Below are 57,671 nucleotides of genomic sequence, written 5' to 3' on the forward strand. Positions count from 1 at the left end.
CAGGGTCCGTCGGCTTACCAAGGCAGTGCGGTTCTATCTTCGCCCATTGGGCGTCTGTCAGTACAAAGCGATCCATCCAAAGCATGAATCACAGCGATACTGATTTGTGAATCCCCACAGACCCTAGAATGCGACGAGGACGAGAAGCACTGGGATGAGCAGTTGAAAAAGGTCGCTAAGGGGAAACCAATCGACAATTCTCAAACTTGACGTAGGCATCGTTCGCTTCTGCCAACTGGCAATCAGCGACAAACTTTTCTTCTTTTTCTAGACGCAACGCTTGCGCGACCGCTGCCTTTTCAAAGTAGAGAAAATAGGATGGCGCAAGGCGATCCCGTTCCGGAACAAGCGTGACGTGATCCCCGCTGTCCAAAATATCGCGAACAATCCCTGTCACAGATGCTGGGGCCCCTATGAACGGCTCCACCAACTTGGAAGCTTGAGCATCGGTCATACTTTCATAGTACCCCTCAAAGCGGGCAAGAGGGATGCCAGTGACAGTCAACTCTGGTGCCTTTGCCGGGACTGAAACTTCTGCGCTCTGCGGCGAGTGTTCTTGCCTTGTGGAAGTTGGCCACACTGAAGCAATCATCAGCAAAATCCCCACGCCGATACCCAACTCCGCAAAGCGCGGGTGGATCGTCGGGAATCGATATCTCGCAAATCCGGACACGAGGCTTAAGCCAATGCCGAAAACGGGGCTGATATCCATACCGCTTTCATATCAGCGGCATCCATGTTTGCAAAAGATACAATCGCCTTTTTTAACGGGGTATCATGCCACCAATAAACGAACGGCCGCGATCCTCCCGGGGAGCACATAGCACGGCCCGTTTCTACCGCGCACAGGCGGGTCAAACCCGCGACCGTTTCTTAGAATGTCACGCTCCGCCTTGAGCTTGGCCACCTCGCGCCGCAGGCGCTGGATCTCCTGCTGCTTTGGCTTCATCTGGCTATGACCGGGAAACGCTTCTCGCGGCGATCCTGAAAATGTCTTCACCCATTTGCGCAGCCCTGTTTGATGGACACCTTATCTCCGTGTCCACAACCGGCAGCAGGCCAAAGATCGAGCGTCTATTTCGGACGCTCAACACCGAACTCCCTTTGATGCCTGGCGAGCCGAAGGCTGGTTCTCGCACATGCCAGAAACGCTGAGCGAGTTAAACCTGCTCCTCGTGATGGTGGCGAAGCCTCGCACTGTTCACCGCGACGGCATCCACCTCCAGGAACTGCGGTATTTCGACCCGACATTGGCGGCCTACGTCGGAGAAGTTCGCGTATCCTACCAGACGCGGAGCATCACCGAACCATGCGCCGGCACGGTAAAGGACAGATCCTTCCCGGTCAGATCGCTATGCGTCCAGAGATTGCGGGCACCCTGAATCGTTTCGGCCTCTATATCTTCCGGTCGCACAGCCATCCGGGCGGCAGCGGTGCCGCGATTGAATAACGCCACGGCAGTGCTGCCATCGGACAGTGGCTTGGTCCACACTTCCTGCTGACTGTCCTTGCGTAGCGGCACGCCCTGTTCACCGCGCGCGTCCTGATCGATGGCGATCACTTCGCGATTGGTCAGCAGCGCCAGTGCATCATCGGAGGTTTCCCGCAGATCGTGACCAAGGATCAGAGGTGCAGCAGACATCGCCCACAGGGTCATATGCGTCTGATATTCTTCATGGCTCATCCCGCCATTGCCGATTTCGAGCATGTCGGGATCGTTCCAGCCACCCGGCCCGCTATATTCCGGTTTCTTGGGATTACGGTTAAAACCGATATCTTCCATCACCGGCCATTCATCGACGATATCGCCGGTAGTGCGCCACAGATGACCACCCACCTGCCGGCCCCAGTTGCCGACATCGAAACGGCCATATTCGCAGATCGAATAGAGCATCGGGCGGCCTGTTTCACGGATCGCCTTACCCATTTCATAATAGGACCGCAGCACAGTGTCGCGCGTGTCATAGAACCATTCGCCCGAGCACAAATCATATTTGAGATAGTCGATACCCCATTCGGCAAAGGTCTCCGCATCCTGCTCGACATGGCCGTAAGAGCCTTCATAGCCCGCACATGTTTTAGGACCCTGAGAGCTGTACAACCCCAGCTTCAGACCCCGCGCATGCACATAATCGGCCAGCGCTTTCATATCGGGGAATTTATCATTGGGCTGGATTGAACCATCCGCCGCGCGCTCACCCTGCCAGCCATCGTCAATATTGACATAGATATAGCCGGCATCGCGCAATCCGGTTTCGACCAGCGCATCGGCCATGGCCCGCACGGTGGCATCGTCGATATCTTCGGCGAATTTGTTCCAGCTGCTCCAGCCCATGGGTGGCGTCATGGAGCGGCCATCGAAGGGCAGCGGCTTTGCCTGCGGCAACGTCGTCAGTTTGAAGCGGCGCTTTTCGGCCTGGGCTTTGGTGCCACGATAACCGTCTTCTTCATGCTCGGTATGCCAGACCGTCCCGGTCAGATGGACACCCTGCGGCGTGCGCTCAGCATGCCAGATGCGCGTGGGGTGCTCCTTATCGTTGAGATTGCGCATGGTAAAAGACATCCGATCGCCCTCCACCGCAATATCCTGCATTTCCATCGGCCCGTACCATTCACTGGTAACGGTCCCTTCCATCTCCCCTTTCTTTTCGGTGACTTCCATCATGGTCACACCGGGATAAGACGGGGCATCGTCGAACAGCCAGATCCCTTCGAAATCTGCCTCATCCGCGTAAGCGGGTGCGGTGGAAAATGCGAAGAGAGAGGCACACAGGGCCATAGTCAGGGGGCGCACGTCGTCGTCTCCTTGAAACGGAAATGGGTGAAAAGAAAAAGCCGGCTGTGCGGCAGCCTTATTCGGCCGCCGCACTCTCCGCTGCCGTCACCTGTCGCGCAAGAGAATGGCGACGGCCATAGAGGAAATAGAGCACCAGCCCGGCCGCATTCCACATCAGGAAGCGGGTGATCGTATCGTTAGGCAGGCTGAAGAAGAGATAGAGGCAGCCCAGAATCGCACCGCTGCCCACAAGATAGGGTGCGGGGCAACGGAACAGGCGCTTCATGTCAGGGGCACGGCGGCGCATGATCATCAGGCAGGCGCCGACCGAAACAAAGGCGATCAATGTACCGGCATTGGCCAGCTCGGCGATTTCATCGAGCCGGAAGAACCCGGCGACCAGCGCCACCGAAAGCCCTGTCACCGCCGTAATCAGCGTAGGCGCACCGGTTCGCGGGCTGATCCGGGCAAGACCGCGCGGCAACAACCCGTCACGCGCCATCACGAAGAAGATCCGGCTCTGACCATACATCATCACAAGGATCACCGAAGGCAGCGCAATAACAGCAGCCAATGCGACAAGATGCGCGGCGAAAGGCTGATTGAGCGAACGCAGCACCAGCGCCAGCGGTTCGGGTGAATTGCCCAGTTCAAGATAGGACACTGCGCCGACGGCGGCGACCGCAACCAGCATATAAATCAGCGTGCAGACCAGCATCGATCCGACAATACCGATGGTGAGATCACGCCCCGGGTCCTTCGCTTCCTCAGCCGAGGTCGCCACAGCATCGAAACCGTAAAAGGCGAAAAAGACGATTGCGGCAGCAGCCATGACACCGCGCTTTTCCCCCATGATTTCGGTACTGACGAAACCGTAAGGGGCGAAAGGTTCCATATTGCCGCTGTTGAAAGCAGGCAGAGCGATGGCGACGAAGACCGTCAAAGCCACCAGTTTGATGATGACGAGAATAATATTCAGCGTAGCGCTTTCGCGCGTGCCGGCGATCAGCATCCCCATCACGCCCAGCGCAACGATCACGGCAGGCAGATTGATGACACCGCCCGCATGCGGCCCGGCCAGCAAGGCATGGGGTAAATGGATGCCGGCGGATTCGATCCATCCGACGAGATAGCCCGACCAGCCTACGGCCACTGTCGAACAGGCCAGCGAATATTCGAGCACCAGGCTCCAGCCAACAACCCAGGCGATGGTTTCACCCATGGCGGTATAGCTGAATGTATAGGCGCTCCCCGCGGCCGGGATCATGGTGGCCATTTCAGCATAAGCGAGCGCTGCGCAGGCACAAACCGCACCGGCAATGCCGAAAGCAATGATAACGGCAGGCCCGGCCCTTTCTGCCCCGACCCCGGTCAATGTATAAATACCTGTACCGACGATCGCACCGACCCCCAGAGCGATCAGATGGGGCCAGCTCAGTGTCTTGGCGAGGCTATGTCCGGCGCCATGGCTGCCGTGCATTTCGATGGATTTACGTGGTCCGAACAAAAAGCCCTCATTTCTCCGTCGGCCTTATCCGACGGGTATTAAAGCGAGTTCCGCACGCAGGTCATCCAGCGTGCCTTGAATATGACTGGCCAGCAGTTCCGACGTTTTAGCGTCATCGCGCGCCAGCCAGGCGTCGAGCATCTGACGGTGTTCCTCATCGGCCCGGCCTCCGCGCCCCGAAGGCTGGAGATGGGCGACGACATAGCGTTCGGCCTGAATGGCCAGACGTTCGATCAGTTGCTTGGTGATTTCCCGGTCCGCCGCGGTTACCAGAGCGGTGTGAAAGGCCCGGTTGCAGACAGCGACATTGCTGCCCGTCTTATCCGCCATCGCTTCATCCAGCGCCTCGAAGGCGGCGATAGCGGCTTTGCGTTCTTTGTCTCCGGCGACGAGTGCGGCATGGCCTGCCGCTCCCGGCTCGATGCTGAGACGCAGTTCGAAGATTTCCTCTGCCGTTTCAATCGACATGGGTTGCACGAAATAGCCACGATTGGCCTGACTCTTGAGCAGACCTTCCTGCTCAAGGCGGGCCAGCGCTTCGCGCAAGGGTATCTTGCTGACCCCCAGTTCGGTGGCCAGCGCATCCTGACGAATAACTTTACCGGTCGGGAATTGACCCGTGATAATCCGGTCGCGAACAACTTCCAGAACCTGTTCGGACAATGTGCGAACGACGATGCTCATAGGGGCAGCTCCATTTGGGCGGGCCCCGGCAACAGCGCGAACGGCTCTGGACGGGATCCCGGTCATATAACCTGAAACCCCTTCCAGAAAGGATCGTCACTATCAATCCACACTGTGTTCAAACCGGTATTATACGCGGTGCCTTCAATAGAAGGAATAATCGCCGGAACATCGCCCAGCATGGTTTTTTCCTCGACCCGGCCGGTGAAGCGGCTGAGAATATAGCTTTCATGCACAAAGCTGTCGCCAACCCCCAGCAGGCCCTTATCGGCCAGATGCGCCATCCGCGCCGAAGTGCCTGTGCCGCAAGGGCTGCGGTCGATGGCCTTGTCACCATAGAACACCGCATTGCGGGCATCGGCACCCTCGCCTTTCGGTTTGTCGGCCCATAAAACGTGGCTCAGGCCCTGAATGGTCGGGTCTAGCGGATGAACCGGTGTGAATTTGGCACGCACCGCTTCACGCACCAGCGGGCTGAGCGTAAGAATCTGCGATGCGGTAAGATCATCGAGCCCGGTATAGGCGCCCTGTGGCTCAACAATGGCATAATAGTTTCCGCCATAGGACACGTCGATAGTGAGCGGGCCGAGGCCCTCCACATCGATTTCGATGCCCTTTGCAGCCACATAGGCCGGAACATTTTTTATCCGTACCGAAGTAACCCGGCCATTCTCCATCGTATAAGCGATATCGATTTCACCGGCAGGTACTTCGGCACGGATGCGACCCGGCTCGGCGGGCTCGATAAGGCCATGTTCAAGACCGAATGTGATTATGCCGATGGTGCCGTGTCCGCACATCGGCAGGCAGCCGGATGTCTCGATAAAGAGGATGCCGACATCATTGCCCGGCTTGCAGGGCGGATAGAGAAATCCGCCCGACATCATGTCATGTCCGCGCGGCTCGAAACACAGGCCGGTGCGGATCCAGTCGAACCGCGACAGGAAATCCTGCCGCCGTTCCGACATGGTAGCGCCTTTGAGCAAGGGCGCCCCGCCTGCAACGAGGCGCACCGGGTTTCCCGCGGTATGGCCGTCGATGCAGAAGAAGGTGTGACGCATCGACGTATCGCCTCAGGCCGCTACGGTTGCTGCGCCGACCGGGCGGGTTTCAGCCGCCTTCTCGACCATGGCAATGATCTGCTTGCGGCGTTCGCCTTCGAGCGGGAGACGCGGAGGCAGAACGCGTTCGGAGCCGCGGCCCATGATCTGTTCGGCCAGCTTGATCGACTGGACCAGATCGTGTTCGGCATCGAGGTGGAGGAGCGGCATAAACCAGCGGTAGATTTCCATCGCCCGGGCATGATCGCCGCGCTCGAATGCAGCAACCAGCTCCACGGATTCTTCCGGAAATGCGTTGGTGAGGCCTGAGACCCAGCCCTGCGCACCGAGGTAAAGACCTTCCAGTGCCACATCGTCGAGACCGGCGAACAGTGTGAAGCGGTCATCGAATTCATTGTAGAAATCGGTGAAACGGCGCGTATCGGGGGCCGATTCCTTGACCGCCACAATGTTTTTCACATCCCGGATGAGACCGAGCACTTCAGCATCGATCACCGTCCGGTAAGCTGGCGGATTGTTATACAGCATGACCGGCAGGTCCATCGAGGTAGCCACTGCACGGAAATGGCGGGCCAGCTCATGCGCCTTGGGCACATAGACCATCGGGGGAAGCAGCATCAGGCCATCGGCCCCGGCCTTTTCCGCAGCCTGCGCATAGCGAATACCACGACGCTCATCATATTCGGAAACACCGGTTACGATCGGAACCCGGCCATCGGCGACTTCTACGATAGCGGTCAGCAATTCCACTTTTTCTTCGAAAAGCAGCGAATTATTCTCACCCACGGTTCCGAGGGCGATGATCCCGTTCACGCCATCCTTGATGAGGTTGTCTACCATCTTCTGCGTGGCAGCGACGTCGATGGACAGATCTTCGCGGACCTGCGTAGTGGCGGCGGGGAAAACACCCTTCCAGTCGATCATATGTATGCCTTCTAAACTTGATTACATATACCGTATACTATACTGCATTGCGCAACACAAGGGGTCAAAATGATGAAAGTTTTTGTCGTTGGCGGTGGCGTGGTCGGATTGTGCAGTGCGGTGGCGCTGGCCGAGGCCGGGCATGATATATGCCTGTGGGACGCAGAGAGTCACCAAAAAGGCGCACAAACCGGCCCTGCATCGTGGGGCAATGCGGGCCATATCGCCACCGAACAGGTGACACCGCTCGCCTCACCGGATTCGCTGCTGACCTTTGCACGGCGGCTTTTCTGTCTGGGCGGTCCGCTTGCCATGCCGCCGGGGCAGTTCGCGGCATGGGGCCCCTTCGCCCTGCGCTTTCTGGCCGCTTCCCGCCCTGCCTCTTATCGCGCGGGAAGCACGGCGCTGCACGCTCTGGCGACGCAGGCTCTGCCTGCCTGGCAGCGCCTGGCGGCCCGGTTGCGCGAACCCGGCCTGCTACGTGAACAGGGCCATTATGTCACCTGGGAGAGCGGACGGAGCGCCACCGCCGGCAGAGCCCATTGGGCCAGGAGCGATATTGGCCCCTGCACCATCGCGCCGATCACCTCAGAAGAGTGTACACAACTTCAGACAATCAGCCCCTCGGGAATCGCGGATGGTATCCGGTTCAGCGGCACGGCGCAGATTGCCGATCTCGATATGTTACGTGAAACGCTGCTTCACCGGCTGACCGCGCTGGGCGGGACTGTCCGGCATGAAGCGGCCGAACTGTCGCTGGCGCATGGCAATGTGCTGGTGAACGGGGTAAGCGCCGATCAGGTGCTGGTAAGCGCCGGCCTCGGATCAAAAGCTCTGCTCGAAGCGCTCGGCCATACCGTCCCGATCATTGCCGAGCGCGGCTATCATATACGCGCACAGGCCGAGCGATGGCCCGCCGACATGCCCCCGATCGTGTTCGAGGATCGCAACATGATCGTCACGCGCTATAAGGACAGCGTACAGGCGGCCAGCTTCGTCGAGTTTTCCGCAAGCGATGCACCGGCCGACCCGCGCAAATGGGAAAGGCTGGAAAGCCATGTCGCAGAGCTTGGCCTGACGGTTTCTCCCCCTTATCGGCGATGGATGGGATGCCGCCCGACTCTGCCGGATTATCTTCCGGCCATCGGGCGCTCACGCCGGGCCCGCAATCTGCTTTACGCATTCGGGCATCAGCATCTCGGATTGACATTGGCAGCCATTACGGCGGATCTCGTCGTTAATCTGGCTGACGGAACGCAACCGAAGGTGGATATGACCGCCTTCGATATTGACCGCTTCGGCGGGAAAGGAATTGAGCGATGAGCATGATCGGCGGATCCGATTTTGATACGGAACTTGCAGCCATCACCCCCTGGCAGGACCGCGCCGCGCCTATCACGCAGGCCGAATATCATGCGCGGATGAAGCGTGCCCGCGCGCTGACCGAAGCTGCGGGTGCCGATGCGCTGCTCGTCAATGTCGGCGATTCGATGCGCTATTTCACCGGTGTCCCATGGATGCCAACCGAGCGGCTTGTGGCTTTGCTGCTGCCGGTCAAAGGCGATCCGGTGATGGTGTGCCCCACTTTCGAACTCGGTTCGCTGAAAGCCGATATGGCGGTGGAGACGGAATTCGCTCTGTGGGAAGAGCATGAAAGCCCGCAGGCTCTTATCGCTTCGGTACTGGGCGCCGGCAAAACACTGGCGGTCGATCCGGTCTTCCCTTTCCAATGGGGTGAAAAACTGCGCGCGGCGGGTCTTAGTCTGGTCGACGGAGCCCCTGCCATCGACGGTTGCCGCCAGATCAAATCACCCTCTGAGCTGGCTTTGCTACAGCAGGCGAAGAATATGACGCTGGAAGTGCATCGCCGCACTGCGCGCATTCTGCACCCTGGCATCAAAGCCAGCGAAATCAAACGCTTCATCGATGCCGCGCATCGCAAGATGGGTGCACCTGCCGGTTACAGCTTCTGCATCGCGCAATTTGGCCAGGCGACCGCTTTCCCGCATGGCCTGCCGGGCGACCCCGAACTCAAAGAAGGCGAACTGGTGCTGATCGATACAGGTTGCCGAATCGAAGGGTATCATTCCGATATTACCCGCACCTATGCCTTTGGCGATGTAAGTCAGGAGATCCGCGATATCTGGGATGTGGAAAAGGCCGCGCAGGCGGCGGCATTCGATGCGGTGAAACCCGGCGCCCTGTGCGAAGATGTGGACACGGCAGCGCATAAAGTGATCGACGCAGCCGGGCTCGGCCCCGATTACAAGCTGCCCGGCCTCCCTCACCGCACCGGCCACGGGATCGGCCTGTCCATCCACGAACCTGCCTATCTGGTGCGCGGTGACACAACGCCATTGCAACCGGGCATGTGCTTTTCCAACGAACCCATGCTGGTAGTGCCCAATGCCTTTGGGGTTCGTCTGGAAGACCATTTCCACGTCACCGAAACCGGCGCGCAATGGTTCACGCAGCCGCAGTTTTCGATCGATCAGCCTTTCCCGGCCTGATGGAAAAATCGCCCTGCCCCCGGTGCACTATCTCGCCGGGGAGCAGTAGCGAACATAGTTTTATGCCAGACGGCGCAGCGTGAAGTGCCCCGTATCGCCCGACAGGGGCAGATAGAGTACGCTGCCGAAGGAACTTCGCTCGATCCGCGCGGCGTTATTGTCCACCTGCCAGTGCCCCTCGCCGCCAATATGCAGCACTGCCTCATGCGGTGCCGGATTGTCGCTTTCCAGTGTAAGAGAAACTTCGGCACAATCGTCGCTCACCGCGATAGGCATGTCGCGTGCGAAACGGTCTGTTTGCATATGCAGGTCGAGCGTGCCGCCGGTGAGCCGGGCATGGAAACGTCGCCTGACCCCGTCGCGCGGAATCACACGATTGCGCCCTTGCCCAGGCGATAAATCGCCCGCCATGGCGATCCGTCCAAACACCGGATCGTCGCTCAGCAGACAGGTGGCAGCCCGCAAGGCCCCGCAAAAACCGAGATCGATTTCGCAGGCATAATACCAGCTACCGCGATGATGCGGCTGTTCCAGCCAGGTTTTGCCATAAGGGGCCGGTTCGAAACCACCGCCCGCGCCGCCATCATTGGCCTCACCCGGATACCAGTAACCATAATCGCTTTGCGGTGTCCCGCTATTGAGGAGCGCCCATGAAGACAGGCTCGATGCTGCACCGAGGCGCAACAGGGCATGCGGCCGGGCACTGTCATGCAATGCGTGATCGAGCACCGCCCAGCCTCCCATTTGCGCCATATAGCTCAGCAAATAGGCATCCGACCCCTGCGCCCGGTAATCGCTGCCGAGCGTGTAATAGGCAGGTTCCAGCCAGCCCCGGCAGAAGAGATTGGCCGCGATCTGCCTGTCGGCGAAGCGCTGCGCATCTGCATGGCGCACACCCAGCGCTTCACCCGCATGGTCCAGCGCATAGCGTGCGAGCGCCTGCGTCGATTCAAAACCGGTCGAATCGAAAGGATATTCGGATCCGAACAGATCGGGATTGTCATTGATGAAGAAGCGAACCTTCTTTTCCCAATGGCCGCGCAATCGGCCGGCAAGCGTTTCCTTGCCTTCGGTCTGCAAAGCTTCGACAATCTCGGGGATCACCAGCTCATTATAAAAGCCCGTGCCATAGGCGCTCCATCCGATCACACCCTCGGGAATTTCGAACATGGCAACCGCTGTCTGTCCGGCACGTTCGAGATAGTCTTGCGCAGGCAGTCTTGTGGCGATCTGCGGGTGGTCGCGCGCCACACGATACATGCTGTAATACATCAGGAAGAGATGCGGATAATCGTAAGGCCGCCAGATATGCATCCGGCCCTTGGGGCCTTGATCCGTACTTTCGCGATTCTGCTTCCAGTCGGGAATACCGTAAATCCCGTAGGACCAGCTTTCCTCCGTGCTGCGTTGCAACCCGCCCCATACGAAATGGTGGATATAGGAATCGAGCGCTGCCACTTCTTCGGCCACCGGATAATCGGCATTCTTGGCGGCCAGAAAAGCCGGTTTGCTGAGGCCCGGATCGTCGCAGGTGACTTCATAGATGCGCCAGCCTTCGATCCGGTCATAATTGTCCGGCCCCAGCAGCGCGCCGTTTTCCATATTATATTCGGCCAGCAGCCCATTATACCATTTCGACGGATCGCGATGCTGATGCCGCGCGATAAAGGCGCCGCGTTTGGCAATCAGCGTCTCGACCGGTTCGGTCACGAAGAATTCCAGCCATGTCCGGCGGCCGCCCGCCTGTTCGAGCGCCAGACGGTTCTCACCCAGACGGCGGAAACGGAGGCGGTAAATCTGCGTGCCCCCCGCTTCGGACACCGGTTCGATCACAGTTTCTCCCGGATATTCCGCCTGAACGGCCAGTACCCTCTCGCTGCTGCGCAGCGCGATCAGCGCGGTCATATCGCTCGGCAATGTCATACCGGGCGCGATTTCGACATCGATCAGGCCATGATCGGCAAAGGCCTGTCGCACCGCTTCATAATCGGTGCACCAGCCAAAGCGGAACCCATATGAGCGTGTTTCGCCCGGCTGCAGCACCAGCGCGCTATGCGGCAGGCGCCAGTTGCAGCCATGCGCCTGCGCATCCGCCCCGGCGAGCTGCGAGTGGATATAGGCGCGATACGGCCGGTCCTGCCCGCTGCCATCGTAATGGTCCCAGAATTCGAGCGCAGTATTCCCAGTCGGCAGCATCGTCAGATAGGGACCGGCCGAATTGGAGCGCATCCAGAAGATATGCGAGCCATGGCCGGAGATGAAACTATGCTTCATCACCGCGGCATGGGCGGGTTGCCCGGCGTGAAAATCGGTGTGCATCGGCAATGGCAGCGCCAGATCGCCGATTGTCACCGGACTGTCCGCCAGACTGGTGAAACGCATATCCCAATGCAGCGCCTCGCCATGGAGCGAGAGCGCAATTTCCACTTCCAGCGCAGGCATGCCATGCGCCGCAAGACGATAGCTCCGGATATGTCTGTCCGGCGCAAGCTGGCTTTCGCATGGGTCGCTAAGGGCGCTGGCAAAACCTTCCCATTCGCCCTCCCCTGCACGCCAGCCCAGTTCGATCTCACCCAGTCCTTGCCCCGAGGCAATATAATCGGTGTCGAAATCATCCGTACGATAACGCAGGCTGGTAATGGCTCCCCGGTCGGTTCCGATCAGGAAGGGACTGTCTGTGCGATCGAGCGCGCCGGTCACGCGGCGCGGCGGGAGCGGTTTTTTATCGGCAGCACGCACAACCCCGCTGCCTGCCACAAGGGCCAGCGCAGCGCTGGCGGAGAGGAGCCGCCGCCGCGACAGCGGGGGCAAAAGCGATGCCTTTGCCCCCGGCCTCACTCGCATGGCGCCATAGGAGTGACCGGGGCAGTTCCCGGCTTCTTCGCTTCAGGGGTAAGCACTTCCCATTCTTCCACACCCATCCCGGCATGGCTCTTGCCATCGCCCGATGCGGTGAGCACCGCACGCAGGCAGCGTGTTTTGACCGGAGGAAAGCTGACATCGAGAAAGGTGCCACTGCCGCCCGGATAGGCGTCAGGTGTCAATATTTCCGCCCAGTCGCTGCCATCCCAGTAGAATAACTGCCATTGGGCGGGTGGCGCTACACCGATACCCGATCCGGCGGGCTGATCGGCGAAAAACCAGATCCGCGACCCGTTCACCGTCACAGGCTTTTCCCAGCGATATTCGATCCATTCGCTCGCCGGATTATCCCCGCTCCAGTTGCCCCACATTTCAGGAGGCAGAGGGGCTTTGCGCGCCTTGCGGTCATTCAGTGCTTTGATCCAGTATTGCACCGGAATCGGCTGATTGGAGGCGAAAGCCTGCGCTTCGGGCGCGATATTGCGGGTCGGCTCGGGCGCCGGGCCAGGGCGTTTCGTGGGCGTAACGAGGTTGATGGCTGCCGGTGTCCGGCTGTCATCAAAGGTCATTTCATCCACCGCCACACTGCGCCGGAACGGGCCGCCGCCTTTTGCATCGGCAGTGTGATAAGCGAAGTAATAATGCCCCTTGAACTCGGCCACGCCCGGATGAGAGGTGGTGGAAGAGACCGGCTTCAGCACCACCCCGCGATAGGTCCAGGGCCCAAGCGGCGATGGCGCAGTGCCATAAGCGATACAGGCGTGATAAACCGCCGGTGTGCATTCGGAATCCGGCCCCGCCTTATTGCCGGCATAGAGCATGTAATAAGTACCCTTGCGCTTCATCAGCCAGGGCGCTTCGAAGAAGCCGGTAAGGCTGTCCACCGTCACAATATCGCCTTTGGGCGTCATCATATCCGGTTCCAGCTCAACCCCGCGAAGCTGGCCGAATGTGCCCCAATAAAGGTAGACCCGGCCATCATCGTCCACCAGCACGGTAGGGTCGATGTTCTGGATCGTATTGGCCACCGGCACACGCTGCGAGATGATCGGACCCGAAGGATGCGCATCGTGCCATGGGCCTGTGGGGCTGTCGGCCACGGCCACACCGATAGCGAAACGATCCTTCGCATCGGAATCCTTTTCCATCACCGGCGCATAAAAATAGAGCCGCCCGTCGAGCCCTTTGACGATCTGCCCGGCATAGGCGCGGCCTTTTTCGGCCCAGTCGAACACATCATGCGGGCGGGCAATGGCCGGATAATGCACCCATTCGCCCGAGGCGGGATCGCTGGTTTCGAGCAGTTGCCATTCGGGCATGATGAAATCGTTGACCCCTTCGGGCGCTTCGTCACGCCCGGCAAGAATCCACAGCTTTCCATCGAACACGAAAGGGGCGGGGTCGGTGGAGTAATACTCCCCATCGGCCAGAATGGGATTACCCGGCGCATGGACCTTCCGCCCGCCATCATCGCTTTGCCCGGCGCAGGCTATGGTGGCGGCAGACAGCATCAGTGCCGCTGCCGAGCCGGTCAGGAATCTGGTCATCTATTCCTCGTCAGGATAGGGGCCCACACCGCCATCGGCGATGAGCTGATCGACACGCTGGGTGATAACCGGCAAGGGCACCGATCCGAGTTCGAGCACCGCATCGTGGAACGCGCGGATATTGAACTTTTCGCCCAGTGCCTTTTCGGCTCTTGCACGTTCCTGCACAATGGCCAGCTCACCCATATAATAGGAGAGAGCCTGCCCCGGCCAGGCAATGTAGCGATCCACTTCGGTGGTCACTTCATGTTCCGACAATGCCGTGTTTTCGAGCAGATATTGCTGCGCCTGTTTGCGCGTCCAGCCCTTAGCATGAATACCCGTATCGACCACCAGACGCGCAGCACGCCACATCTGATAGCTCAGCATGCCATAGAGTTCGTAAGGCGTCTGATAGATGCCCATCTCTTCGCCGAGCTTCTCGCTGTAAACCGCCCAGCCCTCCCCATAGGCAGAGAGATAGGTGTCGCGGCGGAAGGCCGGCAATTTGGTATTCTCAGCCGCCAGCGGCATCTGGAAGGCATGGCCCGGCGCACTTTCATGCAGGGTCAGCGCAGGCAGTGAATAAAGCGGGCGCGAAGGCAGGTCATAGGTATTGACCAGGTAGATACCCGGCCCGCCACGACCGCCCGTATAATAAGGCGCAATCGATGCAGGCACCGGCTTGATCGCAAAGCGGCTGCGCGGCAGATGGCCGAAATACTGGCTGGCTTTACCGTCGAACATCTTGGCGATCCACGCCGCGCGGTCGAGCAGATCCTGCGGCTTGGTGACATAGAATTGCGGATCGGTCCGCAGGAAGGTGTTGAATTCAGGCAGGGTTCCTTCGAAGCCCACTTCCTGCATCACATTCTGCATCCGCGCCTTGATTTTGGCGACTTCATCGAGCCCGATCTGATGAATCTCATCCGCCGACATATCGCGCGTCACGAATTCACGGATCTTGGAACGGTAATAAGCCTTACCGTCGGGAAGATCGTAAGCCGCAAGGCTTGTGCGGGCATGGGGAAGATAATCGTCCCGCATGAAGGTCAGCAATCTGGAATAGGCCGGGACGACCGCCTGCTTGATCGCTGCCCTGGCCTGTGCCCTCAATTCATCCTGTTTGGCCGCCGGAACCGCATCTGACATTTTAGCAAAAGGTGCATAAAGCGGCGATTCTTCGGCAGAAGGCGCATCCACCACGGCGGCAATTTCGGAATCCCGGCCCTGCAAAGTGATGCGCGGCGGCGTGAAACCGCGTTTGAGCCCGGCCCGCATATTCACGATCTGCTGATCGAAATAGCGCGGAATCTGCTTCATCATCGCGATATAGTTTTCATAATCCGCTGCGGTGTTAAAATCGCCGCGGGTCCAGTAACCGATATCGCCCCAGAAACTGGTATCGGCAGTCATCGGCTTCTCATATTCGCGATATTGCTGCGCCGCGAGCAGGCTCTCCACCTGTTGCCTGTAGACCGCATAATTCACCTTGTTTTCAGGTGACAGCGCATCTTTATCCAGTGCATCAAGCGCCTTGATCGTGTCGGTCCAGCGCGCCAGCTTCTCGGCCTGCTTTTCCGGGCCGACATCGGGAAGACCCGCACCAGCATCCGAACCGCTATCTTCATCGGGCGCCATCTGGCCGGTGCGCCATTCATATTCTGCAGTATAAATTGTTTCGAACTGCCGGTCAGCCGCGCTTTTCGCCGTATTGTCCTGCGCATCGCAGGCGCATGCCTCGGCAGCCATCGCCGGGCCGGCAGGAAGCGTCATAGCGGCAACTCCGATAATTAGAGCGAATTTCAAAGCACGCATCACGCTTCCTCCAGCAATTTTTCAATATCGCGCATCAGCGCAGCAGGTATATCGACGCCATCGGTGAGACTTTTTCTGCGCGCTTCATAACGGCGCTGAGACGGCAGACGCGCCCCTTGCCCGGTGATCGTATCGAACATCTCTTCGGCATGTTTCATATGCTCGCCCAGCATTGCGCCGACGAAACCTGCCGGATCGACAGCGATGATGAACTCGCCGCCAATCGGCGAACCGCCGCGCCCGCCATCGGCTTCGATGGATTGCAGGCTGGTCATATCTCCGATCAGCGGGCCGCCCAGCAATTCGACCATAGCGGCAAGCGCCGATCCCTTATGACCGCCAAAAGTCCGCATCGCGCCTTTGAGCACGTCTTCAGCCACGGTGGTCGGGTTACCTTGCGGATCATAGCCCCAGTCATCGGGCACCGGCTTGCCAGCCCGGCGATGCAGTTCGATTTCCCCGCGCGCCACAGCGCTGGTCGCAAAGTCGAACACGAAAGGTTCGCCCGAGGGGCGCGGCCAGCCAAAAGCGATTGGATTGGTGCCGAAGACCGGCTCCGTACCGCCCGCCGGCGCTACCCAGGCATGGCTCGGCGTGACGGCCAGAGTCACCACACCTTCGCTGGCCAGCTTTTCCACTTCGGGCCAGAGCGCGGCGAAGTGGACCACATTGTTGAGCGCCAGAGCGGCAATGCCGTATTTCTGCGCCTTCTCGACCAGAAGGGGGGCGCCGAGCCGGAAGGGAAGCTGGGCAAAACCGCCCTTCCCGTCCACCCGCACAAGAGCGGGTGAGGGCTCGTCCAGCACCGGCTCGGCATCGGGAACCACAACTCCGGTTTTCACGCTGCTGGCCGCTACCAGCAGGCGATAAATTCCATGCGAAGCGCAACCATCGCGCTCTCCCGCCACCATGGTTTCGGCCACGGCATCGACATGATCGGGCGAAAGGCCGGTTTTCGCCAGCCCCGCTTTGGCAAGCGCACGCACTTCATCGAGCGTCAGATGGACGGTTGCAGCGCCGTCATTCGCATCGCTCATACGGCGTCACCCTTTTTCGCTGTGTAAAGCACCACACCGAAGACCGGCCCCGCCGTGTTGCGGTCATGCGGATCGAAGCGGACGCGAACCTTGCTCTTGCCCTTCGTCACTTCAGGCGGAATCGGATATTCGACAGTGAAGAATTCGCCCGGCTTATTCTGATTGAGCGTCTGGGTGGCCAGCTTGTAATCGTCGATCATAATATCGAAGCTGCGCTCACGCTCACCGCCCCAATAAGTCGCCTGAAGCATGAGATCACCTTCGCGAACCTTCATATCGAAGGAGAAATATCCGCCCGAGCGGGCATCGCGACCGTTCTTGCCGCGATAGGTGACCGGGTAGGAAATATCGGATTCCAGATTATGATCGCGCTCGGCCTGCATCTCGCCCAGATGCATGACATCGACCGAGCGTTCGGCAATATCGCGCAGACGGGCCTGTTCGGCGAGATAGGCCGCTTCTTCACGCTTCCAGTCGCTTTCGCTGAAGCGTTTGAAATAGACGGCGCTGCGGCGATCATACTGGCTGTAGAAAGGCACGAAACGCAGATTGCCCGGCCGCACGATACCCTGCGTGTCATAGACTGCCCATTCGGGCGATGTCGCGTTGAACCCGGCAAGAATATTGGACCCCACCAGTGCCGGATCGGCGCCATCGAATTCCGTTTCCGTCGAGCCGAGATCGGCGGCCAGAACCAGCGGCCCGCGCAGGATGGAAATCATGTCGGGATCGTCATGAGTGGCTTCGATATGCAGTTCGAGCGGGATGGAAATGGCGAGTGTATCGCCCTGTGCCCAGTCCCTTTCGACAATTGCATAGCCATCGCGGACCGGCGCATCCACCGGCTCACCATTCACCGTGACGTTCGCCTGCCCCTTGGCAAAGCCCGGTACGCGCAAGGCAATAGGGAAGCGGCCCGGCTTGCCGATACCGTAAAGCGTCAGCCTGCTTTCGCTTTCATAGGGATAGCGCGTATCGAGCACCATATCGGCTCCACGCTCAGCCCAATGGGCCTGAGCGGGAATGTAAAGATTGACCAGCAGCATGTCCTGCCCGTCCTTCTCGCCCTGCCAGAAGATGGACTCGCCATGTTTGGCATGGCTTTCCATGCCTGTGCCGACACAGCACCAGAAGGCGTCCTCACCTGGCTGCGAATAGCCGCGTGCCGCCCCGCTCATCAGCGGCGTCATATAGGTGAAACCGCCGGTTTCAGGATGTTGCTGGGACAGAATATGGTTGAGATGGGTCCGTTCGTAATAATCGAACAATTCGGCCTGCGGCTGCCAGCTATAGAGATGGCGGGCCAGTTTCAGCATATTGTAGCTGTTGCAATGTTCGCAGGTCTGTTCGGTAATATGCTGCGATATGTGATCGGGTTCGAAGAAATATTCGCGGTCGGCATTGCCGCCGATCACATAGGAATGGTGATGCGTCACGCGATCGAAGAAGAAACGCGCGGCGAACTGATCCTTCGGGCTGTTCGACACTTCATAGATGCGGGCAAGCCCGATCAGCTTGGGAATTTGCGTGTTGGCGTGGAAATTGGCCAGCTTGTCTTCCCCCGCGCGCAGCGGATCGAGCACACGATGGTCGTAAATCCGGTTGGCGAGTTTCAGCCAGCGATCATTGCCGGTCCGGGCATAAAGTTCGGCAATACTTTCATTGAGGCCGCCATATTCGCAGGCAAGCATCTCTTCGACCTGATCGTCATCGAGCGCGGCGAAAACCTTGTCGATATAGCCGGCAAGGCCCACAGCGATAGGCAGCGCCTTATCGACACCGCAATGGGTCTGCGCATCGAACAGGCCGTTAAACAGCTTGTGCCAGTTATAATAAGGCACCCAGCAACCATTGAGATCGAAACCGCCCGAACTGATATTTCCGGCCATGATTTCAGGGAAGATTTCCTTCCCGTCCACCACTTCGCCATCCTTGCGCTTGCGCGTGAAGCCGGCGACATAACCGTCCCCCTCGGCATTCTGCACAATCTGCAATTCATCGACGATATAGGCTACACGGTCACGACATTCGGGGCATCCCGTCTGCGCATGGACGAGCGAAAGAGCGGAGAGATAATGGCCCAGAGTGTGCCCGGCGATCGTATCGCTTTCCCATCCGCCATAGACCTCACCCTTGGGTTCAAGATCGGCATTGGTGCGATAATTATGCAGCAGCCGGTCGGCGCTCAGAGACAGGAGATATTTGCGATTGGTTTCCACGGCATCGGCAAAGGGGCCGGGGCGCAGACGAACGGCGTTCAGCGGCAGGGGTTTTGCATTTTTGGGCAAAGCGCCTGTAAGCTCTGCGGCGAAGCCCGGCCCGGCAGCGGCAAGAACCGCTATGGACGCTGCGCCAGCAAGCAATTGTCTACGTGTCGGTGCAATCATTTGCCCTACTCCGGAATCTGAAACCACATGATGTAATACCGTATACCATAACTACATGTTTACGGAACACGGTCAATGGTGGTTTGTAACACAAATGGAGCATGGGCCACCCGACGACCTCTTGCGGCGAGCCTTACCGTAGGTAAACCTTTTGGGAAGACAGGAATTTTCCGTTCCTGAAAGGCGTCGAACAATGTGATCATACCAAAATACTCGGAGTATATATCGTATAATATCATTGACGCTTCCCGCTTTGCTTGGTTTAAGCGGTCCTGAAAGGGGGCGTGACGTGAATTTCAGCATATTTGAATTGCATCCAAAAAGCAGCCAGCAGATTCGAGGGAATCGGGCGGCTTCGCGGCGCGCGAACGGATTTCTGGCCGGGATGAACAGCCCCCGCATGAAACGCTCTCTGCTGGCGGCAGCGGCCCTGACCGGTCTGGCGATGGCCACCCCCGCAGCGCCGCTTCTGGCGCAGGATACCGCCACAGCCGCTGCGACCTCCCCCGCCTCGGTCGCGCAGCGCTATGAACTGGCGGATCGCTATCTCTATGACGGGATGCGCGATCTGGTGGTCGATGCCGGCATGAACGCGCAATTCGTGCATGACAGCCAGGGTATCGTGTTCCGTAAGGGCCCGGCCGGTCAGCGCCAGATTCTCTATCTCGATATCGCCCGCAAACAGGCCCGCCCGATCATTGCCGAAGCCAGGCTTGCCGCATTACTGGCCCAGGCGGCGGATAAAGAGCTGAAACCGCATGAACTCAGCCTGCGCGATGCCGATTTCGACCCGGCCACGGGTGAACTTAGCTTCAACGCTTTCGATAAACGCTGGACGCTCGATGGCGCTGGCATACTGACCGAATCCGATACGGGTCAGCCCGGCGGCGAAGGTTCGCTCTCACCCGATGGACGCTTCCGGGTCGTAGCGCGCGATTTCAATCTGATCGCGATCGACACCGCAAGCGGACGCGAAGTGCCGCTCACCACCGATGGCACGGTTGAACAGCCCTATGGCCGCGATATCCCCATGCTGCCGGAAATACTCGCACAGGGCACCGAACAGCCCGATATGCCCGTTTCGGTCCGCTGGTCGCCCGACAGCACGAAAATCCTGACCTGGCGGCTCGACACGCGCGGCGTGAAAAAGCTCTCCGTCACGCAGGAAAACCCGCCCGGAGAATTCTATCCCCGCAGCTTTGACTATATCTATCCGCTTGCCGGGGCGAAAAAGCTCCCGCAGGCCACCCGCTATATCGTCAATGTCGAACAGGCACTGAAAAAGCATAAAGCGAAGCTCGTCAAAGCCGATGTGCCGAGCGAAAGCCTGCTCTATCCTGCCGCGCCCGATATGGGCTGGTACAAGGACAATACGGCGCGGATGCAATGGACCGAGCGCGGCTATGGCCAGCTCGTCGTTTATCGGGTCGATCCCGCAACCGGCGCATCGCGCAAAGTGGCGGTGGAAGCGATGAAACCGCTCGTCACCGTCACGTCCAGCTTTATCTGGCCCGCAGAGCAGCTTCATGGCGAACTCGACGTGTCCGAACGGTCTGGCTGGGCGCAGCTCTATCTGGTGCGTCCGGACGACCCTGCAGGCGGTTATCCGCTGACCCGCGGCGATTGGGAAGTGACCGGAATCGAGCATGTTGCCGAAGACGGCCATTCCATTCTGCTGACCGGTGTGGGCCGCGAATATGACCGCAATCCTTACTGGACGCAGCTTTACCGGGTAAATCTCGATGGCAGCCAGCCTGTCCTGCTGACGCCGGAACCGCTCAATCACGATGTAAAAGTCTCGTCTGACGGCCGCTATGCCATCGATGCAATGTCGAGCCCGACCGTCCCCACCCGCACTGTGCTGCGCGATACGCAGACCGGGGCTATCCTGTTCGAACTGGGCCATGCCGATGCCAGCAAGCTGATGGCCAGCGGCTTCACCCCGCCCGAACCTTTCAAAGGCGTCGCGGCGGATGGCAAAACGCCGCTTTACGGGATGATTTACCGCCCGGCCGATTTCGATCCGACCAAAACATATCCGGTGATCGACCATGTCTATACCGGGCCGACCACCACGCAAGTCCCTGCCAGCTGGGGCCGGGCGATCTTTTCCGCCTCCAGCTCAGTGGCGCAGCTCGGGGCCATCGTGGTGATGATCGACGGGCGCGGCACCTCGCATCGGGGCCAGAAATTCCGCCTGCCAGCCTATCAGAATCTGGGCGAAGTGGGGCTGGACGATCATATCGGCATGATCCGCCAGATGGCGAAACGCTACCCCTATATGGACACCGACCGGGTCGGTGTGTTCGGCGGCAGCGCCGGGGGCTATGATGCGGCTCGTTTTATCCTGCGGCGGCCCGATTTCTTCAAGGTTTCCATCGCCTCCTCGGGCAATCACGATCTGCGGCTCGACAAGGCCTGGTGGCCCGAAGTCTCGATGGGCAATGCGCCGGAAAACGTGTGGGAAGCCAATTCCAACATGTCGGTCGCGGCCAATCTGAAAGGCAAGCTGCTGCTGATCCACGGCGATATTGACGATAATGTGCCGGTCACCGAAAGCTATCGCCTCGCTCACGCGCTGATCGAAGCGAAGCGCGATGTCGATCTGGTGATCCTGCCCAATACCCGCCATGCGGTCTATCAGCCCTTTTTCTGGCGCAAATTCCGCGATTATTTCACCCGCAATCTGATCGGCGACACACCGCCGGGCCTCGATGCGGACAACCCGCCGCTGGGCGATGAGACATCGCCGCTCCAGACACCTGAAAATCCGCAGAAAACCCCTGCCACATCGCCGGAAAGCCCGGCACAGGACGAGAAGTGAGATTCCCCATGACCCGTTCCCGTAAATTACCGGCAATGGCCGCTCTGATGGCTTCGGTTTCGCTGGCCACGGCCCTGCCCGCCCTGCCCTCCTTTGCGCAGGAAGCCGAACAGGCGAAGCCATCTTATCCGCCGGTTCAGACCGTTCCTTATAAAGTCGGCCCTTTCACCATCGCTCTGCGCGCCGATACGGGCACGCTCGCGCGGCTGTCTCCCACTGCCGAACCGGGTTTCGACTTCACCCCGGCCAACCGTCTGGCGGAGAGACAATATAATGGTTTCAACCATATAGGCGATCTGCATCTGCGTCTGCGCCAGCCCGGCGGGGACTGGCAGGATTTCAATTCGGCGCATGAACGCAGGCAAATTGCCGCGCTCGCCGCCAAAGGCAATGTCTTTGCCGCTTATGACATCACCGCCAGTATGGGCGCAGGGATTCCGCTTGAAGTCACCCGCGAATGGGCCAATGAAAAGGGATCTCTGGCGCTCTATTTCACGCTGACCAACAGCAGCGATAAAGCGGTGGAAGTGGGCGCGCTGGGTATGCCCATGGTGTTCGACAATATCATTTCGGATCGCGACCTTGAGGAAGCCCATGCCGAGGCGAGTTTCGTCGATCCCTATATCGGCCGCGATGCGGGCTATTTGCAAGTGACGCGGCTCAACGGCAAAGGGCCTTCGCTGCTCGTCCTGCCCGAAAAGGGCACCCCGCTCGAAGCCTATAAGCCTTTGAAAATGCCTTATGAAAGTGAAAATATCTTCACCGACAAGACCCAGCGCGGTCAGACTTTCGAAGGGTTTTATGACTGGACCGTGGCGAGCAAGGGCTTCGCCGAAAAGGAATGGGCCGATGCCGGACAGCAGTGGAACGAACCGACCAGTTTCACGCTGCAACCGGGCGAAAGCCGCCGGTTCGGCGTCCATATGGTCGAAAGCCCGTCGATCCGTGCGATCGAGGAAACGCTGATCGACAATGACCGTCCGGTGGCGGTGGGAATGCCCGGCTATGTCATCCCGCAGGATCTGCCTGCCGATCTGTTTCTGCATACAAAGCAGGCCATTGCCGGTTTCGAGGCCTATCCCGAAGGGGCGCTGAATGTAACCGAAGAGGGCCAGAACAAGGGCTGGAAGCACCTGAAAGTCTCTTCCGGGGGCCATTGGGGCCGTGCCCGGCTGACCATCGCCTATCGGGATGGATCGAAACAGACGGTCAGCTATTTCGTCACCAAGCCGTTAGCCGAAGTGAATAAGGATCTCGGCCATTTCACCACCACCGGCCAGTGGTATGACGATCCGACAGACCCGTTCCACCGGTCACCCGCCATCCTCACCTATGATCGCGAAGACGATAAAATCGTCACGCAGGACCCGCGCGTCTGGATCGCCGGGATGAGCGATGAAGGCGGTGCCGGGGCCTGGGTCTCGGCCATGATGAAACAGCTCGACAATCCCGATCCGGCGGAAGTCGCCCGGCTCGAAGAGATGGTCGATGAGACCGTGATCGGCCATTTGCAGGTCGCCGATGGCGAGCATAAAGGCGGCGTGGTCAAAAGCCTGTTCTATTACCAGCCCGACGAATTTCCCGAAGGCTTTTACGATCCCGATATCGACTGGACGAGCTGGACCTCATGGTCGAAGGAACATGCCGCCGATCTCGGCCGGTCCTATAATTACCCGCATGTCGCGGCGGGCCACTGGGTGCTCTATCGTCTGGCGCGCAACCATACCGGCCTCGTCACCCGGCATGACTGGAAATTCTATCTGCAATGGGCCTATCAGACCAGCGTCGCCATGATGGAAGACGCGCCCTATTATGCGCAGTTCGGCCAGATGGAAGGCGATGTCTTCGTCGATATTCTGAAGGATCTGAAGCGCGAGGGGATGAGCCAACAGGCCGCGCATATGGAAAAGCTGATGCGCGAGCGGGTCGATCACTGGCGCACCCTGCCCTTCCCCTTCGGCAGCGAAATGGCGTGGGATTCGACCGGCCAGCCCGAAGTCTATGCCTGGATGCGTTATTTCGGCTATCAGCAAGAGGCAGACAGCACGCGCGAAGTGATTTTGAGCTACGACCCCACCATTCCGAGCTGGGGTTATAATGGCAATGCCCGGCGCTACTGGGATTTCCTCTATGGCGGCAAATATCCCCGGATCGAACGCCAGATTCACCATTACGGTTCGGCGCTCAATGCCGTGCCTTTGTTCGACGCCTTCCGCGCCGATCCCGCAGATTTCCACCTGCTGCGCGTCGCCTATGGCGGCTTTATGGGCGGAATTACCAATATCGACCAGCAGGGCCGTGCTTCGGCAGCGTTCCATTCCTGGCCCGATATGATGAAGTGGGACCCTTATACGGGCGATTACGGCATGGGCTATTTCGGCCATGCCTATAGCGCTGCCACCTATCTGGTTAAACACCCCACTTTCGGATGGCTCGGTTTCGGCGGTGAAGTGAAACAGACGGGCGATGCCATTGCCGTGACGCCGAAAGACGGCGCCCGCTCACGCCTGTTCATTGCGCCGGCCGGTTTGTGGGTGACGCTGGAAGCGGGCAAGATCGCTTCGGCGCGCTACACGCCTTCGACCGGCACGGTGACACTGACCCTCGATCCCGCCACCCCCCATACGCCCGAAGCCCGCCTGCATATCGAGCAGACGCTGGCCGACGGCGCGCCTTACACGCTTTCCGGCGGACAACTGGAACGCGATGCCTATACGGTGAGCCTCTCCTCTCAACCGACGGACATCACGCTGACAGCCCGCTAATCCGAATGGTGCGGGGGCTTCCCGTCATTTGCACCCGCACCATTCCCCTTTTCCAGACGAGCGCAAAGCGGCGCTGAACAAAGAGCAGATACCGGCTTTCGACGCCCGGCACATCTTCTCCGCTTAACCGCTTTTCCAACAGATCGCGGCCCGTCAGCCAGACGCTTCATATCGGGCGCATTGTCCGGCTCTGGCCCCCTATCGCCCTGTTCCCCATCGCTATACCCATGAAAAAGGGCCGGTTCTCCTGCTGGAAAACCGGCCCTTTCCGGGACCCTGACCGAACCTTCAGGTCGATCCGGTCAGAAACGGAAGCGAACGCTGCCCTGCACGGTGCGGGCCTGCACGCGGATACCGCGCGGCAGCAGGTTCGATTTGCCGAAGAACATTTCCGTATTGTTTTTCAACAGGTTGGTTCCTTCGAGCGACAGGGTCATGAAAGACACCGGCGTATAGTTGATCGCCGCATCGAAACGCGATGTTGCATCGGTATAATGCGAAAATTCGGGATTGCCGGTCCAGACACCATCACGGCTCTTCGAGCGGTAATTATAGGCGAGCCGGGCGCTGAATTTGTCGCTGTCATAATAAAGCGCCGCATTGCCGGTCCATTCGGATGTGCCATCCGCATCGAAAATCCCCGGAATCTGCGAAGTCGCTTCATCAAAGGGAAAATCGATCTTGTAGCGTGGAATATAGGTGGCATTCACGCTTGCACCGAAATTGGAGAGCAGACCGGGCAGAAATTCGAAGAAGCCGGTCGCCGCCGCTTCGAAACCGATAAATTCGCCACTGCCCGCATTGCGCTGCATGGCCACCGTGCCTTCACCGGCATAGCCATAGGGGGCGAGGCTTTCGGTACGCTCTTCCCAATAGAGATAATTGCTCGGCTTTTTCACGAAAGCGCCGAAAGTGAGCGCCCCGCCCCGGCCGAAATAATATTCGAGCGAGATATCGTAATTATCGCTTTTCTGGGCTTTCAGATCGGGATTGCCGGCATCGACCCGGATCGGCGTGGCCCCCGTATTGACATAGTAGAAAGGCCGCAGCTCATAGAAATCCGCGCGCTTGACCCCGGTCGTATAGGCAAGGCGCAATTGCAGTTGCGGCGTGAAATGCGCCACCGCATTGATGCTCGGCAATACATCGATGAAGCTGGCTTTATTATAGCTGTCCTCGATCTCGACATCGCCATCCTCATTCGGACGGAAATTGACGCTGCGCACATCGCCCCAGGTATTGACCAGACGCGCCCCGGCCACACCGTCGATCGGGATGCCACCCAGCTCGAAACCGTAGAAAATCTGCCCGAAAACCGCCATGGAATTTTCGGTCGAATGGAAGTTCTGGCCCGAATCGGCAGGCGGCAACGCGCCGTCGAAAGCGGCATTATTCGGATCGTATGTGCGGATATAGTCGAGCACATCGTCCATATGGCTCATCAGATAGCTGCCCGGAATGGCCAGCCATTGCTGCGCACCATCCACTTCCGGCCCGTAAAACTGCGCCAGATCGCCGCCGGGGAAATCGGCCAGCGGGGTCATTTCGCCATCGATGCGCGGCAGACCGTCACGATAGCCATATCCCTTCGCCACTTTGCGCTTGTTGAAACGCACACCGCCCTGAAAGCTTTTCCAGAACCCGTCCGGTGTCACATCGACCGTGAAATCCACCGCCGCAGTAAATTCCTTATTGCTCAGATCGTTCTGATTGTCCTGGAAACGCTCCAGGCCATAGCTGTCGATATTGCCTGCATCGAAGCCGGGAAATTCGATATAGGGCGCGCCGCTGGGCATTTTATCGGAAGCGAAATCGATCGTTGCTTCGCTCAGTCCGTAAGGGCGGGACAGCGATTCGACGAAATAAGTGTCGTCATTGCTCCAGCTATACTGGACCTGCGCATTGATCGAACCGCCTTCGCCCTGCCAGTGGGTTTCGAAATTCACGGCATAATAATCGCGCTTGAAATCGTTATAGATCGTATCGAAACCGGCCGGAATACCGTCTTCATTGGTCAGTGTGGCAGCCTGCAATACGCGTCCGTCATCGGTCAACGTGAGATCGCTCAGCGCAGCGGAGTCGCGCAGCAGCATATAAGTATGGCTGTAATTGCGCTTTTCGCGTGTGCCGAAATAGGTGCCTTCAAGGATGAAGTTCAGTTCATCGGTGGGCTTCCACTGTGCCACCAGATTGACCGAAGGACGTTTGCGAACTCCGTCTTCCACGCCATATTTGGCGCGATAGGGAATGATGAGGCCCTTCAGATTATCGGGCAGCGATTCCAGCGCGATACCACTGGCTGTGAAGGGCGATTCGCTATCCACAAAGTCTTCGCGATAGAAAGCCTTGGTGTAGGAGATATTGGCCAGCAGGCCGATTTCCCCGATACCCGTATCGAAATTATCGGCCAGCAGCAGGCTGCCATAGGGGCTGACCTTGTCGCTCTGACTGTCATAGGAACCGCGCATGGAGCCGGCCACGGTGAGCCCGTCCTTGAGATCGAGCGGGCGACGCAATTCGACATTGACCGTGCCGCCGATCGATCCTTCGACCTGATCGGCCGTACGCGTTTTATAGACTTCGACCGATTTCAGCAATTCGGCGGGAATATCGTTCAGCCCCATCGACCGGCCCGTGCCCATATTGGCACCGGTGCCGTTAATCGTGGTGTTCACTTCGGGCATACCGCGGATGAGGACATTCTCCCCTTCCCCGCGGGCACGTGAGATCTGCACGCCGGTGACGCGCGAAATCGCTTCGGTAACATTATTGTCAGGGAGCTTGCCGACATCTTCGGCCACCACGGTTTCGACGATCTGGTTGGAGGTCCGCTTGTTTTCGATCGCCGCATTCACTGAGCCGCGCACACCGCGCACGATGATGGCGCTGGAATTATCGGTCAGATCGCCCTGCACGATGGAGCGGCAGGTTGCCGCGACCTGCGCGCGGTCGGCCGCTTCGCCATTCGCCACGGCGCGTGCCTGCAGATCGGCCTGACATTCCTCGACACTCGCATAAGAGCCGCTTTGCGCCTGCGCCGCCTGAGCCTGAACCGAAATGGCCAGAGCCACTGTTCCCACACCGGCCCAGAGATATTGCTTGTTTGTCATCACGTACCCCCCTGTTGTGTTCATCAAACTTTCAACAGGAGGGGTCATATCAGAACAAAATGATATCGTATACCTGATTTTGTATGCGTTATTATTTTTGTAACAAACTGTTTCACGGATTTCGGCGAAGCGGAAAGCTGAAAATCGGCCGATTTCCTGCATTTCCCACTATTCGATCGCTTGCTGAAGTATAGCGGATAAGCGATATATGGCGCCGCCTATTTGTCTGCGCAATTACGGGATAGCTTAAGGAGAGCGTTCCTTGCGGTCGATCCTCCCGCTGAGCTCTCTTATAAAGGACCACTTGCAATGGCTGGCGGCAAATACGGCCTTTTAAGGCTCGCTGAGCGCCGAAGACTCCTCGGGCATAGTTTGCCTCATAGACGCCCCCAAATGCCTCTCACAGAGCCCTACAGGAGCCATCTTTTTCAGCGGCAAAACGCTTCATCGCATCCGTTTAAGTAAGTAATTGCCCAAATGAAGCTTTCCGGTTAAAAATGAACTTAAACAGCTTCAAGGGCTTTCATTATGGCTTCTCAGAATTCAATTGCCGAAACCACCGCGATTGTCAGTCAGATTGGCGATCTTGCTCAGGCGGGCGAGAAGATGATCGAACGGCTGCGCCGCAAGGCCTTTCTGCCCGAAAGCCGCAAAGGTCTCAATGTCCGCTTCGGCATTGCCGAGGCCGCGCAACTTCTCAACTGCTCGACCAACCGCATCCGCATGGCCGAAGAAGACGGACGCCTGCCCCCTCCCCCGGCGGGAGAGAATGGCCGGCGGCTCGGCTATACGGTCGAGCAATTGCTCCATATGCGCGAAGTGCTCGGCGCTTCGCCCGGCCGAACACCGATGGACGAACCGGCCATGATCGCGGTGCAGAATTTCAAAGGCGGTGTGGGCAAGAGCACGGTCACCACCCATCTGGCGCATTATTTCGCCGTGCAGGGTTATCGTGTGCTGGTGGTCGATTGCGACAGCCAGGCCACCACCACCACGTTGTTCGGTTTCAATCCGCATTTCAACATTACCCGCGAAGAGACGCTTTATCCCTATCTCTCGATCGACCCGACACAGGCCGATCTGCTCTATGCGGTGAAGCGCACGCCATGGCCCAATGTAGACCTGATCCCCTCCAATCTCGAACTGTTCGATGTGGAATATGAACTGGCCGCTGCCGGAGCGGACGGCCAGTCGGTGCTCGTCGCGCGCTTCCGCAAGCTGAAACAGGGGCTGATGGATCTGGCGCGCGATTACGATGTGGTCATTCTCGACCCCCCGCCCGCACTCGGCACGATCAGCCTCGCAGTGATGCAGGCAGCCAATGCGCTGCTCGTCCCGCTGGCTGCCACCACACCCGATTTCTGCTCCACCGTCCAGTTCCTCTCGATGATGGATCAGGTGCTCGCCCAGCTCGTCGAAGCGGGGATTCCGGTCGATTATTCCTTCGTCCGGCTGATCTGTTCCAAATTCGACGCCAACGATCCGAGCCATACGATGGTCCGCGCGATTATGGAGCAGAGTTTCGGCCCCGCTCTGCTGCCCGTGCCGATCCTCGAAAGCGCCGAGATCAGCCATGCCGCCATGCGGATGATGACGGTTTACGAGCTGGAAAAACCCATCGGCACGTCGCGCACGCATAAACGCTGCAAGGCCAATCTCGATGAAGCACTGGGGCAGGTCGCCCAGCTTGTCACACAGGGCTGGGGCCGGGTGGCGCCCACAAATGAAGAGGAGCTGCTGCGTGCCGGTGCCTGAGAAAATTCTTTCCTACAGCGATAGCACCCCGTTACGCCTGTCGATCTTTCAGGAACGGGGCCACCACATGACACGGGCGGGAGACTGAAATTATGGCCAGGAAACAGACAGATTATCTCGCCGCCTTGCTGGCCGATGAGGAAGATACCACACCTTCAGGTCAGGACAGCTCCGGCGGAACGCCAGCCCCCTCCCCTGCCCCGGCAGACCCTGCTCCGCGCGCGCCGAGAGGGCGCGGCACCACGCTGCTCGGACGTGAAAGCGCGCTGGCGCGTGTGTCGAGCGGCGAAGTGCGGCAGGTCACGCAATTGCTGCTCGACCCGGCCAGAGTGCGGGTCTGGCCGGGCAATGCGCGCAGCTATGCCCATCTCAATGAAGAGAATTGCGCCGAACTGATCGACTCGCTGATTGCCGAGGGCGGGCAGAAAGTCCCCGCCGTGGTCCGCCGGGTGGAAGGCGATCCCGAGCATGATTATGAAGTGATCGCGGGCACGCGGCGGCACTGGTCGATCAGCTGGCTGCGCAAACATTCCTATCCCGACATGCAGTTTCTGGCGACGATCCAGCAGATCGACGATGAAGCCGCATTCCGCCTCGCCGATATCGAAAACCGCGCGCGTAAAGACGTGTCCGATCTCGAACGGGCGCGCAATTATGCCGCGGCACTCAGCACCCATTACGGCAATCACCTCACGCGCATGGCCGAAAGGCTGAAACTGTCGAAAGGCTGGCTGTCCAAAATGCTCAAAGTGGCGGGTATTCCCGATACGGTGATCGCCGCCTTTGCTTCGCCTGCCGATGTGCAGCTCAAGCCCGCCTACCCGCTTGCGCAGGCGCTGGACGATAAGGATGCCGCCCGGGCGATCCGCAGCGAAGCGGGCAAACTGGCGCGGTTGCAGGCCCAGCGTCAGGCTGCGGGTGAAGAGCCGGTCGGCAGCGCCGATGTGATCCGCCGCCTGCTCACCGCTGCCGCCGATCCGCAGGCCGCGCCGGAGAAACTCACCCTTCCCGGCGCGCATGGCCGCCCCGCCATCACCGTTCAGTCGAACAACAGGCAAGGCGTAACCCTGCGGCTCCATGCCGGCCACGGCCTCACTAAAGAAGACCTGCTTTCGCGTGTCGAAGAGGCGCTCGACCAGCTCGATATGGATGGCAAAGGCCTGCAACGCTAAAGCGTTTCCCCGGGGAAACGGCGCAAAAAGCGCCCTGCCCCATCCCGGTTTCCCCGGGGAAACATCCATCCTTTGCGAGCTGCCGCCGACGCATCCCCGTTTCTCCCCTTACCAGCTATAGTCCAGCGCACCGCCCTGCCCGGCGCGACCTTCTGCCAAAGAACAGCGCGCCCCTCCCCAAGCTTCCATCGCATTTCTGAGCTGCAATGCGGCGCAATAATTTGCGCGCGGTGAAAACGCGGTTGCCATACGGCCAGCAGCCAGAACCTCTGCCACCATAAGCTCGCCCCGTTTCCCCGGGGAAACAAATGAACACCATAGCCGCCCGTCCCCGTTACGGCCCGCCTCAGGGGAGCGCTCGCGACACCCTCCTCGCACTCTCCCCGCACCCCGCCCGGTCCCCGATTGACTTCACCCGGCCCCTGTTCCACCCTGCATGGCCAATCAGTTTCCCCGGGGAAACAGCCAGTCGTTTCCTCCATCAGCATGGCTTTCATGAACAAGCGCAAGCAACAGACCATCGCCGAACAGTTCGATCTGTTTCTCCCCTATCTCGCCGATCTGCCGCTGCGCGATCAGCGCGAGATGATGGAGCGGCCCTTTTTCAGCCTCGCCAAGAAGAAGCGCGTCAAGCCGATCGACTATACCGCACCCGACGGCAAATTATGGGTCCATGTTTCGGCCAATCCCGATTACGGCATGGCGACGATCTGGGACGCCGATATTCTGATCTATTGCGCCAGCGTGCTGGCCGACATGGCCCGGCGCGGGGTGAATGACGTTCCGCGCAAACTCCACATCATGCCTTACGATCTGCTGCGCGCGATCGGGCGCCCGACCACCGGGCGCGCTTATGAGCTGCTTGGGCAGGCGCTCGACCGGCTCGTCTCGACTACGATCAAAACCAATATCCGCGCAGAAAATCGCCGCGAGGCCACCTTCTCCTGGCTCGATGGCTGGACGCAGCTGGTGGACGAACGCACCGAACGCTCGCGCGGGATGACGCTCGAACTGAGCAACTGGTTCTGGGAAGGCGTGATGATGAAGGGCGGGGTGCTTTCCATAGACCGCGCCTATTTCGACATTACCGGCGGGCGCGAACGCTGGCTCTATCGTGTGGCGCGCAAACATGCCGGCGGGGCAGGGGAGGGCGGCTTCGCCATCTCCATGCCGGTTCTTTTCGAAAAGTCCGGAGCGGAAGGGCAGTATCGCCGCTTCAAATTCGAAATCCAGAAACTCGCCGAAAAAGACGCGCTGCCCGGATATAGTCTCGCCATAGAGCAGGGCAAAAATGGCGAGCCCAATCTGCGTATGCGCCGGGTGGATGGCAAAGACGGGGCCGAAAAGGATCTGCCCGGTAAACCCGCCACCGATCCGGCCCCCGCCGCTACCCCTGCCGCTCAGGAAAAGGTTTCCCCGGGGAAACCGGACAAGATGCCGGACACAACCGAGGGCAGGGCACAGACTCCTTCTGCTTCACGGCAGGGGAAGGGGAGGGCGGCCGCTTCTCCCGAGCGGCAGGGAGAAGACATGGTGGACGCGTCCGCACTCATCCGCTCAACCATTGCCGGCCTGTCCGATGCCAGCACGCGCGGTTTCATGACCGATGAAACGATCGAGTATTTGCGGGAGAAATGCCCCGGTTGGGATCTGTACGCCCTCCATGCCGATTTCGAACGCTGGGTCGCCGCCGATCCCGAGCGGACACCGGCCAACTGGCAGAAAGCCTTTATCGGATGGGTCAAGCGCCATCACGCCAGACATGGCGGCGCGGGACGCGGCGGGAATTAAGGGAAATGTAAGCCGGTAAAAGGGTGAAAACAGTACAGGCCGTTCCTGAAGTGTCGCGTTTGACGATTTTATCCGCTGCCCAGACCGATAAAAAAACACCATGCTCGCGCTGCCGTGAAATTTTTGAACCTCTTCAATGGTGCTGTTGTAGGAAAAGATTCAATTTCGGGGCGATTATAAGTCGCTTCGATCTATCGGGAACGCCCGGGACCCCAGAACCGACCCTTCGGGAACGGATCATCGACCTTTCGGGAACAGCGCTTCGACCTTTCAGGAACGGATCATCGATCCTTCGGGAACGGCATTTTTTTACGAATCGCGACAATTGCACGAGTCACACGGGCTGCCGCATCCCTTAACCTGTCTAACTTTCTTATAACCCCTCTAACATGCAAGAAATCAGGGTTTTTTGAGAAGCAAAGGGGAAGAGAAAAAAAGCGCAAACCGCGCTTTATCGCTTATCTGAATCACAAAGCCGTTACTGATTCAAAGAATATGTTAGACCGTGCCGGCCTCCTTGCCGACAGCACCTCTATGGAAGAGCTACAGATATATTGGCGCGCCGAAGACCCGGCGCGCAATATTGCCCGGGCCTATCATCTGTCAGTCAGTCACGATTTGTTCGGGTGGATTTGTGTTGAAACACGCTGGGGGCGGATCGGCTGCACCGGACAAAGCCAGCGCCGGGCGTTTCCGGAAGAACAGGAAGCACGGCGCTATATCCGCAGTATTATGCGCAAACGGGCAACCGCCCCGGCGCGGATCGGCACCGCCTACCGAATTGTGGAAGGCTCAGAAAACCAAATAAATATATGAATAAAAGGCTTTATTTCATGGCTTGTTGGGGGAAACGGCAAGCCGTTCAGCCATATTCTCATGCGTTATGAGGATAGCGCCCTGTGTGCGTGCAACGATCCGCTTCGAAAGATTATCCATCACCTGTGCGGCAAGCGGCGCATCGAGCCCGGCCGTGGGTTCATCCAGCAACAGCCAGGGGGCCGGGGAGAGAAGGGCACGGGCCAGCGACAGGCGACGACGCTCCCCGCCCGACAGCCTTTCGCCATTTTCTCCGATCCAGCTATCGAGCCGCCGAGGCAGATCGTCGATCACATCGATCAGACAGGCATCGCGCAGTGCCTCGCGCATTTGTTCCTCGCTCGCATCGGGCAGGGCAAGGCGGAGATTGTCGCGCACCGTGCCCGATAAAAGCTGCGCATCCTGCGGCGCATACGCGAAAATAGTCCGCCGCTGCGCGGGCGATAACCAGGCAGCATCGATTCCGTCTATCTGCGCCATGGAAGGGGAAAGGGGGCGCAGGCCGATCACCGCTTCGATCAGGCTGGTTTTGCCGATCCCCGAAGGCGCGCGGATAATCGCCACATGGCCGCGTCGCGCCGGTTCTGGCAGAAATGCGGGGAAATGCACATCACGCGCTTTGAGTGCGATTTCCTCGCTCGCTTCGAGCTTTTCGCTGGTGAGAACGGCATCGAGCCGTTCTGCGGCTTTCCGGGCCGCGCCGCGTTCGATTTCGCGCTGAATCAAGGGGCTGAGCCCGTCAATTCCCATCGTTCCGGCCAGCGCTGCCAGAGCGGCGAGGGCAGGGCCTGCGGGGAGGGCCGCGAGCGCACAAAGCGTGGCCGCCAGTGCGATGGCGACGGCGCGTAAAGCTTCGACGCGTGACAGGGCCTTGTGATGCGCGATCTGCGCATCGAGCAGCGCCTCTTCGGCCAGTGCGGTGCGATCAAGCGCCCAGTCCTGCAAGCCGTAACAGCGTAATTCGGGCGCCGCATCGATAATGCCCGATAATGTCTCGCGCAGATCCTCGCTTGCCGCGGCGATGGCTTCGGCGCTTTCGTCGATAGAAGGGCGCAGACGCTGCATTGCCGCAATCGTCCCTGCGCCCACAATAATGAGGGCGAGGGCGGACAGCCAGCCAGCCAGCAACGTCATCGCCAGAGCGGCGGCGAGCGAGGCGAAGGCAGCAAATCCGGCGGGGCGGCGGACCAGCGCAGTCTCCGTCAGCCCGACATCGCTGACCAGGCGCGTCAGCGCGGAGCCTCTGCCAAGACCGAGCGCTTTGACCGGCGGCTGTTCGGTAATGGCGTGAAACAGCTCTTTGCGCAGCCGGGCCATCGATCCGAGCGCCGCATTATGGCCGGTCAGCCTTTCGCCGTAACGCGCACCGGTGCGCATGATTGCCAGCAGGCGGATTCCGGCGCTGGGCAGCATATAGTTGAACGCATTGGCAACCGCAGGCCCGGCCGCCCCGGCGAGTGCGGCGGCGGTCAGGAACCAGCCCGACAGGCCGAGCAGCACGACCGAAGCGATGGCGGCGAGCGCAGCGCAGATAAAGGCCTGCCGCCAGACTTTCCGGCGCGCACGATTTTCGCCTCTCAGCAGAGCGGCGAGGGCGGTGTCCTTTGTCCTGCTCATGGCCGTGCTCCCTGAAGAGTGCGGGCTTGCAGATCGATCCGTCTCGGGCAGATCGCGGCCAGCGCGGGGCTATGGGTGGCGATGATCGCCGTATGGCCGGGCAGGGTTTCGCGCAGCAGAGCGATAATCGCCGCTTCGCTGTCCGGGTCAAGATGAGCGGTCGGCTCGTCCAGCAGCAGGATCGGTGCCTCTTTCAGCAAAGCGCGGGCGAGGGCGAGGCGGCGCCTTTCACCGCCCGACAGGCCGCTGCCGCGCGGATCGATGGCCATATGCAAGCCGCCGCGTCTGGCCAGCATGGGCGCAAGGCCGACTTTTTCGGCTATTGCTTCCACCTCTTCACGCGATGCGTCCGGACGGGCGAGGGCGATATTTTCGGCCACTGTGCCGGGCAGCATCAGCGTCGATTGTCCACACCATCCGGCGAGCGAGGAGAGATCGGCCTGCGGATCGAGCGCGGTCCCGTCGAGCCGGATCGTGCCCTGCCGAGGGGCGAGGCCGATCAGCGCATGAAGAATCGAGCTTTTGCCGCTGCCCGAGGGGCCGACCAGCGCCACCGCTTCGCCACTGCCGACTGTGAGGTCGAAACCGGCAATCGCATCGTGATCGCTCTCTTCATGCCGGATGGTGAGGTTTTCCAGAACCACAGCGGGGGCGGCCTGTGTCGCCGCAGCCTGTGCGGGCGGAGCGCTGCGTTCGACCGGCGTCAGCAGCGGCTCGAGCCGGGTGATCGCCGTCTCTGCGGCCTGTCTGTCATGATAAGCCGCCGCCAGACGGCGCAGGGGCGCGTAAAATTCCGGGGCGAGGGCAAGGACGAACATCCCTTCGGCCAGTGTCAGCGTCTCGGGCACGGGGAGGGGGAAGAGCCCCAGCAGATTGAACCCGGCATAGACTGCGACCAGCGCCACCGACAGAGCGGCAAAGAATTCGAGCGAGGCGGAGGAGAGGAAGGCGACCCGCAGCACTTTCATGGTGCGCCGCGCGACTTCCGCCGCGGCCTCTCCGATGCGACCGGCCTCGCGGTCGCCCGCATCGAAGGCGATAATGACCGGGAGGGCGCGCAGCCGGTCGGCAAACAGATCGGACAGGCGGGCCAGCGCATCGAATTGTTTGCGCGACTGATCGGCCGCCGCACCGCCTGCCAGCGCCATCGCAATGACGAAAGGAATCAGTGTGCCGAGCAGAATCAGCGTGGCGAACAGGCTGGCGCAGGCCGCAGCGGCCAGCACCAGCAGCGGCGCGGCCGTGGCGGCGAAGCGGGCGGGCAGGAAGCGGGTGACATGCCCGTCCAGCGCCTCCACCTCGTCGATAATGGCAGTGATCCACCCGCCGCCGGTGCGCGCTCCGCCGGGCAGACGGGCAAGTGCGGTGGAAAGGACTCGGCCGCGCAGAGTCGATTTGACGCGCCGTGCATCATTTGCGCCGGCCCGCAGGGCGAGGGCGGAAGACAGGCCGCGCACCACGCCGCTGGCCGCCATCAGCAATAACCACGGCCATACAGATTCTCCCTTAGTCAGCGCGCTGACTGTCCAGGCAAGCCCTGCGGCGAACAAAATGGCGCCGCAACTATCTGATAACAGGCCGATTGTTGCCCCTTTAGAGGGGCGACCGGCGACCGGCTTCAGGAGCTTTCTGGCTACGATTGGGTCAATTCGACCTGTTGACATAACTACACTGTCCTAGGAAGTTTTGTTTCGCCTTCTTTGACTCCGGTCAAGGATAAGCGGCTGCGGGAGTCGCATTGGCGCGAACATTAATCCTCTGACCCTCCAGGAGGCTGTATAATGATCGATCCCACCGTGGTCGACCTGTCTCGATTGCAATTTGCCCTGACAGCACTCTACCATTTTCTTTTCGTACCGCTCACATTGGGGCTCAGCTTCATGCTGGTCATCATGGAGTCGGTCTATGTCATGACCAACCGGCCGATCTGGCGCCGGATCACCCGCTTCTGGGCGAAACTGTTCGGCATCAACTTCGTGCTTGGTGTCGCAACCGGTTTGACGATGGAATTCCAGTTCGGCACGAACTGGTCCTATTTCTCCCATTATGTCGGCGATATTTTCGGGGCGCCTCTGGCGATCGAGGGTCTGATGGCCTTCTTCCTCGAAGCGACTTTTGTCGGCCTGATGTTCTTTGGCTGGGATCGCCTTTCCAAAGTGGGGCATCTCTTCGTCACCTTCATGGTGGCGCTGGGCACCAATCTTTCGGCTCTGTGGATTCTGATTGCCAATGGCTGGATGCAGCATCCTACGGGCAGCACATTCAATCCGGACTCCATGCGGATGGAAGTCTCCGATTTCGGGGCGGTGCTGTTCAATCCGGTGGCACAGGCTAAATTCGTCCATACGGTGAGTGCTGGCTATGTCGTGGCCTCCGTCTTCGTGCTGGGCATTTCCTGCTGGTATATGCTGCGCGGCCGGTTCCCCGGTTTCGCCAAGCGTTCCATGGTGGTGGCTTCCGCATTCGGGCTCGCCTCTTCGCTTTCCGTCGTCGTTCTGGGCGATGAAAGCGGCTATGCGCTGACCGACAACCAGAAGATGAAACTCGCCGCTATCGAAGCGGCCTGGCACACCGAACCGGCACCTGCCGGGCTGACACTGGTCGGGATTCCCGATCTTCAGGCGCGTGAAACCCGCTATGAAGTGAAGATTCCCTATGTCCTCGGCCTGATCGGAACGCGTAGTCTCGACGGGGAAGTGACCGGCATGTCCGAACTGGTTCTGCAGGCGCAGGAACGTATCGAACACGGCCTTGTCGCTTATGACGCGGTCGAAGCGCTGAAGCAGAATCCCGAGGATTCCGCTGCTCGCACCACATTCGAGAATAATCGCAACGATCTGGGCTATGCTCTGCTGCTGAAGCGTTATGTGGAGGACCCGCGGGAAGCCACACCGGCGCAGATCCAGAAAGCGGCCTGGGATACGGTGCCCGATGTGCCGGTGATGTTCTGGTCTTTCCGCCTGATGGCCGGTATCGGTTTTGCCCTTATCGCGCTGTTCGCCACGGCCTTCATCCTTTGCACCCTGCGTAAGCATACGGAGGCACGGTGGTTCTGGAAGCTGGCAGTGTTTGCCATTCCCTTCCCCTGGATCGCCGTGGAACTGGGCTGGATCGTTGCGGAACTGGGCCGTCAGCCCTGGGCCATCGACGGTGTGCTGCCGACTTTCCTCGGTACATCCACACTTACCCCGACGGCGCTTATCACCACGATTGTCGGCTTCACGCTCCTTTACGGAACGCTGGCTGTGATCGAGGTGCGCCTGATGCTTGCGGCAATCAAACACGGCCCGGTGGAGGATCATGACGGTCCTGAACCCGACGCCGCACGCGAACCGCACCTTCAGGTCGCGGCCTGACCAACCGGAATCAAAAGGACATTCATCATGGAATGGCTCGATTATGAAATGTTACGGCTGATCTGGTGGGCCCTGCTGGGCGTGCTGCTGATCGGCTTCACCCTGACGGACGGGTTCGATCTGGGCGTCGCCTCGATCCTGCCCTTCGTCGCCAAAGGCGATGTGGAACGGCGCATGGCGATCAATGCCATCGCGCCCACCTGGGAAGGCAATCAGGTGTGGTTTATCCTCGCCGGCGGGGCGATCTTCGCTGCCTGGCCCTTCCTCTATGCCGTGAGCTTTTCCGGCTTCTATCTGGCGATGTTCGTCGTGCTGGCGGCGCTGATCCTGCGTCCGGTGGCCTTCAAATACCGTTCCAAGAAGCCGGATGCCGCATGGCGCAGCCGGTGGGACTGGGCCCTGTTTGTCGGCGGCTTCGTCCCCACGCTGGTTTTCGGTGTGGCAGTGGGCAATGTGCTGCTGGGCGCGCCGTTCCGGATCGACAGCGATCTGCGCAGCTTTTACGAAGGCAGCTTCTTCGCGCTCTTCTCCCCCTTCAGCCTGCTTTGCGGCCTGCTCTCGGTGGCGATGATCGTGCTGCATGGCGCAGCCTATCTGACGATCAAGGTCGAACACGGGCCGGTGCATGACCGGGCGAAAACCTTCGGCACCTGGGCCGGTATTGCCGCTATCGTGCTCTTTGCTCTGGGCGGCCTGATGGTGGCTTTCACCAATATGGGCTATCGGGTGGATGGCGTGGTCGATACGCTCGCCCCGTCCAATCCGCTGCGCGTCCCCACAGTGCAGGCTGCCGGGGCATGGCTCGACAATTACAGCGCCTATCCGTGGATGATTATCGCTCCCGTGCTCGGCTTTGCCGGTGCCGTGCTGGCGCTGATCGGTATTCGCGGACAGAAGGAATGGCCCGCTTTTGCAGGCTCTTCCATCGCTGCGACCGGGATTATCTCCACGGTTGGCCTGTCCATGTTCCCCTTCATCCTGCCCTCCAGCATCGATCCGCGTTCCAGCCTCACATTGTGGAATGCGTCTTCGAGCGAACATACGCTGGCCATCATGCTGCTGGTGACGATCATCCTTTTGCCCATCGTGCTGCTCTATACGGCCTGGGCGTTCAAGGTGATGTTCGGCCGCGTGACGACGCAGGAAGTCAACACCAATCCGGACTTTTACTGATCCGAGGAAAGGACTGAAATCATGTGGTATTTTGCATGGATTCTGGGCGTAGGCCTCGCCGTGGGCTTCGGCATCCTCAATGGCATATGGCATGAATTCCATCTGCCGATCGAAGATGAAAACGAAGCGGCGGAATAAAGCCGCCCGAAAACAGGCGCGTAGCGCGCCATTGTTCAGAGGAAAGGCCCGGCCATGCAGCCGGGCCTTTTTCCTTTCGGTTTATTCGGGGCCGATTTATTCCGGGGTCAGGCCGTAATAGGCATAATCGCGTTCCAGCTCGGGTTTGGCGCGTAAGGCCTGCCGGATGTCCTCGCGGCCGGCTTGATCGCCTGCCGCAAGCCGGACGATCCCGCGCAGATAGCGGGTGGAATGCTGTGCCGGGGCCAGTTTCAGCGCTTTGTCGAAATCGGCCAGAGCGGCGTCATTGTTCCCCAGACGATAATAGGCAAGGCCCCGGCTATCGAGCGTGAGCGCCGACTGACTGCTGCGTTCCACAAGCCGGGTGCAGATATCGAGCATATCCGCCATCCCGGTTTGCCATTTGGCCCGGTACCAGCAATCCAGACTCTGGATATCGATATTATCGGGCTCCTCTTCCCGTCTCGCAGTAATCAGCGCCAGACCGGCCTCGGGATCGCCCTGACGGCCCAGTATTTCCGATTTGGCGTCGAGAAAGGCGGAATCGTCATCCACCAGATCGATATAATCGTCGACCAGAGCCAGCGCTTCGTCATAATTGCCCAGATCCTGCTGCCGCACGGCTTCGGCCAGGGCATTGGCGGGAACGGGCTCCAGCGTGAAGGCTTCGCGTGCTGCATCGAGGGCCGCTTCATCCTTTCCCAGCCTGTGCTGAATACGCGCCAGCCAGAGATAGCGGTCGGCTGTCGGCTGCATATTCTGCAATTTGATCAGATCTTCCGCCGTGCCGGCGAAATCGAGGCTTTCATCGCGGAAATAGGCGCGATGCATATAGGGCTCGGCCTCTTCGGGATCGCTGGCCACCAGATCTGTGTAGAACGCCCGCAAGGCAGCCAGATGTGTGTCGCGTTCAGCTTCGTTCAGTTCCCAGATGCGCTGCGGATGCGGCGCTTCGATCCGTAACCGCATAGCTTTCAGCCGCGCAGCCCTGGCCTTTTCCGCGCTGATCGCTTCGGCCGGTAGTTCAAGCGCTTTCTGAGCCATGGTTTCTGTCACGGAAAAGCGGTTATCGCTCAGCGAAGCGGCGCGATGGAATGAAACATTGGCCACGCCCATCTCCAGCTCCGGCCGGCCGCGCATCCGGTAAGCATCGGTTTCCTTGGGCAGGTCTATATCGATGGCAATATCGGAAAGAAGCGGTGCAATGCGGAAACTGACCGGAATATCGCGCCAGAGTGCACGCGCCCTGTCCGGATTGAAGTTGATGTCGTTGGAATCGAGCAAATTGACCGTGTAGGTCGCTTCGCTCTCGTCGAAAGACCATTCATTGTAGAGCGATCCGCGTGCCGTAACCTTCAGTATCGCTGTTTCGTTATCATAGGACACGGCCGGATCGAGAAGCGATCCCAGATCGAGAATATTGCCCACCAGCGTTTCGACGTATTGCCGGCGCATATCCTCTGTGCCTTGCAGTGCGACAGGCCGGGCCTGTGCCGCCATGGCGCCGCCCATGGAAAATTCGATCCGATAGAGGGTCGGCATGTCGATACCGGCCGTCTGGTCTAGCTCGACCGTGGCCGTGATATTCGGATGGGTAAGATCGTTCTGCTCAATCGCTTCCAGCCCGGCCCCTTCGCGGCGCAGGGGAAGGCCATTGAAGAAGGGCAGAACCTGGTCAATATTGCCGATCCGCGTGCCGCCGCTGGTACCATCCAGCCAGTATGACTGCCCACCTATGCGTGCATGGATGATGACATGGTCGAAATCGGCCGGCATTGGCAGCATATCGGGCAGGGCATCGCCGATAGAACTGGAAACGAGCACGGCTTCCGCATCGATATCCATGGCTCGCAGCATGGCGAGCAGAAGCAGGCTTTTGGCCTTGCAGTCGCCATAGCGCTTTTCCCATGTCTCGGCCGGCGTCTGCGGCACATAATTGCCGCCCGACATGCCGTTCATGAGATAGCTGATATCGTCCTGCACCTGCTGCACAGCCAGCGCCGCGCGTTTCAGCGGGTCTTCGCTGTCAGCCATGATCCGCTGCACTTCCCGGTCTATGGGATCGCCTGCGGCAATCAGCCCCTGCGTGTCGTAGAGCGGGGCGAAAACACGTGAGATATCTTCCCAGGAATCGAAAGTGGTGGCCTGAAGAATGGGCGGGCGCAAATAGCGCATGGGCGCATCGCCCGGCATGTCTTCGCGTTCGGGCAAAGGGAGGGGCAGGGTGATCTCGTGATATCCGCTGGCGCTGTGTTCCTCGACCCCTTCGACCCGCGGGCCTGCCTGCCAGTGTATATTCTCCCCCTCGGGCCATGAAAAGGTAACGCGCCCATAGGCTGCTGCAACGGGTTTGGCGAAAAGCGCCTGTGTCGCCTGAACATTTCCGCCAAGCGCCTGATCTTCGAGCGAGACCGACGTAACGACGCGCAAAATATCGCCGAGCCGCAGATCCGGCACCGCCATCGTGGCGGTGAGCATGCCGTCCATTGTGCGGCGCTCAAGCTGCTGCTCACGCCGCAAGACGGTGAAGGCCTTACCTTGTTCGCGCATTTTATCGAGCACATGAATGGTTTCATCACCGCGGATAATATCGACATGATGCGCGGTGAGGTCGCCTTTGTCGGGCATCCAGATGGCAGTGGTCGTCCCGGCAGCGGTGAGCGCCTCGGGACTGTCGAGTTTCAGCGCCTGATCGCTGTAAACGACGAGCCGCCCATCCTCGATCCGCTGCTCCACATCGAGCAGCACGAGCTGCCCGTTGCTTTCCTGATCGATGGACGCAATATCGACGGGCTCTATCCAGTCCGGAACGGTATCGTAAAGAACCTCATCCCCCGCCAGAACCGGCGCGCCCCAAAATGCGAGCACAACCCAGCTCGCGCCCCAAAATCGCATAGATCATGTCCCCTGTTACAATTGACAGTGCTGCCAGCGGAAGGGACAGGAGGCAAGGGGTGTTGGTTGGAAAAAACGGGAAGTATTTGATATCGAATTAATATGTAAAAAAGAGAGTCTTATTAAGAAGAGGAATCAACTATAAAATACACATCATTCAATTACAATATCTGCAATCGTTCCTCGCCCACGTGGCACGCTTATGATGAGCTTTTGAACGCTACATGCCGTACTGGGAACTTGAACCATCCAGCTATTATCACTCTGACGCTGGACTCTGGTGTGACCGTTCCCGCCAGCACAACGCAGAATAATATTCAAATTCTCTAATGATTGATTAGCAGGAGTGCTTAAATTGATGCGGTGCTGCCCTGGAGCGAGCAGGATAAGCCGGGAGGCAAGGTTGCGTTTAAGATTATCACTATTGTGATAGGAGATAACGGCTTCACCATTTTTCTTTTCGAAATGTCGTAACAGGCCCGGTTGAGAAGGGAAGGTCCAGGCAAAGGGAGAGGCATATTCTCCTTGGCTCCCTGCCGAAATGGAAGCTATAGGAGTCGCTTCACCACAAGACTTGTGCCATATTAACTGTGCGTCAGAAGCCGCGCCTTTTTTAAGAAGGTTCGTGGTAGCGCGTGCTAGAGCTGCGCAATCATAGACACCATTTTTAGAAGTTTGCTGTATTATACTTGCATAAGTTTCTGGTGAAATCCAACGTAAAGCATAGGTTAAAAAGTAGTGCGCTTCGTTGGGATTGTCAGGTAGCAGTTGTGCATAAGCTATGCGACCGGCCGGATTATTTGCTAACGTTTCTAACGCCGGGATAGTGAACTCGCGTGGCTGTTGTGTTTTACGCATTGCTATAAAGCGTTGTACTGCGAATTTCCATTCTCCGAAATTCGCAGCACCGTTAAAGGCGGTTAGTTGAGAAAGTAAATCGCGCCATCCCCGTTGCACAGTAACCTGCAGGATCGATCCGGCAGTCTTCTGATCTTTTCTCAGAATTGCAACCGAAGCCAGCAGAGAGAGATTGCGTGCCGGAACAGGCCGCACAGCGATCAGTTTTTTTGCGGTTTCTGCTGTTCCCTCAGTATTCTGCTGTTTGAGCGCTGCATGTACATCTGCTTCCCAAGCGAAAGCGCGGAAAGGCAAGGGAACGCTAATAATTGGTTCCGGTTGCTTTTGAGTAGAAAAATCCAGCTCGGTACCAATGCTGGCCCAAGCTATGACTATCAGAGCCAGAATCCATATGGCGCCGGCGAATGATAAAGCCTCAAAAGGTGCCTTAACCTTCGTCACACTTCCTCATTTGTATAATTATAGTAGCGATAACCGTAATAACCGTAATCACCACCGGCATTCTTCGGATTAAACTTGGTCAGGGCTGCACCGATAACCGGCGCGTCGACCAACCGCAGACGACGAAGGGCGGCTTTCACAGATCCCCGGTGACCCTGGGAAGCATCCACCACAAGTAGCACAGCCTCGGCATTGGCAGACCAGCTTACGGCATCTGCCAGACCGAGCATCGGCGGACAGTCAACAACGATAATGTCGAATTGATCCTTCAACTCCTGCATGATTGCAGGTAAACGCGGACTGCCTAAAAGGAGTGATGGATCCGGCGGGATAGGCAGGGCGGTCATAAAGAAAAGATTGCTTTCTTTGGCCTGATGTACCGCCTTTTCCAAAGAGGATTGGCCTGCCAAGACGCTTGCCAGACCTTGCTGATCAGGAACATTCATCAGGCGATGCAGAGTGGGTCGTCGCAAATCGCCATCAATGAGCAGTGTTTTATGCCCGAGACGAGCAAGTTTGGCCGCAATTACATTGGCTGTTGTAGTCTTACCTTCAGAGGGCTGTGAGCTTGTCACCTGAATTGATTTAGGCAGGCCGGTAGCTGTAGAGTAACTAAGGTTGGTGACAAGAGACTGATATGCTTCGCTTACAGAAGACGTACCGTCATCTATTGCTGTTTCGAGAGCATTTTCTTCAGTCGTCGGCACGAGACCGAGCAGTGGTAAGCCGAGTTTGCGTTCAACATCATCGGGGTTACGGACGAGATCATCCATGTATTCGCGCAGGAATACAAATACTCCAGCTGCGCCGATGCCGAGCAAAAAGGCAATTCCTAAATTCAAAAACAGATTGGGCGAAGAAGGTCTGGTAGGGACTTCTGCCCGGTCGACTAACGATACATTGTTAGATGCTGCTCCAGCTGAAGCATTAATTGCGTTGTAACGCTCCAGTAATGTTTCATAGAGTGTGCGATTGGTTTCGGCTTCGCGTTTCAAAACGTTATATTGAACACCGCGATCTTGCTCGTCCAGAGCAGCCGTTCTTAGTTGTTCGACCTGCGACTTGAGAGCATTTTCCTGATCAAGCGCGGATTTGTACTGACTATATACGGACTGCTTTATTGAAGTACCAATATCCTGAATTTGCTTGTTAAGGCGATCAACCTGAGCCTGTAAAGCTTGGACCGTGGGGTGATCGTCCAGATGACGCGCTCGTTCTTCAGCTAATTGAGCTTCAGCTTGACTCCGCTGTGAAATTAAATTCTGGACACCTTGATTGGCCAAAACCTGCGGCACGGAAAGAACGGGCAGTTTCTCAATGCTACGCCAAGCATTCTCAGCAGAAATACGATTAGCAGTGGCCTGACTGGCAGCACTGTTAACTTGTACAAGACTGTCGTTCGTTACAGAAAGTGCACTGTCGCCATTGCCACTCTCTCCATTACTAGTAATCCGAATGAGGCCGGCCTGGCTGGAATACTGATTCAGTTCTTTCTCGGATTCCGCAAGCTTGGTTCTTGCATCCTGAAGCTGCTGAGACAGAAATTGGCGTGCGTATGAAGAGCTATCGAATTTTCTATTGAGATTGCTGGTAACATAATTTTCGGCAACGGAATTGGCGATCCGCGCGGAAAAAACAGGATCAGTGCTATTGAAGGTTATAGATATTATTCTACTGTCAACAGGCAGTGAAGCAGATAAATTTTCTTGTAAAAGAGTGATGGCCCGGTCTTTTTTTAAAGCCGCAAGCCCGTCGGATCCTTGATATCGGCCTCCCAAATCTTCTTCTGTTGGAAAGTCCGCTCCAGCTGCCTCAAAAAACGCTGGATCTTCAGCAAGAGACTCGCTCTGTACTACGCGCAAAGCCAGAGCCCGGCTGCCGATAATGTCAACTTGTGTCTTTAAGAAACGATCTGCATCTTGATAGCTTGCTGCGGTTGAAGGAGTTAAATCACCTCCCTCAATGATCTGATCTGTTTCCTGCTCGACCATGACGCTTGAAGTTGCCACATAGCGTGGAACTATCAGCATTGTTATAACAATGCTGATGAGTAAAAATCCAGCTATTATTGCGCCTATCCATATGATATTTCTTTTGATGGCGGCAAAAATATGACTAAAATCAATATGAATGGTATCAGTATCTTCTCCACCATTCGGTTGATCGATTTGCATATCGTCAGTCATCGCCGCTCGATTGTGATAATTTGCACTATCCTGCATGCCTTAGAACCTCGAGAAAGCGTTGAAAATGCCGGCGGCTTGCAGGAAGTCGCGGTAGGCGCCTTTGACGGCGGAGAAGCCGACAACGATTTTGTCACCACCCATAATCTCAGGATCGGGAGCTTTGCCCTCACGAATGTCCTGAAGGTTGAACATGGCCCCCATTCGTTGGCCATCGACATTACGGAAGACAAGAATTTCATCCACCACAGCGACCTTGGTCAGGCCTTCAGAACGGGCAATGGCTTCCAGCAAAGTCGTACTCCCGGAAATTTCATACACACCGGGCTTGTTGACGTTACCTTCTACAGTGACCCGTTGTGCAGCAGATTGCACTACTCCGACAACCACTTGGGGAGAGCGGATGAAGCGTTCCCCTAATCCGGCTTCAATAGTATGACCGAGCTCGAGAGGTGTTTGTCCTACAGCATTAATTTCGCCCACCAGAGGGAAATTGATCGATCCTGCAGCATCGACCTGGAGTTCGTCGAAACTCAGATCAGGTTCCTGAAAAACGCGAATAGAGAGCGTATCGAGCACACCGATACGGTAGGCAGCACGTGTGCCGTTTGGATCGGGGGGGGGCATCACCGCATAGGCGGCGTCTCCCCTCGGCAGATTGGCAGACGGGGAAAAGCACCCGCTCAAAACAAATGGCAGGATTACGCAGGAACCCTTAATCAACTGACGCAATTTGATTTCCCTTCGCCTCGTCACGTCTGGTTGCCTCTAATAGACCTATAGCCAATGCCGCAATGCAAAGAAGTGCTTGACTTCGCATTGGATAGTCGACGCCGGATTGCAATGCAAAACATGTTATGATGGCCAAAAGACCGAAACGTATATCCGTTCGAGAATTACGGCTGCCGCGCAAGACCCATATCAAATAGGTTGCCCAGAGCACTATCATGAGCGGCCCAATGATGCCGCTTTCCACCATTATTTCCAGATAATCATTATGCGCCCGGCCCGCCCGTTGCGGGCGAAGATTCTCTAAAGATTCATCGAGCTGGAAGACTTCATCGAATGTTCCCATTCCGGCACCGACAGGCCAGAAACGCTTTCGGCTCGCCCAGCTGTCTTCCCAGATGCCCGGTCTTGCATCTTCCAAGCTGTCAAAACGGCTGAAAGACTGTTCCACCCTGCCACTTTGCAGTATCATAGCGGCTGCGCCTGCAAGACAGAGAAGGATTGCGGCAGCGCCTATCCAAACCCGTTGTCTATTCCATGAGCGTATTTTTAGATACGGTGTCAGTCTTGTGATAGCCAATATCATGGGTACTATGAGAAGTCCCATACTTGATCGGGATTGTGAGAGGGTGACTGACAGTGCCAGTGTGGCACTGATCGCGATGTACCATCCCTTGGCAACGCCTTTCGGTCGCAGAGCGTGCATCAGCTCAATCACAGCACACAATGCTACCACCAGGAAAAAACCGGAGGAATTGTGATTTGCGAAACTACCGAAGAGATCGTCTGACTGGCCTCCGCTGTAAAATTTGGTGGCGCCGTTTGTAATAAGCTGTGTTGCGCCGATCAGAACATTGACGAGCCCCAACCCGACAAACAGCTGAAGGGCGAGAACGCGGCGCCCGAAATCGAGGCGCGTGGATAAAATAAGGACCGTAAAGGGTGCGATAAGGCCGATAGCTGCGAGTCTGGTCAGGCTCGGCGCAACGGAAATCGGGAACCAGCGATCTTCTTCTCCAATCAGAGTGAAGGATTCCATTACGAGATCGCGGCCCGGCAATGCGCTCCACAAGGCAGGCGGCAATGGGATGAGTTGTATCACGGGTAAGGCAATCGTCAGGCAGACGAGACTTTTCAATGGCCAGGATGCCACCGAAAAAAAAGCGCGAACCTGCGGGAAAGAAAACGCCAGAATAAGTAATGCACCGAGTTGAACGGCCAGGTTATACAGCGCATATCCACGGCCACCCCCGCCAAGAAGAACGGCAAGACACAACATAATCCACAAGCCATAATCCTGCGGCAATGCGTCCCGCCATCCCGGCATGGGCATTCTGCGCGATCTGGAACGGTGTGTGGAGATAAGGCCTCGCGTAATTAAGCTGGCTGTTAGCAAATTCGGGGCGGGCGGTTACCGAAAACCGGACAAAGAAACCAGCTTAATTCTGGCCGCAGCGATAGCAGCGTGGAATGTGTGTTCATTGTCCCTCACAATTCGTCCTCCCCGTAAACACCCAGCCCGGATATTAGGATTTCTGAAGCTGAATAGATACTGACCGCAGGCGGTCAGGCAAGCCCTAAAAGGCAATTTATGTTGCGACGCAGCATTGGTGGCGGGCGTTGACTTGTGCGGATTTACGTAGAATCCCGGCGTGAGATCATGCGCAAACCCGTTGGAAATAATTGATGTTTGGTGAACTGAGATTAGCGGATGTCGATCTTAACTGCGTAACAGAAGCATGGGCATGAACGAATCCGTAAGTCGCACGCTGTTTATTCTGCACTGCAATATGGGTGTGCGTAAATATTAAGCGGCGCCCTTTTCCTGCGCCAGCTCCACTGCGTAGACTGCCTGAGCGAGATAGGACCGCAAGGTTGTTTTAGAGAGAGTGACTTTCTGGTCTTTGGCAAGCTGAAGGCATGTGCTGAGGATGGGGAGCAGCGCCTTCAGTTGCTCACTTTCACTCTCGCTTACCGGTTGGGTTGCGAGAAAGCCCAGCGTCTCTTGGGGGGCGTTGCGAAACGTGCATTCTGAAACATGCATTTGTAGCGCACGCAATTTAGCACGGCGGTCTGTGAAGCGACTGATATAGGCATCGTCAAATTGATAAGGTAAGGCCGAAAAATCAGGCATGTTCCCATGATTATATTTATGGGTCAGGACGTAGCTGGCCAACGCTCCATGGAACAAGTCTGCTTTAAAAGAGAGAGCTGTTTTTTGGAAGAGAGGCCCAAAACAACGCTGGCCTTTGGTGAGAGCCAACTGCTTTGCTTCGCGTTGTTCTTTATCAGTCCATTCCACATGAGTCAGGAGCGTAAGAACACGCTCTTCGTCAGTCCGTGCAACGCAATTGGAAAAATGCCAGAATTGGGCCTGTGCATTTTGCGGGCTGGCCTGACCATCAAAAGCCGTGCCTGTTTCTTTTGCAGCCTGTAGCGGGGTAGCTATAAGAAAAGCAGCTAACATAGCAAGTGAGAAGCGTGGCATAACTAATCCTTAAGCAGAGGCCTGAGGATTCCATCAAACTATCAAATGATCAAGAATATAGTGCGAAATTATTCTTTATGCCCTGGATCAAGCCACTTAACTGTTTCAGGTAGAAAGTTGAGCATGAGAAAAACAACGCCGGCGCTGCACATTACCATGCCGGACCACAATACAGGGCCGTAAATCCACCCTTCTGCTGCTATGCTGACAGGAAAGCTGAAAGCCAGCAATATCCATCCGATCCTGCGCATGCGGTGCGAGCGTTCGGGGGAGGGGCGCTGTTCGAAACGTGTCTGATGATGCTTTTTATCGGCGAGACCGAAAAAGCCGAAGGCAATCACGCATAAAATGAAGAGCAAACCGGTCATTCCGCTGGTTCCGGAGCAAGTGTTTCGGGAACAGGGGTTTTGCCTTTGTTGCGTAACGCTCGCCGGCGTCTTTCGGGTGGGCGATAGCGTGCGATGCGGAGCGCAATAGCTATGGCGGCCATCCCGAAGACGAGGAGCGATATATCGATTCCGGCCAGCACCCAGTCCCCGGCCGCGATGGTCGATGGCAAGCCGTTCATATCGGCAAGGATGTTGTAAAATGGCAGGGTAAAAAGCGCTGCGCCCGTGAGGCCGAACAGTACAGTCCAGCTCCATTTCGGCCTAAGCGCAAGAGCCAGCAGAGCGGAGATACCCCAGCTGATGAAGAGCCAGTTGATTTCTGTATCGGCCCGGTTCGCAAGATCAGCTGGCAGGAGGCGATTGGCCCAGAACATGGCGGCTATACCCAGTGAAAAACCGGCGATAGTCGCCACATTTAACCGTTCCACCAGATGAAAACCAAAATGCGGTCGGGTCGGGTCGGGAAGCTTTTCCCGCCTCTTAACGGTCCACATAATCAGCCCCGAACCGACCATTATCGTCCCGGCGACGCCTGCAAGGAAGTAAAGAAAGCGTAAGGTTTCCCCGGAGAAACGCGCAGCATGAAGACCGATCATCGCTCCGGTGGTGACCGCCGCCCCACCCGGGGGCGGGGAACGCCAGATTTCCCGGCCAGTCACTGCATTGTAAACAATAGATGGTGTTCGGCTGTCGAGCTGCTCTGCCCCACTAATTCTTATAGTTACCCGCGCCATTTCGTCACCGGGATTGGAGATCATCAGCGTGCCCGCTTTCATTCCCAGTTTCTCTTCGGCATCGTGAACCAGTGTGGAGAGGGGCACCATATCCATACGTTTCCCTGTAGGCTCGACACCGTCTGCCGAGGGGAACAACTCATTTTGAATGGCGCGCGTATTTTCATAATTGGCGACGATAGCCCAGGGCATGAGCATCGCCATAAGGGTAACGAGGCCTGTATATGTGATCATCAGGTGGAAAGGCAGGGCCAGCACGGCGGTGGCGTTATGCCCGTCGAGCCAGGTTCGCTGCCCCTTGTGTCGTCGGAATGTGAAGAAATCCTTGAAGATCTTCTTATGCGCCACCACACCCGAACATATCGCCACAAGCATCATCATTGCGGCCAGACCAACCAGCCAGCGTGCCCAGATCACCGGCATGTAATGCAGATCGAAATGGAAGCGGTAGAAAAATTCGCCACCACGGCTTGGGCGGAGATGGGCAGGGTCGGTATTCGACCCGATCCGGGCGCTGTTGTCCAGCCAGTATCCCGTGGCGTCAGGACTGTCGGGCTGGGGTGTCCAGAATGTAAAACTGCCTGCATCGTTGCGATTGGGCATGGTTATAAACCAGCTCATCGCGTCGGGTGCGTGTTTTTCGAGGTAGTGCTGGGTTTTGTCGAGCAGTTGATAGGGCTGTTCGACACGAGCCATTTCCGGATGCATCCACCGGTTCACGCCTTCGCGGTAGAAGGCGATGGTCCCGGTGATGAAGACAAGAAACAGGAGCCAGCCCAGCAGCAGGCCGGACCAGGTGTGTAAAAATGTCTGAGACTGGCGGAAGGATTTGGCCATTATGCTGCCTCCAGCCCGAGTGAGAGCCAGGCGATCAGGCCGGCTGCACCGCCGATCAGTCCCAGACTCCATAATGCCCGCCAACCAGAGCTTGCAGCGAATGACCACATCACGCCAGCGCAGCAAATCGCAAAAGATGCCAGCATCCCGACCAGTGTCGCCTGCGCACGCTCTATCGGCACAAGGCGTGACAGGGCGATGGCCCACAGGCTCGCCACAGCATAGCTGACAGGAACAGCTGCAATCACGCGCAGGATCGTATCCACGCTTTTAAGCCAGACCGGTTTTTCTTTCGTCATAATCCGCCACATTTGAGATTGAGACGCAATGTCATAAATGGTGCGACGGGACCACCCAAAAAATGTCCGATAAGCAATGTGGGGCCGGGGTCTGTCCGGCCATGCTATAGACCTAAGCTATAATGTGTCTGCATATTGGCAATGTCGGGCCAATTGTCGTGCTGGCCCCCTCCATTTACTCTTGCCGGCCTATCGCAAGGCCATGCCCGCAATTGTACGCGTTGCAGTCATCACCTTGCTCAGGACCAGCAGGCGACAGGATTTTGAAACAGACTTTCCCCGGACAGAAGGACAATTCGGGCATTCTTACGAGAAAGGCGCGCCATGTCACGGTGATTGGCGGCGGTGTCGTTGGCATGGCGACCGCTTATGCATTGGCGAGAAGGGGGCATCGGGTAACGGTGCTGGAAGCGGAAAGCGGGCCAGCCATGCGTACAAGCTATGCCAATGGCGCGCAGCTCAGCTATGTCTATACGGATGCGCTGGCTAATGCCGCCCTATGGAAAAGCCTGCCGAAACTGGCTTTGGGGCGAGATCCTTCGTTCCGTATGCGGGTTTCGCTTTCACCAGCCTTTCTAAGCTGGCTGGCCAAATTTACCGGGCAAATGAACAGCCGCGCTTTTGAACGTAACACGCTGGCTGTGTTGGCGCTGGCTGAGGAATCCCGGCAGGCGATGGAGAATCTGCTGACGCAGCATCCGATTGCCTTTAGTTATGAGAGGCCGGGCAAGCTCCATCTTTACGAAAATGCGACGAGCTATGCTGCGGCGCAGCGTATTATGACGCTGAAAGCGCGTTACGGTGTGCAGCAATTCGCGCTTAATCCACAAGAAGCGGTGATGTGTGAACCGGCGCTGGAAAATGTGGCGCAGCGCCTTGCCGGTGCGATCCATTCACCTGGCGAGGAAGTTGGTGACCCCTTCCAGTTCACGCGTGCGGTCAGTCAATTGCTGAGAGACGATTATGACATAGCTTTGCGTTATCGTGCGCGAGTGAAGCGGCTTAAGCAGCAGGGGCATCAATGGGTTCTCACGCTGACCAGTGGCGAGGAACTGGTACAGGATGATGTTGTCTTGTGTACGGGTCCTGAAGCCAATCAGCTTTTGCGTCCGCTCGGTCTGCCGCAGCTTATACAGGCGATGAAAGGTTATTCGATTACAGCGCCGCTGGGCAAACGAGCGCCATTGGTCAGCATTACGGATACTCCGCGCAAGATCGTCTTTGCCCGACTGGGTGACCGGATGCGGATCGCTGGGCTGGCAGAGATCGGCGTTTCTTCGAGCCAGGTCGAGCCCAACCGTCTTGCCACGCTGGTCCGGCTTGCGCGCGAAGCCCTGCCTGAAGCGGCCGATTACGATGCCATTACCGACCATTGGGCCGGCTTGCGCCCAATGACACCCAATTCGCAGCCGATCATTTCGCATCCCCGGACCGGCCTGTATCTTAATTGCGGACATGGCATGCTGGGCTGGACCCTTGCGATGGGAAGTGCCGAACGTGTGGCGCGGATGTTTGAAACATCCGCCTGTTGAATATGTCCCTGACAATTTTGGAGATTGATTATGATGGCATCCCCTTCGGGTCCGCCGCTCAGTCCTGCGCGCCGAGCCGGTGGCCTGCTTTTTCTGTCGGGGCAACTGCCGCGCGGAGCGGATGGTGCGATTGCCGGTAGCGGCATGCTGGAGCAGGCTCGTCTGGCTCTGAGCAACCTGAAAAAACTGCTGGAAAGTGAAGGCTGTTCACCTGACGATGTTGTGAAGGTGACTGCCTGGATCACCGATGCAGCCGATATGGCCGCTTTCAATCTCGCGTATTGTGAGCTGTTCGACACCCCTTATCCGGCGCGTTCCACGGTTGTCAGCGCGCTGGTGGCTCCGGGAGCACTGGTGGAAATCGAAGCGATAGCGCAATTGCCCGGCTGACCCGCAGCGACAGGCAAGATTACATAGAAAACGGGCGCTGTTCCGGGGAGGTGGAACAGCGCCCGCTTGCCTTCATATCCGAAAACGAGAGATCAGAAATCCGCGCTTAAAGAGATGAAGACCGACCGGCCCGCCACGTCATAGACGCCCGGATAGGTGTTGCCATTGCCGAATTGGTAGAGCAGACCTTGGGCAATGGCAGGCGGGTCCTTGTCGAACAGGTTATTAATGCCGACCCGCATGGAGAGCTCGTCCGTCAGTTTGGCGGAACTCGTCAGGTCGAAATAGTTATAGGCTGGCAGTTTGTCATTGATGACGTAGGTGTCACCCGTCAGCAATTCCTGGTCGGAATTATTGGTAAGCGACGTACCGCCGATATAGCGCCAGTTCAGTGAAAGTGAGAAGAGATCCGCATCGTCGCTCCAGGTGATACGGGCCTGATGCCGCCATGCAGGGCTGGGTTGGCCGCAAGTCGGCCCGAAAAGGCCTTTGCAATCATAGGATCCGAGGCCGGGCAACGGTTCATTGACCAGTTCGTTCAGCCATGTGCCGTCGAAATTCAACGCCAGCATACCCTGGCCAAGCGGTACCGAATAACGCAGGCCGAAGTCGATACCGGAGGTTTTGAGCGAGCCGGTGTTCTGTGTGGTCGATTCCACATAACCGTCGGTTCCGAAAAGGACGCCGGAACGGGGATCGCGATGGAACAGGCCACAGAAATAAGGATCACCTGTCTGCGTGCACTGGTTGATAATGAGCTGAGCGGAAACGCTCGAAATGTAGTCTTTGACCTTAATGTCGAAATAGTCGGCGGTGAGCGTCAGGCGCGGAATAATGCGCGGCTGAACAACCATACCGAACGTGTAGGTATCGGCCGTTTCGGGTTCGAGGTTCGGATTACCGCCACCAAGGGCAACACATGTTTCGGCAGGGCATTCGGGCACATTGCCATATTGTTCGGCGGTCAGGCCTGAAGCGATACACTGATCGAGCCCCGCAGAGGGAGACGATCCGGCGCAGGGATCGTTGCCCGAAACGTTGCCGAGTGACTGGGATGCGTAAAGTTCGGAAATATTCGGTGCGCGGATCGCCCGGTTATAGCTGCCGCGCAGCCGCAAATCGGGGATCGGCGCATAGACCAGTTCCACCTTATAGGTAGAAATGTTTTTATCGATCGAGGAATAGTCCGACAGGCGATAGCCCCCCGTGACGGTTAGTTCGTCGGCAAAGGGCATGTCTTCGAGAATCGGCACCTGAATTTCAGTGTAGAATTCGGTGACATTGAATTTGCCGTCGCTTTCCGTTGTGCCCTTGGCCTGAGCCAGCGCATCGGCTTCGAAAAGGAGTGTTTCGCGGCGATGTTCGATACCGAATACCGCGCCAATACCTTGCGAAGCCCACGGGCTTATGACGCCATAGGGAGTGAGATCAGCGCTGACATTGCCGGAGAGAACCGTTTCCGTATCGACACCGCGTGTAAAGGTCGGGGCATAGATATAGTCGAAAGCTTCTTCGCTGATCGCACCATAGGCAAAAGCGTCAAGCGGGACACAACTCGGATCGGTCCCGTCCAGTGCGGACTGGCAAGTGGGCGTTCCGTTATCGTCGACCACCAGCAGTGCATTCTTGGCCTTGTCCGGATCAATGTCGTTCTGATAGTTTTCCTGATATAAAACACGCGAATACAGGACGTTGGTATCGTAGGTGATGCCTTCGGCAATTTCACCTTTGACTCCGCCGGAGACGCGATAATCGGTGTGGCGCAGGCTATCGCGGCGGGGACGTGCATTGCCGGCAACCGGACGATAACCGATAAAGAGATCCTGCGTGGCGCTGGAGCCATAGGCGCTGCCGCAGAGCTGCTGGCCTTGGGAAGCGCTCATCAGCGGATTGTCGCAGTTGATCGTGTAGGTTTCACCCTGCCACAGAGCCGATGGCGCGACCTGACTATAGGTATGGTCATCCATGAACATGAAGCTGCCATAGATCTCGGCAGCCGGGGCGACTTCGTAATGCGCGAAGGCGCCTGCGGTGAAACGTTCATCCGAGCGCTGGAAATAGTTCAGAGGCGCGTAATTATAGACATAGTCATTATTGTAAGGGACCCAGGTCCGGTTGCCGTCCTTGGTGTTGACCAGGCGGACATTTCTGTTCGGACCATCGAGTGGCTGGAACAGGCCATATTCATTGTTGCTCGAGCCACCGCAGAGATATCCCGTGCGATCTCCATTGGGATCGAGGGCACAGGCCGAAACATCGCGATCCGACTGGACGATGGGTTTGACTTTGCGATAGCCGAAATAGGCGGTTACGTTACCGCGATCTTCGGCAAAATTGGTTCCCATCGCAATGTTGGCGTCGAATTTTTCGCCGTCGATCGGCAGGTGAGGCGCGTTCTCATAGCCGGTATCTGCCAGCAGGGAGCGCCTTTCGCTGTTGACATTGTGATGTATTGAGAAGCCGTATTGCGCGTCGGCATGCACGCCTTCCAGATCGTCTTTCAGGATGAAGTTGACGACACCGGAAACGGCATCGGAGCCGTAAACCGCAGAGGCACCGCCCGTTACCACGTCAATACGCTGAACCAGCGAAGACGGGATGAAGTTCACGTCTGTCGCCTGAATAGGCAGCAGGCGCTGACCGTTTACGAGAATGAGATTGCGGTTGGAGCCGAGGTTGCGAAGATTGATCTTCGCCGTACCGTCTGCGCCATTGGAGACATTTTCATTAGCGTCAGGTGTTACCATCGGCATGCGGTTGAGTACATTCTCGATATTTACCGCACCCTGCTGTTTGATTTCCTGCGCATCGATAGCGGAAATCGGGCTGGCGCTGACTGTCCCTGGATTTTGGATACGAGTGCCGGTTACCACGATGGGGGCATTATCCTGCACCTCCTGCGCCTGAGCTGAGCCCGGTATCACCATGGAAGCTGCAAGCATCGATACAGCGGCGGCACTGCTGTAAAAATATCCTTTTTTGAGAGTGGACATTTTTTGTTTCCTCATTTGACCCTGATGGTCGGGAATATGCCACAGCTTTCGATAATATCAAATATATTATACGGTATCTTGACAGCGGTAGAGGAAAATTCGCAGGATTGAGCGTCTCCCGTCAGAGGAATTGTGTGCAATTTGGTTTAAAAAGAGCACTTTCAAATAATGCGCAGGTGGCCCCTGCATCCTGTTTCAGCTTTCAGACCCGCCTTGATCCTTGCACGAGTCGCGTCGACAGTGGAAAGAAAGGCCATGAGCGATAAAACGACTCCCGATCCGCTGTCTGTTTCGTCTTCCGATCCGACCGATGACCGTCCTCAGGACCCGCAGCGCCGCCTCGTACTTGGCGGGCTCGCTGCTGCACTCGGCAGCGCTTCGATTACGGTAAAGGCGCAAGCTGCGACCGGCGGCAGCCAGCCTTCATCGCGCAAAGAGGGGGATGCTGATCGGGCACTCGCTGCTGCGATCGATACAGTGGTGGTTATTTTTGCTGAGAATCGCAGTTTCAACAATCTTTTCGCCGATTTTCCCGGCCTGGAGCAGCCGCTTTCCAGGGTGCCGCCCGAGCGTATGCAACAACGTGATCGCGATGGCAGTATCTTGCCTCGCCTTCCGAAAATATGGGGCGGCCTTGTCCCCAATCCGCAGACCGTGCAGCATCAGACCTATCGCATTGGTGAAGACGATCTTGGGCCCATTGCCAATGGCGCATTCGAGCTGGTGACAGCAGAGGGCGATCCTTTGCCGCATGGGCTGATTACCCGCGATCTCATCCATGCTTTTTATCATAACCAGATGCAGATCAATGGCGGGGCCAACGATCAGTTCGTCGCCTGGGGAGATAGCGGTGGGCTGGTGATGGGCCATTACGGCGATATGCGGGCGAATTTCCGCCTGTGGCAAATCGCGCGTGATTATACTTTGTGCGACAATTTCTTTATGGGAGCCTTTGGCGGCTCCTATCTCAATCACCAATATCTGATTGCCGCGAGGCCGCCTTACTATCCCGAAGCGGATAAAAGCCCTGCCGCTGGCCGCATTGCACAGCTTGAAGGCGGCGATCCGAAGGGCACAAGGCTGAAGCTCGATCCCCGGACGCCTGCCAGCGCGCTCGATGGTCCGGCGCGTTTCGGTACATCGTCGATCAGCCCCGATTTCTATACCGTCAATACGATGTTGCCGCCTTATGCGCCAACCTATCTGCTCGATCCTGACCGGCCGGGCTATTCGGACTGGAGTGACGAACATACCTGTCCGCCGCAGGAGCATAAAACGATCGGGGATATGCTAA

At 57.9% G+C, this 57,671-nt stretch carries 40 protein-coding genes and 1 pseudogene (1 of these 41 running past the window's edge); 15 read left to right on the forward strand and 26 right to left on the reverse strand.

The genetic code is table 11. The features are described 5' to 3' along the window. Positions 1-175: 175 nt before the first annotated feature. Together D6851_RS13980 and D6851_RS18080 are read right to left on the reverse strand one after the other, a co-directional pair. Positions 176-712 carry a hypothetical protein gene (locus D6851_RS13980; RefSeq protein WP_120325529.1) on the reverse strand — a complete coding sequence of 179 codons (537 nt, stop codon included), beginning with the start codon at positions 710-712 and terminating at the stop codon, positions 176-178. Positions 713-862: 150 nt separating this feature from the next. Next, a pseudogene (locus tag D6851_RS18080) lies at positions 863-1,027 on the reverse strand (transposase); the annotation flags it as partial. Positions 1,028-1,139: 112 nt separating this feature from the next. Between D6851_RS18080 and D6851_RS18290 the strand changes: the two are divergent. Continuing rightward, the gene (locus tag D6851_RS18290; RefSeq protein WP_338014753.1) at positions 1,140-1,382 is read left to right on the forward strand and encodes a Mu transposase C-terminal domain-containing protein; all 243 of its coding nucleotides are present in this window, start codon (positions 1,140-1,142) and stop codon (positions 1,380-1,382) included. Here D6851_RS18290 and D6851_RS13995 read toward each other — a convergent pair. From D6851_RS13995 to D6851_RS14015, 5 genes are all read right to left on the reverse strand, one after another. Continuing rightward, positions 1,283-2,794, reverse strand: coding sequence for a glycoside hydrolase family 27 protein (locus tag D6851_RS13995; RefSeq protein WP_238474114.1), 1,512 nt, complete (start codon positions 2,792-2,794; stop codon positions 1,283-1,285). The genes D6851_RS18290 and D6851_RS13995 overlap by 100 nt on opposite strands. Positions 2,795-2,852: 58 nt before the next feature. After that, positions 2,853-4,256 carry an amino acid permease gene (locus tag D6851_RS14000; protein WP_120325595.1) on the reverse strand — a complete coding sequence of 468 codons (1,404 nt, stop codon included), beginning with the start codon at positions 4,254-4,256 and terminating at the stop codon, positions 2,853-2,855. A 51-nt stretch (positions 4,257-4,307) separates the two neighbouring features. Beyond that, positions 4,308-4,967, reverse strand: a complete 660-nt coding sequence (locus D6851_RS14005; RefSeq protein ID WP_120325532.1) for a GntR family transcriptional regulator — start codon at positions 4,965-4,967, stop codon at positions 4,308-4,310. Positions 4,968-5,029: 62 nt separating this feature from the next. Then, on the reverse strand, positions 5,030-6,028 hold the full coding sequence (locus tag D6851_RS14010) for a 4-hydroxyproline epimerase (protein WP_120325533.1): 999 nt from the start codon (positions 6,026-6,028) through the stop codon (positions 5,030-5,032). 12 nt (positions 6,029-6,040) lie between these two features. Further along, on the reverse strand, positions 6,041-6,952 hold the full coding sequence (locus tag D6851_RS14015) for a dihydrodipicolinate synthase family protein (RefSeq protein ID WP_120325534.1): 912 nt from the start codon (positions 6,950-6,952) through the stop codon (positions 6,041-6,043). Positions 6,953-7,021: 69 nt separating this feature from the next. On the opposite strand from D6851_RS14015, the gene D6851_RS14020 reads away from it, so the two are divergent. Both D6851_RS14020 and D6851_RS14025 read left to right on the forward strand, forming a co-directional pair. Beyond that, positions 7,022-8,275, forward strand: a complete 1,254-nt coding sequence (locus D6851_RS14020) for an NAD(P)/FAD-dependent oxidoreductase (RefSeq protein ID WP_120325535.1) — start codon at positions 7,022-7,024, stop codon at positions 8,273-8,275. Continuing rightward, a complete protein-coding gene (locus tag D6851_RS14025) occupies positions 8,272-9,462 on the forward strand; it encodes a M24 family metallopeptidase (protein WP_120325536.1) in 1,191 nt (396 codons plus the stop codon). Before D6851_RS14020 ends, D6851_RS14025 begins: the two co-directional genes overlap by 4 nt. A 60-nt stretch (positions 9,463-9,522) precedes the next feature. Here the strand turns inward: D6851_RS14025 and D6851_RS14030 are convergent, their stop codons facing one another. From D6851_RS14030 to D6851_RS14050, 5 genes are read right to left on the reverse strand one after another with little or no spacing between them, the layout of a single operon-like run. Beyond that, positions 9,523-12,273: a DUF5695 domain-containing protein gene (locus tag D6851_RS14030; RefSeq protein WP_147395488.1), complete on the reverse strand. Its 2,751-nt coding sequence runs from the start codon at positions 12,271-12,273 to the stop codon at positions 9,523-9,525. Between the two features lie 23 nt (positions 12,274-12,296). Next, positions 12,297-13,871 carry a family 43 glycosylhydrolase gene (locus D6851_RS14035; RefSeq protein ID WP_120325538.1) on the reverse strand — a complete coding sequence of 525 codons (1,575 nt, stop codon included), beginning with the start codon at positions 13,869-13,871 and terminating at the stop codon, positions 12,297-12,299. After that, complete coding sequence (locus tag D6851_RS14040; protein ID WP_120325539.1) at positions 13,872-15,668, reverse strand: DUF885 domain-containing protein; 1,797 nt, start codon at positions 15,666-15,668, stop codon at positions 13,872-13,874. Beyond that, positions 15,668-16,705, reverse strand: a complete 1,038-nt coding sequence (locus D6851_RS14045; RefSeq protein WP_120325540.1) for an Ldh family oxidoreductase — start codon at positions 16,703-16,705, stop codon at positions 15,668-15,670. Before D6851_RS14045 ends, D6851_RS14040 begins: the two co-directional genes overlap by 1 nt. Further along, complete coding sequence (locus D6851_RS14050) at positions 16,702-19,092, reverse strand: glycoside hydrolase family 127 protein (protein WP_120325541.1); 2,391 nt, start codon at positions 19,090-19,092, stop codon at positions 16,702-16,704. The genes D6851_RS14045 and D6851_RS14050 overlap by 4 nt, the downstream gene beginning before the upstream one ends. A 400-nt stretch (positions 19,093-19,492) precedes the next feature. Here D6851_RS14050 and D6851_RS14055 point away from each other — a divergent pair, with 400 nt between their 5' ends. Together D6851_RS14055 and D6851_RS14060 are read left to right on the forward strand one after the other, a co-directional pair. After that, positions 19,493-21,916 carry a S9 family peptidase gene (locus tag D6851_RS14055; RefSeq protein WP_120325596.1) on the forward strand — a complete coding sequence of 808 codons (2,424 nt, stop codon included), beginning with the start codon at positions 19,493-19,495 and terminating at the stop codon, positions 21,914-21,916. An 8-nt stretch (positions 21,917-21,924) separates the two neighbouring features. Then, the gene (locus tag D6851_RS14060) at positions 21,925-24,681 is read left to right on the forward strand and encodes a DUF5695 domain-containing protein (protein ID WP_120325542.1); all 2,757 of its coding nucleotides are present in this window, start codon (positions 21,925-21,927) and stop codon (positions 24,679-24,681) included. A 302-nt stretch (positions 24,682-24,983) separates the two neighbouring features. Here D6851_RS14060 and D6851_RS14065 read toward each other — a convergent pair whose 3' ends face one another. After that, complete coding sequence (locus D6851_RS14065) at positions 24,984-27,791, reverse strand: TonB-dependent receptor (protein ID WP_183030106.1); 2,808 nt, start codon at positions 27,789-27,791, stop codon at positions 24,984-24,986. A 528-nt stretch (positions 27,792-28,319) separates the two neighbouring features. Between D6851_RS14065 and D6851_RS14070 the strand changes: the two genes are divergently transcribed. Together D6851_RS14070 and D6851_RS14075 are read left to right on the forward strand one after the other, a co-directional pair. Then, positions 28,320-29,546: an AAA family ATPase gene (locus D6851_RS14070; protein WP_120325544.1), complete on the forward strand. Its 1,227-nt coding sequence runs from the start codon at positions 28,320-28,322 to the stop codon at positions 29,544-29,546. Between the two features lie 92 nt (positions 29,547-29,638). Beyond that, positions 29,639-30,718, forward strand: coding sequence for a ParB/RepB/Spo0J family partition protein (locus D6851_RS14075; RefSeq protein WP_120325545.1), 1,080 nt, complete (start codon positions 29,639-29,641; stop codon positions 30,716-30,718). Between the two features lie 108 nt (positions 30,719-30,826). Here D6851_RS14075 and D6851_RS17805 read toward each other — a convergent pair whose 3' ends face one another. Continuing rightward, positions 30,827-30,997, reverse strand: a complete 171-nt coding sequence (locus D6851_RS17805) for a hypothetical protein (protein WP_183030107.1) — start codon at positions 30,995-30,997, stop codon at positions 30,827-30,829. 216 nt (positions 30,998-31,213) lie between these two features. On the opposite strand from D6851_RS17805, the gene D6851_RS14080 reads away from it, so the two are divergent. Together D6851_RS14080 and D6851_RS14085 are read left to right on the forward strand one after the other, a co-directional pair. Beyond that, positions 31,214-32,509: a replication initiator protein A gene (locus D6851_RS14080; RefSeq protein WP_120325597.1), complete on the forward strand. Its 1,296-nt coding sequence runs from the start codon at positions 31,214-31,216 to the stop codon at positions 32,507-32,509. A gap of 495 nt (positions 32,510-33,004) precedes the next feature. After that, positions 33,005-33,325 carry a WGR domain-containing protein gene (locus D6851_RS14085; protein ID WP_238474115.1) on the forward strand — a complete coding sequence of 107 codons (321 nt, stop codon included), beginning with the start codon at positions 33,005-33,007 and terminating at the stop codon, positions 33,323-33,325. A 15-nt stretch (positions 33,326-33,340) separates the two neighbouring features. Here the strand turns inward: D6851_RS14085 and D6851_RS14090 are convergent, their stop codons facing one another. Together D6851_RS14090 and cydD are read right to left on the reverse strand one after the other, a co-directional pair. Further along, entirely contained in the window at positions 33,341-34,942 is a 1,602-nt protein-coding gene (locus D6851_RS14090; RefSeq protein ID WP_120325546.1) for an ATP-binding cassette domain-containing protein, read from the reverse strand. Next, entirely contained in the window at positions 34,939-36,606 is a 1,668-nt protein-coding gene (cydD, locus tag D6851_RS14095; protein WP_120325547.1) for a thiol reductant ABC exporter subunit CydD, read from the reverse strand. The genes D6851_RS14090 and cydD overlap by 4 nt, the downstream gene beginning before the upstream one ends. A 117-nt stretch (positions 36,607-36,723) precedes the next feature. On the opposite strand from cydD, the gene D6851_RS14100 reads away from it, so the two are divergent. The 3 genes from D6851_RS14100 to cydX are packed head-to-tail and all read left to right on the forward strand — an operon-like array spanning position 36,724 to position 39,609. Next, positions 36,724-38,298, forward strand: coding sequence for a cytochrome ubiquinol oxidase subunit I (locus D6851_RS14100; protein WP_420797110.1), 1,575 nt, complete (start codon positions 36,724-36,726; stop codon positions 38,296-38,298). Positions 38,299-38,325: 27 nt separating this feature from the next. Beyond that, the gene (gene cydB, locus D6851_RS14105) at positions 38,326-39,471 is read left to right on the forward strand and encodes a cytochrome d ubiquinol oxidase subunit II (RefSeq protein ID WP_120325548.1); all 1,146 of its coding nucleotides are present in this window, start codon (positions 38,326-38,328) and stop codon (positions 39,469-39,471) included. Between the two features lie 21 nt (positions 39,472-39,492). Next, positions 39,493-39,609 (forward strand): cytochrome bd-I oxidase subunit CydX, encoded by a 117-nt coding sequence (gene cydX / locus D6851_RS14110; protein WP_120325549.1) that lies wholly within the window; start codon positions 39,493-39,495, stop codon positions 39,607-39,609. A 96-nt stretch (positions 39,610-39,705) separates the two neighbouring features. Here the strand turns inward: cydX and D6851_RS14115 are convergent, their stop codons facing one another. The 9 genes from D6851_RS14115 to D6851_RS14150 form a co-directional block, all read right to left on the reverse strand. Continuing rightward, complete coding sequence (locus D6851_RS14115; protein ID WP_120325550.1) at positions 39,706-42,504, reverse strand: DUF3857 domain-containing protein; 2,799 nt, start codon at positions 42,502-42,504, stop codon at positions 39,706-39,708. Positions 42,505-42,657: 153 nt separating this feature from the next. Next, positions 42,658-43,803: a hypothetical protein gene (locus D6851_RS17570; RefSeq protein WP_147395489.1), complete on the reverse strand. Its 1,146-nt coding sequence runs from the start codon at positions 43,801-43,803 to the stop codon at positions 42,658-42,660. Further along, on the reverse strand, positions 43,800-45,989 hold the full coding sequence (locus D6851_RS14120) for a GumC family protein (RefSeq protein ID WP_183030108.1): 2,190 nt from the start codon (positions 45,987-45,989) through the stop codon (positions 43,800-43,802). Before D6851_RS14120 ends, D6851_RS17570 begins: the two co-directional genes overlap by 4 nt. Before the next feature lie 39 nt (positions 45,990-46,028). Then, positions 46,029-46,718, reverse strand: coding sequence for a polysaccharide biosynthesis/export family protein (locus D6851_RS14125; RefSeq protein WP_238474116.1), 690 nt, complete (start codon positions 46,716-46,718; stop codon positions 46,029-46,031). After that, the gene (locus D6851_RS14130) at positions 46,702-48,048 is read right to left on the reverse strand and encodes an O-antigen ligase family protein (RefSeq protein WP_120325553.1); all 1,347 of its coding nucleotides are present in this window, start codon (positions 48,046-48,048) and stop codon (positions 46,702-46,704) included. Before D6851_RS14130 ends, D6851_RS14125 begins: the two co-directional genes overlap by 17 nt. Positions 48,049-48,522: 474 nt before the next feature. After that, a complete protein-coding gene (locus D6851_RS14135) occupies positions 48,523-49,203 on the reverse strand; it encodes a hypothetical protein (RefSeq protein ID WP_147395490.1) in 681 nt (226 codons plus the stop codon). A 68-nt stretch (positions 49,204-49,271) separates the two neighbouring features. Beyond that, positions 49,272-49,571 carry a DUF3325 domain-containing protein gene (locus D6851_RS14140; protein WP_120325555.1) on the reverse strand — a complete coding sequence of 100 codons (300 nt, stop codon included), beginning with the start codon at positions 49,569-49,571 and terminating at the stop codon, positions 49,272-49,274. Next, positions 49,568-51,163, reverse strand: a complete 1,596-nt coding sequence (locus D6851_RS14145) for a PepSY-associated TM helix domain-containing protein (RefSeq protein ID WP_120325556.1) — start codon at positions 51,161-51,163, stop codon at positions 49,568-49,570. Before D6851_RS14145 ends, D6851_RS14140 begins: the two co-directional genes overlap by 4 nt. Continuing rightward, positions 51,163-51,462, reverse strand: coding sequence for a hypothetical protein (locus tag D6851_RS14150; RefSeq protein ID WP_120325557.1), 300 nt, complete (start codon positions 51,460-51,462; stop codon positions 51,163-51,165). Before D6851_RS14150 ends, D6851_RS14145 begins: the two co-directional genes overlap by 1 nt. Before the next feature lie 263 nt (positions 51,463-51,725). On the opposite strand from D6851_RS14150, the gene D6851_RS14155 reads away from it, so the two are divergent. Next, positions 51,726-52,994: an FAD-dependent oxidoreductase gene (locus D6851_RS14155; RefSeq protein WP_183030109.1), complete on the forward strand. Its 1,269-nt coding sequence runs from the start codon at positions 51,726-51,728 to the stop codon at positions 52,992-52,994. Between the two features lie 30 nt (positions 52,995-53,024). After that, positions 53,025-53,384, forward strand: coding sequence for a RidA family protein (locus D6851_RS14160; RefSeq protein WP_238474117.1), 360 nt, complete (start codon positions 53,025-53,027; stop codon positions 53,382-53,384). A gap of 92 nt (positions 53,385-53,476) precedes the next feature. On the opposite strand, the gene D6851_RS14165 is transcribed toward D6851_RS14160, so the two are convergent. Further along, on the reverse strand, positions 53,477-56,377 hold the full coding sequence (locus D6851_RS14165) for a TonB-dependent receptor (RefSeq protein ID WP_238474118.1): 2,901 nt from the start codon (positions 56,375-56,377) through the stop codon (positions 53,477-53,479). A gap of 255 nt (positions 56,378-56,632) precedes the next feature. Between D6851_RS14165 and acpA the strand changes: the two genes are divergently transcribed. Next, a protein-coding gene (acpA, locus tag D6851_RS14170; protein WP_120325560.1) for an acid phosphatase crosses the window boundary here: on the forward strand, positions 56,633-57,671 show its 5' portion. It continues 656 nt past the right edge of the window; the window shows 1,039 of its 1,695 coding nt (coding positions 1-1,039); its start codon is at positions 56,633-56,635; its stop codon lies off the right edge, out of view.

Source organism: Altericroceibacterium spongiae, assembly GCF_003610805.1.
Taxonomy (GTDB): domain Bacteria; phylum Pseudomonadota; class Alphaproteobacteria; order Sphingomonadales; family Sphingomonadaceae; genus Altericroceibacterium; species Altericroceibacterium spongiae.

Bases quoted from the DNA above. Each gene is read 5' to 3' on its own strand.
- D6851_RS14160 (WP_238474117.1), top strand. From the start codon at position 53,025: ATGATGGCATCCCCTTCGGGTCCGCCGCTCAGTCCTGCGCGCCGAGCC.
- D6851_RS14140 (WP_120325555.1), bottom strand. From the start codon at position 49,571: ATGACCGGTTTGCTCTTCATTTTATGCGTGATTGCCTTCGGCTTTTTC.
- D6851_RS14025 (WP_120325536.1), top strand. From the start codon at position 8,272: ATGAGCATGATCGGCGGATCCGATTTTGATACGGAACTTGCAGCCATC.
- D6851_RS14145 (WP_120325556.1), bottom strand. From the start codon at position 51,163: ATGGCCAAATCCTTCCGCCAGTCTCAGACATTTTTACACACCTGGTCC.
- D6851_RS14000 (WP_120325595.1), bottom strand. From the start codon at position 4,256: ATGCACGGCAGCCATGGCGCCGGACATAGCCTCGCCAAGACACTGAGC.
- D6851_RS14090 (WP_120325546.1), bottom strand. From the start codon at position 34,942: ATGAGCAGGACAAAGGACACCGCCCTCGCCGCTCTGCTGAGAGGCGAA.
- D6851_RS14070 (WP_120325544.1), top strand. From the start codon at position 28,320: ATGGCTTCTCAGAATTCAATTGCCGAAACCACCGCGATTGTCAGTCAG.
- cydX (WP_120325549.1), top strand. From the start codon at position 39,493: ATGTGGTATTTTGCATGGATTCTGGGCGTAGGCCTCGCCGTGGGCTTC.
- D6851_RS14050 (WP_120325541.1), bottom strand. From the start codon at position 19,092: ATGATTGCACCGACACGTAGACAATTGCTTGCTGGCGCAGCGTCCATA.
- D6851_RS14035 (WP_120325538.1), bottom strand. From the start codon at position 13,871: ATGACCAGATTCCTGACCGGCTCGGCAGCGGCACTGATGCTGTCTGCC.
- D6851_RS14150 (WP_120325557.1), bottom strand. From the start codon at position 51,462: ATGACGAAAGAAAAACCGGTCTGGCTTAAAAGCGTGGATACGATCCTG.
- D6851_RS14040 (WP_120325539.1), bottom strand. From the start codon at position 15,668: ATGCGTGCTTTGAAATTCGCTCTAATTATCGGAGTTGCCGCTATGACG.
- D6851_RS14010 (WP_120325533.1), bottom strand. From the start codon at position 6,028: ATGCGTCACACCTTCTTCTGCATCGACGGCCATACCGCGGGAAACCCG.
- D6851_RS14005 (WP_120325532.1), bottom strand. From the start codon at position 4,967: ATGAGCATCGTCGTTCGCACATTGTCCGAACAGGTTCTGGAAGTTGTT.
- D6851_RS14020 (WP_120325535.1), top strand. From the start codon at position 7,022: ATGATGAAAGTTTTTGTCGTTGGCGGTGGCGTGGTCGGATTGTGCAGT.
- D6851_RS14165 (WP_238474118.1), bottom strand. From the start codon at position 56,377: ATGTCCACTCTCAAAAAAGGATATTTTTACAGCAGTGCCGCCGCTGTA.
- cydD (WP_120325547.1), bottom strand. From the start codon at position 36,606: ATGTCAACAGGTCGAATTGACCCAATCGTAGCCAGAAAGCTCCTGAAG.
- D6851_RS14055 (WP_120325596.1), top strand. From the start codon at position 19,493: ATGAAACGCTCTCTGCTGGCGGCAGCGGCCCTGACCGGTCTGGCGATG.
- D6851_RS14085 (WP_238474115.1), top strand. From the start codon at position 33,005: ATGTTAGACCGTGCCGGCCTCCTTGCCGACAGCACCTCTATGGAAGAG.
- D6851_RS14120 (WP_183030108.1), bottom strand. From the start codon at position 45,989: ATGACTGACGATATGCAAATCGATCAACCGAATGGTGGAGAAGATACT.
- D6851_RS14100 (WP_420797110.1), top strand. From the start codon at position 36,724: ATGATCGATCCCACCGTGGTCGACCTGTCTCGATTGCAATTTGCCCTG.
- D6851_RS14115 (WP_120325550.1), bottom strand. From the start codon at position 42,504: ATGCGATTTTGGGGCGCGAGCTGGGTTGTGCTCGCATTTTGGGGCGCG.
- D6851_RS14075 (WP_120325545.1), top strand. From the start codon at position 29,639: ATGGCCAGGAAACAGACAGATTATCTCGCCGCCTTGCTGGCCGATGAG.
- D6851_RS14080 (WP_120325597.1), top strand. From the start codon at position 31,214: ATGAACAAGCGCAAGCAACAGACCATCGCCGAACAGTTCGATCTGTTT.
- D6851_RS14060 (WP_120325542.1), top strand. From the start codon at position 21,925: ATGACCCGTTCCCGTAAATTACCGGCAATGGCCGCTCTGATGGCTTCG.
- D6851_RS17805 (WP_183030107.1), bottom strand. From the start codon at position 30,997: ATGGTGGCAGAGGTTCTGGCTGCTGGCCGTATGGCAACCGCGTTTTCA.
- D6851_RS14015 (WP_120325534.1), bottom strand. From the start codon at position 6,952: ATGATCGACTGGAAGGGTGTTTTCCCCGCCGCCACTACGCAGGTCCGC.
- D6851_RS14135 (WP_147395490.1), bottom strand. From the start codon at position 49,203: ATGCCACGCTTCTCACTTGCTATGTTAGCTGCTTTTCTTATAGCTACC.
- D6851_RS14045 (WP_120325540.1), bottom strand. From the start codon at position 16,705: ATGAGCGATGCGAATGACGGCGCTGCAACCGTCCATCTGACGCTCGAT.
- D6851_RS14130 (WP_120325553.1), bottom strand. From the start codon at position 48,048: ATGCCCATGCCGGGATGGCGGGACGCATTGCCGCAGGATTATGGCTTG.
- cydB (WP_120325548.1), top strand. From the start codon at position 38,326: ATGGAATGGCTCGATTATGAAATGTTACGGCTGATCTGGTGGGCCCTG.
- D6851_RS13980 (WP_120325529.1), bottom strand. From the start codon at position 712: ATGGATATCAGCCCCGTTTTCGGCATTGGCTTAAGCCTCGTGTCCGGA.
- D6851_RS14065 (WP_183030106.1), bottom strand. From the start codon at position 27,791: ATGACAAACAAGCAATATCTCTGGGCCGGTGTGGGAACAGTGGCTCTG.
- D6851_RS18290 (WP_338014753.1), top strand. From the start codon at position 1,140: ATGCCAGAAACGCTGAGCGAGTTAAACCTGCTCCTCGTGATGGTGGCG.